Annotated in this window: 47 protein-coding genes, 1 other RNA gene and 1 pseudogene (2 of these 49 only partly in view); 30 read left to right on the top strand and 19 right to left on the bottom strand. The window is 63.2% G+C overall.

Translation table 11 applies throughout. The features are described from left to right. The 5 genes from xdhC to P3T21_RS16195 all read right to left on the bottom strand — a co-directional run. Positions 1-932 carry the 5' portion of a xanthine dehydrogenase accessory protein XdhC gene (gene xdhC, locus P3T21_RS16215; RefSeq protein ID WP_429256928.1) on the bottom strand. The gene continues 76 nt to the left of window position 1, outside the view, so only the first 932 of its 1,008 coding nucleotides appear in the window; its start codon is at positions 930-932; its stop codon lies beyond the left edge, outside the window. A gap of 108 nt (positions 933-1,040) precedes the next feature. Next, entirely contained in the window at positions 1,041-3,452 is a 2,412-nt protein-coding gene (gene xdhB, locus P3T21_RS16210) for a xanthine dehydrogenase molybdopterin binding subunit (protein ID WP_429256927.1), read from the bottom strand. Beyond that, positions 3,452-5,005, bottom strand: a complete 1,554-nt coding sequence (gene xdhA, locus P3T21_RS16205; RefSeq protein WP_429256926.1) for a xanthine dehydrogenase small subunit — start codon at positions 5,003-5,005, stop codon at positions 3,452-3,454. The genes xdhB and xdhA overlap by 1 nt, the downstream gene beginning before the upstream one ends. A 375-nt stretch (positions 5,006-5,380) precedes the next feature. Beyond that, positions 5,381-5,887, bottom strand: a complete 507-nt coding sequence (locus P3T21_RS16200; RefSeq protein ID WP_429256925.1) for a disulfide bond formation protein B — start codon at positions 5,885-5,887, stop codon at positions 5,381-5,383. Positions 5,888-5,982: 95 nt separating this feature from the next. Continuing rightward, complete coding sequence (locus P3T21_RS16195; RefSeq protein WP_429256924.1) at positions 5,983-7,362, bottom strand: amidase; 1,380 nt, start codon at positions 7,360-7,362, stop codon at positions 5,983-5,985. Between the two features lie 214 nt (positions 7,363-7,576). Between P3T21_RS16195 and P3T21_RS16190 the strand changes: the two genes are divergently transcribed. From P3T21_RS16190 to P3T21_RS16180, 3 genes are all read left to right on the top strand, one after another. After that, positions 7,577-9,334: a cation:proton antiporter gene (locus P3T21_RS16190; protein WP_429256923.1), complete on the top strand. Its 1,758-nt coding sequence runs from the start codon at positions 7,577-7,579 to the stop codon at positions 9,332-9,334. A gap of 130 nt (positions 9,335-9,464) precedes the next feature. Further along, entirely contained in the window at positions 9,465-10,892 is a 1,428-nt protein-coding gene (locus P3T21_RS16185; protein ID WP_429256922.1) for a gamma-glutamyl-gamma-aminobutyrate hydrolase family protein, read from the top strand. Positions 10,893-11,122: 230 nt separating this feature from the next. Continuing rightward, entirely contained in the window at positions 11,123-11,818 is a 696-nt protein-coding gene (locus tag P3T21_RS16180) for a DUF2968 domain-containing protein (RefSeq protein WP_429256921.1), read from the top strand. A 71-nt stretch (positions 11,819-11,889) separates the two neighbouring features. Here the strand turns inward: P3T21_RS16180 and P3T21_RS16175 are convergent, their stop codons facing one another. Beyond that, positions 11,890-13,014 carry a hypothetical protein gene (locus P3T21_RS16175; protein ID WP_429256920.1) on the bottom strand — a complete coding sequence of 375 codons (1,125 nt, stop codon included), beginning with the start codon at positions 13,012-13,014 and terminating at the stop codon, positions 11,890-11,892. 241 nt (positions 13,015-13,255) lie between these two features. Continuing rightward, on the bottom strand, positions 13,256-13,780 hold the full coding sequence (locus P3T21_RS16170) for an N-acetyltransferase family protein (protein WP_429256919.1): 525 nt from the start codon (positions 13,778-13,780) through the stop codon (positions 13,256-13,258). A gap of 303 nt (positions 13,781-14,083) precedes the next feature. Between P3T21_RS16170 and P3T21_RS16165 the strand changes: the two genes are divergently transcribed. Then, complete coding sequence (locus tag P3T21_RS16165; protein ID WP_429256918.1) at positions 14,084-15,382, top strand: MFS transporter; 1,299 nt, start codon at positions 14,084-14,086, stop codon at positions 15,380-15,382. 103 nt (positions 15,383-15,485) lie between these two features. Here P3T21_RS16165 and P3T21_RS16160 read toward each other — a convergent pair whose 3' ends face one another. Next, positions 15,486-17,333, bottom strand: a complete 1,848-nt coding sequence (locus tag P3T21_RS16160; protein ID WP_429256917.1) for a tetratricopeptide repeat protein — start codon at positions 17,331-17,333, stop codon at positions 15,486-15,488. Between the two features lie 126 nt (positions 17,334-17,459). Between P3T21_RS16160 and P3T21_RS16155 the strand changes: the two genes are divergently transcribed. From P3T21_RS16155 to P3T21_RS16145, 3 genes are all read left to right on the top strand, one after another. Beyond that, entirely contained in the window at positions 17,460-17,786 is a 327-nt protein-coding gene (locus tag P3T21_RS16155) for an ArsR/SmtB family transcription factor (protein WP_429256916.1), read from the top strand. A gap of 116 nt (positions 17,787-17,902) precedes the next feature. Next, positions 17,903-18,997 (top strand): cation diffusion facilitator family transporter, encoded by a 1,095-nt coding sequence (locus P3T21_RS16150; protein WP_429256949.1) that lies wholly within the window; start codon positions 17,903-17,905, stop codon positions 18,995-18,997. Positions 18,998-19,075: 78 nt separating this feature from the next. Then, complete coding sequence (locus P3T21_RS16145; RefSeq protein WP_429256915.1) at positions 19,076-20,791, top strand: FAD-dependent monooxygenase; 1,716 nt, start codon at positions 19,076-19,078, stop codon at positions 20,789-20,791. A gap of 50 nt (positions 20,792-20,841) precedes the next feature. Here the strand turns inward: P3T21_RS16145 and P3T21_RS16140 are convergent, their stop codons facing one another. From P3T21_RS16140 to P3T21_RS16125, 4 genes are read right to left on the bottom strand one after another with little or no spacing between them, the layout of a single operon-like run. Then, entirely contained in the window at positions 20,842-21,084 is a 243-nt protein-coding gene (locus P3T21_RS16140; RefSeq protein WP_429256914.1) for a formate dehydrogenase subunit delta, read from the bottom strand. Between the two features lie 9 nt (positions 21,085-21,093). Continuing rightward, the gene (gene fdhF / locus P3T21_RS16135; RefSeq protein ID WP_429256913.1) at positions 21,094-24,024 is read right to left on the bottom strand and encodes a formate dehydrogenase subunit alpha; all 2,931 of its coding nucleotides are present in this window, start codon (positions 24,022-24,024) and stop codon (positions 21,094-21,096) included. A 14-nt stretch (positions 24,025-24,038) separates the two neighbouring features. After that, positions 24,039-25,595 carry a formate dehydrogenase beta subunit gene (locus P3T21_RS16130; RefSeq protein WP_429256912.1) on the bottom strand — a complete coding sequence of 519 codons (1,557 nt, stop codon included), beginning with the start codon at positions 25,593-25,595 and terminating at the stop codon, positions 24,039-24,041. Next, entirely contained in the window at positions 25,592-26,119 is a 528-nt protein-coding gene (locus tag P3T21_RS16125) for an NAD(P)H-dependent oxidoreductase subunit E (protein ID WP_429256911.1), read from the bottom strand. Before P3T21_RS16125 ends, P3T21_RS16130 begins: the two co-directional genes overlap by 4 nt. 102 nt (positions 26,120-26,221) lie before the next feature. Here P3T21_RS16125 and P3T21_RS16120 point away from each other — a divergent pair, with 102 nt between their 5' ends. Beyond that, complete coding sequence (locus P3T21_RS16120) at positions 26,222-27,301, top strand: substrate-binding domain-containing protein (protein WP_429256910.1); 1,080 nt, start codon at positions 26,222-26,224, stop codon at positions 27,299-27,301. A gap of 110 nt (positions 27,302-27,411) precedes the next feature. Then, positions 27,412-27,678, top strand: coding sequence for a hypothetical protein (locus P3T21_RS16115; protein WP_429256909.1), 267 nt, complete (start codon positions 27,412-27,414; stop codon positions 27,676-27,678). A gap of 79 nt (positions 27,679-27,757) precedes the next feature. Here the strand turns inward: P3T21_RS16115 and P3T21_RS16110 are convergent, their stop codons facing one another. After that, the gene (locus P3T21_RS16110; protein WP_429256908.1) at positions 27,758-28,117 is read right to left on the bottom strand and encodes a COG4315 family predicted lipoprotein; all 360 of its coding nucleotides are present in this window, start codon (positions 28,115-28,117) and stop codon (positions 27,758-27,760) included. Positions 28,118-28,407: 290 nt separating this feature from the next. Next, positions 28,408-28,785: a hypothetical protein gene (locus P3T21_RS16105; protein WP_429256907.1), complete on the bottom strand. Its 378-nt coding sequence runs from the start codon at positions 28,783-28,785 to the stop codon at positions 28,408-28,410. A 93-nt stretch (positions 28,786-28,878) separates the two neighbouring features. Here P3T21_RS16105 and P3T21_RS16100 point away from each other — a divergent pair, with 93 nt between their 5' ends. From P3T21_RS16100 to P3T21_RS16085, 4 genes are all read left to right on the top strand, one after another. Continuing rightward, positions 28,879-29,838: a hypothetical protein gene (locus P3T21_RS16100; RefSeq protein ID WP_429256906.1), complete on the top strand. Its 960-nt coding sequence runs from the start codon at positions 28,879-28,881 to the stop codon at positions 29,836-29,838. 94 nt (positions 29,839-29,932) lie between these two features. Continuing rightward, a complete protein-coding gene (locus tag P3T21_RS16095) occupies positions 29,933-31,126 on the top strand; it encodes an HlyD family efflux transporter periplasmic adaptor subunit (RefSeq protein ID WP_429256905.1) in 1,194 nt (397 codons plus the stop codon). Between the two features lie 2 nt (positions 31,127-31,128). Then, on the top strand, positions 31,129-33,240 hold the full coding sequence (locus P3T21_RS16090; RefSeq protein WP_429256904.1) for a peptidase domain-containing ABC transporter: 2,112 nt from the start codon (positions 31,129-31,131) through the stop codon (positions 33,238-33,240). Further along, on the top strand, positions 33,233-34,603 hold the full coding sequence (locus P3T21_RS16085) for a TolC family outer membrane protein (protein ID WP_429256903.1): 1,371 nt from the start codon (positions 33,233-33,235) through the stop codon (positions 34,601-34,603). Before P3T21_RS16090 ends, P3T21_RS16085 begins: the two co-directional genes overlap by 8 nt. A 100-nt stretch (positions 34,604-34,703) precedes the next feature. Here the strand turns inward: P3T21_RS16085 and ssrA are convergent. From ssrA to ompA, 4 genes are all read right to left on the bottom strand, one after another. Further along, positions 34,704-35,062, bottom strand: a transfer-messenger RNA (tmRNA) gene (ssrA, locus tag P3T21_RS16080). Between the two features lie 85 nt (positions 35,063-35,147). Then, the gene (locus P3T21_RS16075; RefSeq protein ID WP_429256902.1) at positions 35,148-35,861 is read right to left on the bottom strand and encodes an HAD family hydrolase; all 714 of its coding nucleotides are present in this window, start codon (positions 35,859-35,861) and stop codon (positions 35,148-35,150) included. Positions 35,862-35,888: 27 nt separating this feature from the next. Further along, positions 35,889-36,587 (bottom strand): bifunctional 2-polyprenyl-6-hydroxyphenol methylase/3-demethylubiquinol 3-O-methyltransferase UbiG, encoded by a 699-nt coding sequence (gene ubiG, locus P3T21_RS16070; RefSeq protein WP_429256901.1) that lies wholly within the window; start codon positions 36,585-36,587, stop codon positions 35,889-35,891. Between the two features lie 228 nt (positions 36,588-36,815). After that, a complete protein-coding gene (ompA, locus tag P3T21_RS16065) occupies positions 36,816-37,466 on the bottom strand; it encodes an outer membrane protein OmpA (RefSeq protein ID WP_429256900.1) in 651 nt (216 codons plus the stop codon). A 491-nt stretch (positions 37,467-37,957) separates the two neighbouring features. On the opposite strand from ompA, the gene gyrA reads away from it, so the two are divergent. The 17 genes and pseudogenes from gyrA (at position 37,958) to cysM (ending at position 57,201) form a co-directional block, all read left to right on the top strand. Next, on the top strand, positions 37,958-40,594 hold the full coding sequence (gyrA, locus tag P3T21_RS16060; RefSeq protein WP_429256899.1) for a DNA gyrase subunit A: 2,637 nt from the start codon (positions 37,958-37,960) through the stop codon (positions 40,592-40,594). Positions 40,595-40,725: 131 nt separating this feature from the next. Then, positions 40,726-41,343, top strand: a complete 618-nt coding sequence (locus P3T21_RS16055) for a DUF2059 domain-containing protein (RefSeq protein ID WP_429256898.1) — start codon at positions 40,726-40,728, stop codon at positions 41,341-41,343. Between the two features lie 189 nt (positions 41,344-41,532). Then, on the top strand, positions 41,533-42,615 hold the full coding sequence (serC, locus tag P3T21_RS16050; RefSeq protein ID WP_429256897.1) for a 3-phosphoserine/phosphohydroxythreonine transaminase: 1,083 nt from the start codon (positions 41,533-41,535) through the stop codon (positions 42,613-42,615). A gap of 50 nt (positions 42,616-42,665) precedes the next feature. After that, positions 42,666-43,748, top strand: a complete 1,083-nt coding sequence (pheA, locus tag P3T21_RS16045) for a prephenate dehydratase (protein WP_429256896.1) — start codon at positions 42,666-42,668, stop codon at positions 43,746-43,748. 61 nt (positions 43,749-43,809) lie between these two features. Then, entirely contained in the window at positions 43,810-44,928 is a 1,119-nt protein-coding gene (hisC, locus tag P3T21_RS16040) for a histidinol-phosphate transaminase (protein WP_429256895.1), read from the top strand. A gap of 45 nt (positions 44,929-44,973) precedes the next feature. After that, complete coding sequence (locus P3T21_RS16035; RefSeq protein WP_429256894.1) at positions 44,974-45,915, top strand: prephenate dehydrogenase; 942 nt, start codon at positions 44,974-44,976, stop codon at positions 45,913-45,915. 12 nt (positions 45,916-45,927) lie between these two features. Beyond that, positions 45,928-47,232 (top strand): 3-phosphoshikimate 1-carboxyvinyltransferase, encoded by a 1,305-nt coding sequence (gene aroA / locus P3T21_RS16030; protein WP_429256893.1) that lies wholly within the window; start codon positions 45,928-45,930, stop codon positions 47,230-47,232. Between the two features lie 46 nt (positions 47,233-47,278). Continuing rightward, positions 47,279-47,965, top strand: coding sequence for a (d)CMP kinase (gene cmk / locus P3T21_RS16025; RefSeq protein ID WP_429256892.1), 687 nt, complete (start codon positions 47,279-47,281; stop codon positions 47,963-47,965). Positions 47,966-48,117: 152 nt separating this feature from the next. Continuing rightward, complete coding sequence (gene rpsA / locus P3T21_RS16020) at positions 48,118-49,833, top strand: 30S ribosomal protein S1 (RefSeq protein WP_429256891.1); 1,716 nt, start codon at positions 48,118-48,120, stop codon at positions 49,831-49,833. Positions 49,834-49,858: 25 nt separating this feature from the next. Continuing rightward, positions 49,859-50,182 (top strand): integration host factor subunit beta, encoded by a 324-nt coding sequence (locus P3T21_RS16015; protein ID WP_090528992.1) that lies wholly within the window; start codon positions 49,859-49,861, stop codon positions 50,180-50,182. A gap of 219 nt (positions 50,183-50,401) precedes the next feature. Then, entirely contained in the window at positions 50,402-50,695 is a 294-nt protein-coding gene (locus P3T21_RS16010) for a LapA family protein (protein ID WP_429256890.1), read from the top strand. A 76-nt stretch (positions 50,696-50,771) separates the two neighbouring features. Next, positions 50,772-51,947, top strand: a complete 1,176-nt coding sequence (gene lapB / locus P3T21_RS16005; RefSeq protein WP_429256889.1) for a lipopolysaccharide assembly protein LapB — start codon at positions 50,772-50,774, stop codon at positions 51,945-51,947. A 180-nt stretch (positions 51,948-52,127) separates the two neighbouring features. Further along, on the top strand, positions 52,128-53,543 hold the full coding sequence (locus tag P3T21_RS16000; RefSeq protein ID WP_429256888.1) for a UDP-glucose dehydrogenase family protein: 1,416 nt from the start codon (positions 52,128-52,130) through the stop codon (positions 53,541-53,543). Beyond that, complete coding sequence (gene rfaE1 / locus P3T21_RS15995) at positions 53,497-54,498, top strand: D-glycero-beta-D-manno-heptose-7-phosphate kinase (RefSeq protein ID WP_429256887.1); 1,002 nt, start codon at positions 53,497-53,499, stop codon at positions 54,496-54,498. Before P3T21_RS16000 ends, rfaE1 begins: the two co-directional genes overlap by 47 nt. 84 nt (positions 54,499-54,582) lie before the next feature. Further along, positions 54,583-55,575: an ADP-glyceromanno-heptose 6-epimerase gene (rfaD, locus tag P3T21_RS15990; RefSeq protein ID WP_429256886.1), complete on the top strand. Its 993-nt coding sequence runs from the start codon at positions 54,583-54,585 to the stop codon at positions 55,573-55,575. A gap of 77 nt (positions 55,576-55,652) precedes the next feature. Continuing rightward, positions 55,653-56,025: pseudogene (locus tag P3T21_RS15985) on the top strand (ComEA family DNA-binding protein). Between the two features lie 273 nt (positions 56,026-56,298). Beyond that, positions 56,299-57,201 carry a cysteine synthase CysM gene (cysM, locus tag P3T21_RS15980; protein ID WP_429256885.1) on the top strand — a complete coding sequence of 301 codons (903 nt, stop codon included), beginning with the start codon at positions 56,299-56,301 and terminating at the stop codon, positions 57,199-57,201. A 92-nt stretch (positions 57,202-57,293) separates the two neighbouring features. Here cysM and mltB read toward each other — a convergent pair whose 3' ends face one another. After that, positions 57,294-57,671 carry the 3' end of a lytic murein transglycosylase B gene (gene mltB / locus P3T21_RS15975; RefSeq protein ID WP_429256884.1) on the bottom strand. Its footprint extends 867 nt past the window's final position, so only the last 378 of its 1,245 coding nucleotides appear in the window; its start codon lies off the right edge, out of view — the gene reads right to left on this strand; the stop codon is at positions 57,294-57,296.

The raw sequence follows: 57,671 nt of genomic DNA, 5'->3' as shown, positions 1-57,671 counted from the left end.
TCCGGCGATTTGTCGACGATGCCGTCCACGCCAAGCGGGCATTTCATCCGCGCGATCTGCGATGGATCGATGCCGCGCGCGGCAAGCCGGTGCTCGAACTGCTTGCGCTTCGAATGCGAGCCGATCATGCCGAAGAACGCAAAGTCGCCGCGAAGCAAGATGCGCTCGGCCAGCGCCAGGTCGACGCGATGGTCGTGCGTCATCACGATGAAGTACGTGTTCGGCGCGGCGCGGTCGACGGCTTCGTCAGGCGCATCGTTCGCGTCGATCGTCAGGTTCGGCGCGTTGATCGTATCGGGCGGAGGAAACTGCGCGTCGCGTTCGTCGACCCAGAGCACGTGACACGGCAATGTCGCAAGCACGCGCACGAGCGCTGCGCCTACGTGTCCCGCGCCGAACAGCACGACGGCGAAGTCGCGCGGCGCGATTGTCTCGGTGAGCAGCGCGCCGCTCTCGTCGAAGCCGGCGCCGTCCCACAGCAGACAGTCGGTGCCTTCGACGCCCGGTTCCGGGTCCGACAGCATGACCGCATCCGGAGCGGGGCCGAATGATACGCTACGGACCGTCGAAAGACCGGCTGCATTGCGCTTCGCCAGCGACGTCACCCAGCCAAGATCGCCGACGTCGAGCCGCTCGAACGCGAGCACGACAGCGCCGCCGCAGCATTGTCCAAGGCTGGGACCCAGCGCGAAGCGTTCAAGACGACGCAGATGCGGCGTACGCATGCCGTCCTTCAGCACCTGACGCGCGGTCTCGATGGCTTTCCACTCGAGATGTCCACCGCCGATCGTATGCTTCGCCGAATCGCGTGTGACGATCATCTTGGTGCCGGCATCGCGCGGCGCAGAACCCTCGGCGCGCGCGACCGTCACGAGCACGACGGCGTCGCCGTGAACGAGCAGCTGTTGCAGATCGGGCAGCCAGGTTTGCATCCGTATTTCTCCATACAGGGCCGCACGGGATCGCCGTGTGGCCGGGTTTGATCGTCGCAATCGTCGCAGCCGTCGCGCTTGATGTGCGCGACGGAAGCAACAAAAGTGTCAGGCTGTCGAATCGGCGGTTGCAGTCGCCGTCGCCGGCTGGGCCTGCGACGGCGCCTGCAACCGCATGGCGTCGAGCGCGTCGAGGATCGCCTCGGGCGTCGCGGGCGCACGCAATGGCGGCGCGATGTCCGCATCCGGCGCGACGGCAGCAATCGCATCGCGCAACGCGAGCAGCACCGAAAACGGCAGCAGCAAAGGTGGTTCGCCGACCGCCTTCGAGCGGAACACCGTCGGCTCGGCGTTTTCGTTTTGATACAGCTTCACATTGAATGCCGCAGGCGTATCGTTGACCGCGGGAATCTTGTACGTCGAAGGCGCATGCGTCATCAGACGGCCATCGCGGTTCCACCAGAGTTCTTCGGTCGTCAACCAGCCCATGCCCTGGATGAAGCCGCCTTCGACCTGCCCGATATCGATCGCCGGATTGATCGACTGACCGACGTCGTGCAGCACATCCGCGCGCACGAGCTTCCATTCGCCCGTCAGTGTATCGACGACAACTTCCGACACGGCCGCGCCATACGCGAAATAGTAGAACGGATGGCCGGTGAGCGTTTTCGCGTCCCAGTGGACTTTCGGCGTTGTGTAGAAGCCGTCGGACCACAACTGCACGCGCGCCAGATACGCGGCGTTGACGAGCTGCTCGAACGGCATCGACGCACCGTTGACGCTCACCATGCCGTCCGCAAACGTGACGTCTTCGACTGCGCCGTCCAGTTGCTGCGCGGCGATCGCAGCGAGCCGGTTGCGAATCGTGCGCGCCGCGGCTTCGGCGGCCTTGCCATTCAGATCGCTGCCGGTCGAGGCCGCTGTCGCCGACGTGTTCGCCACTTTCGATGTATCGGTGGCCGTCGAACGCACGCGCGACAAGGCAACGCCGAGTTCGTTCGCGACGACCTGCGCGACCTTCGTGTTGAGCCCCTGGCCCATCTCGGTGCCGCCGTGATTGACGAGGATCGAGCCGTCCTTGTAGACGTGCACCAGCGCGCCGGCCTGATTCAGGAACGGCACGTTGAACGAGATGCCGAACTTGAGCGGCGTCATCGCGATGCCGCGCTTGAGCACCGGGCTTGTCGCGTTGAACGCGGCCAGTGCGTCGCGACGCGCGCGATAGTCGCTCGTCGCGAGCAGCTCGTCGGTGAGCGGCGCGATGATGTTGTCCTCGACGCGCTGTCCATACGGCGTGACGTCGCGTTCACCAACGCCGTAGTAGTTCGCGACCCGTACATCGACCGGATCGCACTTCAGCTGACGCGCGATGCTGTCGAGCATCACTTCCATCACGAGCGCGCCCTGCGGGCCGCCGAAGCCGCGAAACGCGGTGTTCGACTGTGTGTTCGTCCGGCAGCACAGCGCAACGATATCGACGTCGGACAGATAGTAGGCGTTGTCGAAGTGGCACACGGCGCGCGTGGCCACTGCGCCTGAAAGATCCGCCGAATATCCCGCGCGCAACGCAATTTCCACGCGCGCGCCGAGAATGCGGCCGGTATCGTCGAAGCCGGCTTCGTATTCGTAGATGGCGTCGTGACGTTTGCCTGTGATCATGAAGTCGTCGTCGCGATCGGCGCGCAGTTTCACCGCGCGTTGCAGCTTGCGTGCCGCGAGCGCCGCGACGCAGGCGAACAATGCCGACTGTGATTCCTTGCCGCCGAAACCACCGCCCATCCTCCGGCATTCGCACACGACGTTGTGCGTCGGCCAGTTGAGCATGTGGGCGACCACGTGCTGCATCTCGCTCGGATGCTGCGTCGAGCTGTACACGAGCATGCCGTCCATTTCCTTGGGCACTGCATACGCGACCTGGCCTTCGAGATAGAACTGCTCCTGCCCGCCGACTTCGAACGTGCCCGCGATGCGATGAGGCGCGGCGGCGATCTTTTCATCGGGACTGCCGCGCTTCAAATGCATTGGCGGCAGCACGAACTGCTTTCTCGCTTTCGCTTCGGCAGGCGTGAGCACGGCTTCGAGCGGCTCATAGCGGATCACGTCATCGCTTTTCGCAAGCGACGCCGCGCGCCGCGCCAGTTCATGGCTCTCGGCGATGACGGCGAAAACCGGCTGCCCGAGGTACAGCACTTCGCCATCGGCGAGAATCGGATCGTCGTGCAGGACGGGGCCGCAGTTGTTCTCGCCGGGGATATCGGCGGCCGTCAGCACCGCGATGACACCCGGCGCATTGCGCACCGCGTCGAGATCGAGCGACACGATGCGCGCATGCGCGTGGCGCGACAGCCCAAGCGCCGCGTGCAGCGTGTCCTGCAGTTCGGCGATATCGTCGGTGTAGGTGGCTTCGCCGCTCACGTGCAGCGTGGCGGATTCGTGCGGCAACGCGGAGCCGATTGCGGTCGCGGCCGGCGACGTTCCGTCAGCAGTTTGCGTCATGAATGCATCGGTTTGCCTGTTCATCACAACGGCTCCCTTGCAGTGGTGGCTGCGTCGTGCGCTCCGCTCGCCTCGAATGCGAAGGCGTTCACTTCGGACAACGCGAGCGGCGCGGCGTCGCGCGTTTCCAGATAGAAGCGCCACAGCAGATTGCGCGCGACCTTCAACCGGTAGGCACTCGACGCGCGCATGTCGGTCAACGGCTGGTAGTCGGCGGTGAGGGCATCCATCGCGCGGCGGGCCGTCGCTTCGTCCCAGGGCGCGCCGGTGAGCGCGGCTTCGGCCTGCGCGGCGCGCTGCGGCGTCGCCGCCATGCCGCCGAACGCGACGCGTGCTTCGGTAATCGTACCGTCGCCGCCGATCTTCAGTGCGAACGCTGCGCACACGGCCGAGATGTCCTGATCGTAACGCTTCGAGACCTTGTAGGTGCGAAAGCGCAGATCGCGCGCTGGACGCGGCACGCGGATCGCCACGACGAATTCGCCCGTTTGCAGCGCGCTCTTCTGATAGCCGAGGTAGAACGCGTCGAGCGGCAGCACACGCGTTTTTTTGCCCTGACGCAGCACGACTTCCGCGCCGAGTGTGATGAGCGCGGGCATCGAATCGCCGATCGGCGAGCCGTTCGCGACGTTGCCGCCCAACGTGCCCGCGTTGCGGATCGGCAGCGACGCGAAGCGCGTCCAGAGTTCAGCGAGTTCGGGATAGTCGACGGCGAGCGCGGCGTAGGCGTCTTCGAGCGAGGCCGCCGCGCCGATCGTCTGCGTCTGCGCATCGCGTTCGATGGTTTTCAGTTCGGCCACGTTGCCGATGAACAGCACGTCGCCGAGATCACGAAACTGCTTGGTCACCCACAGGCCGACATCCGTGCTCCCCGCGAGAATGCGCGCATGCGGATGCTGCGCGCACAACGCGGCGAACGCGTCGACGGTGACGGGTGCGTAGAACGTCGGCGTGCCGAAATCAGCGCCGCGTGCATCGGGCGCGCTGTATTCGAAGGTGTCGTCCCGCTGGATGGCGCGCAGCGCGTCGGCGACCGTCGCGCGGTCGAACGGCACGCGCGGGTACTGCTGATAGTCGAACATTTTCTGCGCGGCTTCGACGATCGGTCGATAACCCGTGCAGCGACACAGATTGCCTGACAGGGCGGTGTTGATTTCATCGCGCGTGGGCAGGCCGGCCGCGGCAGGCTGGTTCTCGTAGAGCGCCCACATCGACATCACGAAACCCGGCGTGCAGAAGCCGCATTGAGAACCGTGGCAGTCGACCATTGCCTGCTGCACGGGATGCAGTGCACCATCGGGGCCGCGCAGGTCTTCGACGGTGAACAGCGCGCGACCATCGAGCGTCGGCAGGAACTGGATGCACGCGTTGACCGCTTTCAGCTGCAGCGCGCCCTGCGCATCGCATTCGCCGACGACGACCGTGCACGCGCCGCAGTCGCCTTCCGCGCAGCCTTCCTTGGTGCCTGTGCAATGGAGATCCTCGCGCAGATGCTGAAGCACGGTGCGCGACGCAGGCACGTCGCGCACTTCACGGACGGACCCACGGTAGAAGAAACGGATGGTGTGCGTTGTCATGGCGAATCCAGAAGACATTGCGGACCGGGCGCGCGTTACGCATGGGGTCGTGCCGTAGCCGGCCTCGCGCACGTAGATCGCCATCCATGACCGAAGATAGCACCGTCGGACGCTGGAAAGTATTCCGGCCCGATGATGCGGGATATCAGCCTGCGGTCATGCCATGTGTACGACTCGCTGCAGGCGAACAGGTTGCGTCGCGCGGAAAATCCCGGAGAGCGAGGCGGGGCGGGGAAGAGCGGCCCATGGACGGAATCCGGGCACGCCGCCGGAGGCGGAAAGCGAAACGGCCAGGGAGGCCAGGTGTTTACGCGCAGGCGGCTCGCGATGAGCGCGGCCTGCACGGGTTTCTTCGTGTCCGCCTGGTTAGCTGCGTTAGCTACGACGACGGTTGCGCAGCAAACTCAGCGCGAGCGGCACAAACATGACCACAAAAGCGATCAGCGACCACGCAGGCAGCGACAGTCCGAGGATAGGCGGATACGGCGTTTCGCACAGTCCGGCGACCTTGAAGACGGACGGCAGCCAGCGCGCAGGCGGCAGACCGTCGACCACCGGCTGCAGCGCATCGAAACCGCAGCTGAAACCCGGGTGCGCCTGCACGTAAACATGCCGTGCTGCCGTGACGATGCCGCCCAGCGCCGACAGCACCGCCAGCACCTCGAGCAGCCGCACGCCGCGCCAGCGGTTGAAACGCGCACCGAGGAACGCGAAGATGGCGATCAGCAGAAAGAAGTAGCGCTGGATGATGCACAGCGGACACGGGTCTTCATGCTTGACGAACTGGAGATAGAGCGCGCCCGCAACCAGCGCGACGCAGATGAGACCGAGCAGGACGAGCCATGTGCGCTCGCGGCGCAGCACGGGGTCCCGGTGATGCATGAGGTGGTTTAGAGCCATTTTGATATAAATAGGGGCCGAAGTAGCGTGAGTGTGACCGCGATTCTAGCGCGAACGCCGCCCGTGTCGGGTTCGGTCTAACGGATAGTGTTAAGGACGGCTTCGGCGGCCCGTCCAATGGCGAGCAACGCGTCGTCGCCATGCGGCTGGCCGGCCAGCATCAGGCCCACCGGCGCGCTGCCGCGCGGATGGCATGGTAGCGACAGCGCGCACGTATCGAGGAAGTTGAACGCGCTCGGATTGCGCAGGATCAAGGCGTTCGTCCGGCCAAAGGCTTCGTCGTCGTGGATGAGATCGGCGAGGCGCGGCGGCACGACCGGCACCGTCGGCGCGACGATGGCGTCGAAGCGCTGCCAGAGCGTGCTGCGCGCGGCGTCGAGCATCGCGTTGCGTTCGGCGACAAGGTCGAGGTAGTCGGCGGCGCTGGCGGGCTGGCCTTTCAGGATACGCACGAGCACGCGCGGGTCATATTCGTCGCGATGTTTTTCGAGCAGCGGGCGGTGCCACGCATACGCCTCGATTGGCGCAAAGCCGAAGCGGTTGATCGCCGGTAACCGGTCGAGCGGTGCGAACCGCACTTCGCTGACGATCGCGCCGGCCGCTTCAAGGTGCTTCAGCGCCGTATCGATGGCTTCGGCGACGGCGGGTTCCACACCGTCGGTGACATAGTGAGTGAGCACGCCGAGCCTGACGCCTTCCAGCGGTCGCGCAGCCGGAATGCGCGGCTCGAGCCCCGCGAGCATCCGGTCGACCAGCGCGCAGCACGCTACCGAGACGCCGATCGGGCCGAACGAATCGAGCGTTGTCGAAAGCGGAACGGCGCCTTGCTTCGGGATGCGATCGGCGGTCGGTTTGAAGCCGGTCAGGCCGCACAGCGCGGCGGGGATGCGGATCGAGCCGCCCGTGTCGGTGCCGAGCGCGATGGCGGCCATGCCGTCCGCGACCGACACGCCCGCGCCCGACGATGAGCCGCCCGCAATCCGTTCGTCGCCCTTCACGTTGCGCTGGTAGGGTGACAGCGGATGGCCGTAGTGCGGATTGAGGCCAAGCCCGGAGAACGCGAACTCGCTCATATTGGTCCGCCCGACGATGACCGCACCCGCACGCCTGAGTCGCGCGACGGCGACCGCGTCGGCGGTTGCGGGCGCGGCGCTGGCCAGCGCGCGCGAACCGGCGCGCGTCACCTGGCCTTCGATGTCGAACAGGTCCTTCACCGAGACCGGAATACCGGCGAGCGGCGAGAGCACCGTGCCTGCGGCGCGCAGCCGGTCGTGGGCGTCGGCGGCGGCGCGGGCGCTGCCGGCGTCGACGTGCATGAAGGCGACCGCGCCCTGGCCGGCTGGATCGGCAATCCGTTCGAGCGCGGTCTCGACAAGTTGACGGCTCGTGGTGCGGCCGGCGGCGAGATCGGCGGCAAGCTGGGCGAGCGGCGGGAAAGGCGTAAATTCGGTGGCCATGGCAGTCCGTGTCCGGTGAATGATGCGATGCGCTGCTTCGCGGCGCGCGGTGCGTCCGTCTCCAGCGACTGCGGTGTCCTGCCGCTGGAAAACGCGTGGCGCGTGCCCGCAAAACCGTCAGGCGATATCGTCCGCATTGTAGATCGGAGCTGGACAGGCTTCCCGCCTGTCTGGGTTACCATGTGATTTTTACGTTTTGTAAGGATTCGTGCGCATGCACCACGGCATCGGCTTTATTCAGGATCTGGCGGTGGTGATGGCAATCGCGGGCGTCGTCACGGTGCTGTTTCATCGCCTGAAACAGCCGGTGGTGCTGGGTTATATCGTGGCGGGCGTGATCATCGGACCGTACACGCCGCCGTTCCAGCTGATCCACGACGAGCAGACCATCCAGACGCTCGGCGAACTCGGTGTCGTGTTCCTGATGTTCTCGCTCGGGCTCGAGTTCAGCCTGCGCAAGCTCTTTCGCGTCGGCGCGACGGCGATTGTCGCGGCGTTATCCGAGATCGTGCTGATGTTGTGGCTCGGTTACGAGATCGGTAGCGCGTTCGGCTGGAGCCGGATGGATTCGCTCTTTCTCGGTGCGATCCTCGCCATCTCGTCGACGACGATCATCGTCAAGGCGCTGTCCGAACTGAACCTGAAGCGCGAAAGCTTCGCGCAACTCGTGTTCGGCATTCTGATCGTCGAGGATATTCTCGCGATCGCGATGCTCGTGCTGCTCTCCGGCATTGCGCAGACGGGCGAACTGAGCGCGGGCATTGCGTTCGTCACGCTTGGCAAGTTGCTGCTGTTCATGACGGTGTCGCTCGTGGTCGGCATTCTCGTCGTGCCGCGCGCGCTCAACTATGTCGCGCGCGCGAGGAGCGACGAAATGCTGCTCGTGTCGGTGCTCGGCTTCTGCTTCGGCTTCTGTCTGCTGGTCGTGAAGCTCGACTACAGTATCGCGCTCGGCGCGTTCCTGATCGGCGCGATCATGGCCGAATCGCGCCATCTGCATCGCATCGAACATCTGATCGCGCCGCTGCGCGACGCGTTCTCGGCGATCTTCTTCGTGACGATCGGGCTGATGCTCAATCCCGCTGTGCTGGTCGACTACGCGTGGCCGATCGCCGTGATCACGATCGCAGTGATTGCCGGCAAGATCGTGTCGTGCGGGCTCGGCACCTTCCTCGCGGGCAAGGATGGACGCACCGCGATGCGTGTCGGCATGACGGTTTCGCAGATCGGCGAGTTCTCGTTCATCATCGCTTCGCTCGGACTCACGTTGAAAGTGACGAGCGCGTTTCTTTATCCGATCGCGGTTGCCGTGTCGGCGCTCACGACGCTTTTCACGCCGTATCTGATCCGGGCTGCCGATCCACTCACGCGCCGTCTCGGCAAGGCCATGCCGCCGACGATCGCCAATGTGTTCGGCCTCTACGCGCAGTGGCTCGGCAGCTTGCGGCCCGAGACCGGCGAGCCGACGGTGTTCAGCATTACGCGTCGGATCGTCGTGCAGATCGCGGTGAACCTGGCGCTCGTCGCGGCGATTTTCCTCGCGGCCTCGTACAGCGCGCCGTATGGCAGCCGGTGGATCGCGCGCTGGATTCCGTCGGAGCCCACCCAGCGCGTCGTGTTGTGGAGCGCGGCGCTGCTGGTCTCGATGCCGTTTCTCGTCGCCGTGTATCGCAAGACGAAGTCGCTCGCGCTGCTGCTCGCCGAGATCAGCGTGCAGCCCGCGAAGGCTGGGCGCTTCACCGCCGCGATCCGCTATGCGATCTCGGACCTTGTGCCGGTCGTATCGATGATCGGCGTGTTCCTGCTGGTCGCGGCGCTGTCGGGCGCGATCCTGCCGCCGACGGGCCTTCTCATTGCCGTGCTGATCTGCGCCGCGCTGTTGATGACCGTCCTGTGGCGCTGGTGCGTAAAGATTCACGCCGCGATGCAGATCGCGCTACGCGAAACCTTCGACGAGCAGCCCGATCCATGAGCGCCGCACTTGCGTAAAAAAGCCACAACAATGTGAGCAATTGTTTGCTGGTTTGCCGCTGATGGCGTGCTGGCGGATAATCAAAGTGTGTCCCATTCGTTCGCGTGCACGGCGCGCCTGCCCCACAGTCATGAGCGAAAACAAGCCAACCAATCCTGGAACACCCCCGGCTACACCGGCGGGCATACCCGGCGCTACCCCTTCTTCCACTGATCTTCCCGGCACACCGGCACCTGGCGCGCAGCCCGCGTCCCCGGGACTGCCGACGGCGCCCACCGAGGCGCCCGAGGCGGCGGTCCGCGCCTCGACGGACGATCCGCAGAGTGCATCGACTGTCACGCCAGCGCAACCGCCCAAGACCCGGCAGCAACTCGACGCCGCCGAGGCGCGCGCAGCCGCCGTCCAGGCGACCGCGAAGCAGGAAGCCGAAGTGCATGATCGCGACAAGTCTTCGCGACACGGCAAGCCGGCGTCTTCGTCGACTGGCACGGCGACCGGGTCGGCGGCGGCCGGAGCAGGAGCAGGCACCGCCGCCGGCACGACGGCTTCAACCGCGCGGCCTGAGGCTTCCACGGCTGGCGGGGCTGCCGCGCCGGGTTCACCGCCACCCGGCTTCACGTCACAACCGGACTTCGCCACTTTCAATCCGCCACCGGCCAGTTCGGTGCCGCCAACGGCGCCGCGCTATCTGAAGCAGAGCGATTCCGCGTGGTCTGTCTTTGGGCGGATCATGGCGGCGCGCGCCCGTCAGCTGTTCGACCGCGCCGGTCGGCGTATCACGCAACGCACGCTGCGCATCGGCGTGTCGGCGCGGATCTTCCACCCGGAACCGGGCGCGAAGGGGCTGCGTGGCAAGACCCTGCAATACCTTGAAGAATCGATCGCGCACTGGGTGATGTCGCGCGACGTGATCGTGTTCATGATCCCGACAGTGGGTCATCAGGGCATGCTGCATCCGAGCAACATCCGGCTGCGCGACTACGCGAAGCATCTCGACGGCCTGCTGCTGCAAGGCGGCGCCGACGTCTCCCCGCAATCCTACGAGGAAGTCGCGACGCGGCCCGAGTGGCCCGGCGACCGCGTCCGCGACATGTACGAGCTCGAGCTGCTGCACGAGTTCGTCGAGTCCGGCAAGCCCGTGCTCGGCGTGTGTCGCGGTTGCCAGCTGATCAACGTGGCATTCGGCGGCACGCTGTACCAGGACATCGCCACCGAAGTGCCGACGGCCGGCGTGCACGTCAGCGAGCATTACGACCAGCACCGGCACGCGGTGCATTTCCCGGATGGCTCGACGCTCGCGAACATGTTCCCCGGCCGGCGCGAAGCGATCGTCAACTCGATCCACCACCAGGCCGTGAAGACGCTCGGTCGCGATCTGAACATCGAAGCTGTTTCGGCTTCCGACGGCATCATCGAGGCCGTGCGATACCGTCGCGCGCCCTTTGTGATGGGCGTGCAGTGGCACCCGGAGTTTCATCGCGCGGGTGGTCCGGAACTGCTCGACTGCACGCCGTTGCTCGACACGTTCTTGCGGGTCGCGCGCGAGACGCGCTTCTAGCGTCTCGATATTGGACACGCACGGAAAGGCCGGCCGCTCGCCGGCTTTTTTACCGTTTACTGCGCTAATCCGTTTCGTTTTGCCGCGATTTGTATCGCGGATTCATCGGATCGTCGCGACGGCCATCTATCTTGATTTAAAGTCGGCGCGTGGTTGTTCAGAATGCTTCGCTTCGCTGTCAAACCGCGCGATAATTGCCGGCTATTCAGCATTTGCACGGAGCATGCACGATGAAGTACTCCTTATCTTTGCGGCGCGCGGTGCTGCTCGCGGTGGCGGGCGCGTCGCTGCACGGCGCGGCGGCGCGGGCACAGGAGAGCGCATCGTCGGCGCCTGTCGTCGGCACGCGGCCTGCAATGAACGCATTGACGTCGCAGCCGGATCCGTCCGCGCAGCAGGCGGCGTCGGGCGCCGCCGGCGCGGGCGACGTCTCTGAATTGATGCAGATGATTCACGATTCGAAGCTCGTCGAATTGCGCACCACGTATAACGGAAGCTACGGCGCGAGCCTCTTCTTCTATCCGCAGGAGATGACGTACTACGTCGCGCTGTTTCAGGACCGTCATTTCTGGCGCGTGATCAAGTCGCAGGACGACGTGCGTGCCGAAGCCATTTATGCGGGCTTCGTGAAGCAGACGGTGCAACTGGCCGACATCGAGATTCACCGTACCGAATTGCAGGCGCAGAAGGCGTTTCTCGATCGCGTGATTGCGCTGTCGGAAGACCGGGCGAAGCGGCTGCAGGCCGACCTCGATGTCGCGCGTACGCAGCAGGCGCAGGTCAACGACCATCAGCGTGCGGTGCAGGGCGAGGCGGTGACATTGCGTGCCGAGAAGGAGCGGGCGCAGGCGCAGCTGCGCGAATTGCAGCGGCAGGTGCAACAGTTGCAGCGTCAGACGGAAGCGGGCTTGCCTGGAACGCGGTAGGTCGTCGGTCAACGCATGTTTGAACGGAACAGCCTGGTTTTGCGCCAGGCTGTTTTCGTTTGTGACGACGATTACTTCGAAAAGCGCTCAGGCACTTCGGTCACGCGACGTTGCGTCATGCTGTCCATCCAGTCGGCGTTGCTGTTTGCGCTGGCGCTAGCTCGTGGCGATGTGGCGTCGCCGGTGTGCGTAGCCGCCCAGGTCTTGATGGACGCGTAGTCGTCGATGGCGGTTGTGGTCGCCGGGTGTGGTGAGAAGCGACCGGCTGCCGATAGCACCGCGTTCGAGCGACGTGTCGACGCGACGACCAGGCCGGAGGGCGTTGCCGGTTTCGACGTGGCAGACTGTCTGGCCGTTCTGGTGACGTGCGATGTCACGCGTTGATCCGCCTTCCGCAATTTCGCGATCGATGCGCTCGTGGCGTCGCGCATCGATGTGCGAGAGGGTTTCACCTTCGAGCGAGCGGTTTCCACCGGATGCTCGTGAGCGGAGATGCTTACTGCGGTGTTCGTCGCAGAAGCACGCGTGGCCGTCGTCGCCGGTGCGTTTCTCGCCGTTTTCGCAGCTGTCGATGTCGCAGCAGACGCAGCTATCGTTTCCGTTGCCGCCGCCTGCCTGCCAGTCGAAGCCGACGCCGCAGCGGCGGACGACCCGATATCGTCGCTGCGCATCGATGTCGGCCTCGATGGTGTGTTCGATGACGAAAGCATGTCGTCCTTCGCGCCGTCCTGCGTCCTGCGATCAGCCAGATGAGAATGCGAGGTCGACAACGCGATCCACGCGAGCACGGCAGCGCCACTCGCTGCACACGCGCCGCCGAGCAACATCCGTTTGCGCGACGAAGACTGTGGCGCATCGGGCGCGATCAGCAGATCAACAGGCGTCGCATGCACCGGCCCGGCTGACGCACCAGTCGGTACAGACACACCAGAAGTCAAACCCCCCTCAGCAGTCAAACCGCCGGCCACGGGCTTCACTTTCAGCGGCTCCCATCGACACGCCGTACGGATCGCCTCGACGCTTAAACAGAACGTGCGCAACATGGCCGCATACAGCGCCTTGAGTTCGACACGAAAGCTGACATTGGGCGGCAACAGTGCCCATTCGCGACCGAAGGAATGAGGGAGGCTCGCAAACGGGCGCACTCTGGGGAGCGCCATTGCGCCTTCGATCAAGGTGAGGGGAATAGTCGACATCGTTCTTCTCGCGATGCTCATGACAGAGTGGCGGCCACTCGACGTATGACTCGACGCCGATGCATAAGGCACATGCAGTGGCCGACCCCGACGTGGGCCGTCTCGGTAAAAGCCATAGCTGGAAGCGGCCGATGATGCCCTGGCGTCGAAACACCAACGATCAGAAACGTCCGAAAGTACCGGGTGAAACTTCCGGTCCCTGGCGTTGCGTCAAGGTTGTTTCAAATGAACGCGCCAACCCTCACTGTTCATTCGCGTCGAGACGATACACATACCGCAGCGCAGTGATGTCGACGCCGCCCATATAGTCAGGCTCCGCGCCAGCTGCCTGCCAGCCCTGACGTTCGTAGAACGCGATTGCATGCGCGTTGCCTTCGAGCACATAGAGATACAGCTGGGTTTCGCCCTGCGTGCGCGTCCAGTCGCACGCGGCGCGCATCAACAGCTTGCCGACGCCGATGCGTTGATGACCCGGCAACGTATGCAGGTTGTCGAGCAGTACGCCCCATTGCGAGTCGGCCTGCCGTTCGACGCATACGAAGCCGATCCCTTCGCCGGCGCGTTCCGCGATCACGACGAGTCGTCGATCCGCGCCTGGCGCCGCGAGCCGCGCCTCCCAGTGCGCGGCGCGATCCCGGGCGACGTCGTTGTCGAGAAACGCGTCGGGCAGCAGCCCGCGATAGGTCGCCTGCCAGCTGGCAGCATGGATCGATGCGATGAGCGCAGCGTCGTCGATTGTGGCGGGACGCAGGGATAGATCGGACATTGCAGAAAGCGCCGAAACGAGTCATGAGCCTGGTAGTGTACCGCTCAGATGCCGCGATTCCAGTAAGCCGTTTGTATGAAATGCAATGCGACGTCAGGAGCGGTAATATCCTGCCCGGGAAGGCGCCCGGCGCCTCCTCAAGTGATACCCGGATATCGCGCCGATGCGCTGTGCATCGACATAAGAATCGCCTGCGGTGCGTCCACCCCCCGATGTTGCTGCGCGCGTCTTTTGCCGACGCCGTGGTCGTTTCAACTGCTGTTTATCGTCGCCAGCGCGGTGAGCAGCCAATCAGAGAACGTCATGTCTACTGCGTCCCACGCATCTTCCTCAAGCGAGTCGAAGTTCAAGACAGTTTTCCGCGTGGTCAGCGGCAACTTTCTTGAGATGTACGACTTTATGGTCTATGGCTATTACGCGTCGGCCATTGCCAGGACCTACTTCCCGAGCGGCAACGAATTCGCCTCGCTCATGCTGTCGCTGTCGGTGTTCGGCGCGGGCTTCCTGATGCGTCCGCTCGGCGCGATTGTGCTCGGCGCGTACATCGATCACCACGGCCGGCGCAAAGGCCTGATCCTCACGCTGGGTTTGATGGCGCTCGGTACGCTCACGGTCGCGGCGATTCCTGGCTACGCGACGATCGGCGTGCTGGCGCCGATACTCGTGCTGTTCGGACGGCTGTTGCAGGGCTTCTCGGCGGGTGTCGAACTGGGTGGCGTGTCGGTCTATCTGTCGGAGATCGCGACGAAGGGCAACAAGGGCTTCTACTGCGCGTGGCAGTCGGGTAGCCAGCAGGTGGCCGTCGTGTTCGCCGCGCTGATCGGCGTGGTCCTGAACCAGATTCTGCCGGCCGACCAGATGACGGCCTGGGGCTGGCGCGTGCCGTTCCTGGTGGGCTGCCTGATCGTACCGTTCCTGTTCATCATCCGCCGCTCGCTGCAGGAAACCGACGAGTTTCTCGCGCGCAAGCATCGTCCGTCGATGGGCGAGATCATGAAGTCGATGGTGCAGAACTGGGGCGTCGTGCTGGCCGGCATGGGCATGGTCATCATGACGACCGTGTCGTTCTACATGATCACCGCCTACACGCCGACCTTCGGCAAGGAAGTGCTAAAGCTGTCGTCGGTCGATGTGCTGATGGTCACGGTGTGCGTCGGCGTGTCGAACCTGATCTGGCTGCCGCTGTCGGGCGCATTGTCGGATCGTATCGGCCGTCGCCCGGTGCTGCTGACGTTCACGATTCTGACGATTCTCACGTCGTATCCGGCGGTGCAGTGGCTCGTCAGCGATCCGTCGTTCCTGCGTCTCCTGATGGTCGAACTGTGGCTGTCGTTCCTGTACGGGTGCTATAACGGCGCGATGGTCGTCGGGCTGACCGAAGTGATGCCGGTCGAAGTGCGCACGGCAGGTTTTTCCCTCGCCTACAGTCTCGCGACGACGATCGGTGGCTTCACGCCGGCAATCTCGACGCTGCTGATTCACACGACGGGTAACAAGGCCGCGCCGGGTCTGTGGATGGGCGTGGCGGCGATCGTCGGTCTGATCGCGACGCTCGTGCTGTATCGCACGCCTGAGGCGCGCAACCAGTACCGGACGGCGTAGCGAACCACGCGCCTGCGTCGTGCGGATCGCGTGACGCAGGCCGTATAAGGTAGATGTGGTTGATTCGACAACCCCACGTTGGTGATGAACGTGGGGTTTTGTTTTATGCGTCGCGCAACGCGAGCGCGACGGTTCCCGCGACCTCGTCCCACGCACCCGGTTGCGGCTGGCGCACGAGCTCGACGCCCGGGTACCACGGGCTGCTTGTGTCGCCGGTGAACCAGCGCCAGTCGGCGGCGAACGGAAGCATCAGCCAGAGCGGCTTGCGCAATGCGCCGGCAAGGTGAGCGATCGACGTATCGATCGACACGACTGCATCGAGCCGCTCGATGATCGCGGCAGTGTCTGCAAAATCGGCGATGCGTTGCTCGAAGCGATGAATCGATGCAGCGCGCGGATGCGCATCGAGCGCTGCGCGCTCTTCGGCGCGCAGGTCCGGCTGCAGCACGATCCAGTCGATACCTTCGAGCGCGAACAGCGGGTCGAGTGCGGCAAGCGGCATCGTGCGGTTTTCGTGCTGCTGGATGCGGCCCGACCACGCGAGCCCGATCTTGCGTTTCGCGCGACCGCCGAGCGATCCGCGCCACTTGCGTCCGTACGCCGGCGGCACGCTGAGATACGGCGTGCGGGCCGGAATCGTATCGAAGGTGGTGCCGAGCGCGAGTGGCAGGCTCAACAGCGGGCAATGCAGATCGGCGCGCGGCCGCGGCGTGCCCTGCGCGATCAGCGTGACGCGCCATTCCTGCGCCACGGGCGCAAGAATCGGCAGCAACTGGGGCTGCACTTCGAGCACGACCCGCACGCCCTTGCGAGCAATGAGCGGCACGAAGCGCACGAACTGCAGCGTGTCGCCGAATCCCTGCTCGGCATAAACAAAGAGCGTTTTGCCTTCGATCGGCTCGCCGCGCCAGCGCGGCATCGGCAGATGAACGGGGTGAGCGGTCGTTTCAAGCCGCCACTCGTATTCCGGCAGTCCGCGCGCGAAGTCGCCCTGCGTCAGCCAGACCAGCGCGCGGTTCATATGCGCCGACGCCAGATCGTCCCGCAACCGCAACGCCTGATCGAACGCACGCACGGCCGCTTCGAGCGCACCAAGCGCGTGACGCGACGTGCCGAGCCCGAGCCACGCGAGACTGAACGCCGGATCGAGCCCGACCGCGCGCTCGAACTGCTGCGCGGCCTGCGCGTGGCTCCCGAGCGCCGCGAGCGCGTTGCCGAGTCCGAACAGCGCGGGCGCGAGATGCGGCTGCATCGCGAGCGTCGCTTCGAATGCTGCGACCGCTTCTTCATGCCTGCCGAGCGCGTCTAGTGTGTTTGCCAGATTGAATCTGGCGGCGACAAAGCGCGGCTCCGTGGCGAGCGCCGCCTGAAACTGCGTGATCGCGTCGTCGGGCTGGTTCAGCGCATTGAGCGCCATGCCGAGATTGTTGTGGGCGCCCGCGTGACCTGGGCGCAGTTCGAGCGCACGCTCGAACGAGACGACGGCGTCGCGATGCTGACCCAGCGCGTGCAGCGCGTTACCGAGGTTGTTATGCGACGACGCGTCCGCCGGCTGCAGCCGCAACGACCTGCGGAACGCATCGGCGGCGTCTTCGTGGCGTCCGGCCGCGGCGTACGCGTTGCCGAGGTTGTAGTGCGCCATCGGAAACGTCGGCGCGAGCGAGAGCGCGTTGCGAAAGCGCTCGATGGCGCCATCCAGGCGGCCGAGCGCCTTCAGCGCGTTGCCGAGATTCAGTTGCAGTGCGGCGTCGTCCGGGCGCAGATCGGCCGCGCGCTTCACGAGATCGGCGGCGGCGGCGTGCTGGCCCTGCTGGTGGCGCAGGACGCCAAGCAGATGCAGGGCGTCGACGTGGACGGGATCGGCGGCGAGGGTCGCGAGGTAATCGCGCTCAGCGTCGTCGAGTCGACCGTCACGATGCGCCGCCCAGGCGCGGTCAAAAACAGGTTGCATGACGGTGGGAAGGGCAGTTCGGTAAGACAGACGCCGCATTTTCCCACACTCGGCGAGGCATCCCCTGATTGACGCGGGCCACGTCAACGTATAACATGTGAACAACTGTTCATATGTACGTCTACGATGACTCCTTCAACACAAGATGACCGCGTCGTGCAGCTTGCCGATCTGTTCCGGCTGCTTGGCGATCCGACGCGTCTGCGGATCGTCCTTGCCTGCGCGGACGGCAAGCGCGCAGTGGGCGCGATCGCTGAACTGCTCGGGCTGTCGCCTTCGCTGGTGAGCCATCATTTGCGTCTGCTGCGCGCGGCCCGCATCGTGCGGGCAGAGCGTCAGGGCAAGCAGGTGTTTTATCTGGCCGCCGACCTGCACATCAGCGCGATGCTCGCGGGCATGCTCGAACACGTGGCCGAACCGGTCGCTGAATTTTCCATGGAACAAGAATCATGAATACGCCAAACCGGAACCATCCGGCCGGGGAGCGGGAAGAACACGCGCCGTCGTCGGTCGATAAGACCGATGCCGATGGGGAAACGGGCGGGCATACGGCTTCGGCTTCGGGTCATATGAAGTACACACGGGCGCAGTCGCATCGGCACGGTGCTGGATGCGATCACGCGGGTCATGATCACGGGGAGCACGATCACGCTGGGCATGAGCGCGATCATGACAACGCCGGTCACGCGGAACACGAGGACCACGCCGGTCACGCTCACAGCAGCCACGCCGGCCATAGTCACGGTCATGGGGGCCACGGCCACCACCATCACCACGCGCCCGTACCAGGACAGGGCCGGGTATTCGCGCTCGCCGTCGCGCTGAACGTGGCGATCGTCGTGATTCAGGGCGTCTACGGTGTGCTCGCGAACTCGACGGCGCTGCTCGCCGACGCCGGCCACAATCTCTCCGACGTGCTCGGTCTGCTGCTCGCATGGGGCGCGATCTGGCTCACGACACGCCGTCCGTCTGCGCGTTATACCTTCGGCCTCGGCAGTTCGTCGATTCTGGCGTCGCTTGCGAATGCCGGCCTGCTGCTGTTCGCGTGCGGCGTGATCATCGCCGAGGCGATCGGGCGTCTGTTTCATCCGGCGCCGGTCGCCGGGCTCGACGTGTTCATCGTCGCGACGCTCGGCATGATCGGCAACGGCTTTGCGGCGTGGCTTTTCATGCGCGGCCAGAAAGAAGATCTCAACGTTCGCGGCGCATTCCTGCACATGGCCGCCGACGCATTGATCTCCGCCGCGGTCGCCATCAGCGGGCTCGTGATTCTTTTCACGAACTGGACGTGGCTTGATCCGGTGATGAGCATCATGGTGGTTGCGGTGATTGTGTACGGCACGTGGGGCCTCGCGCGCGATTCGATGTGCCTCGCGCTCGACGCCGTGCCGCCTGGCGTCGACCTGCAGCGCATCCGCGATTACCTCGGTTCGCAGCCCGGCGTTATCGACGTGCATGATCTGCACGTGTGGGCACTGTCGACCACCGGCAATGCGCTGAGCGTGCACGTCGTGATGCCGGATGGCCACCCGGGCGACGAGTACGTCGACGGCATCGTGAAGACGTTGCGCGAGCGCTTCGCGATGCATCACGCGACGCTGCAGGTCGATCTCGGCACGACCGATCACCGCTGCGTGCTCGATCACCCCGCGCCGAAGCGTTGAAACGCATTTGATGCGCTGCATCGTCGGACAAAAATATGGCGGCGTACACTAGACACACGTCAGTGTCTGGAGCCCTGCATGGCCGCTGTTCCTCTCGACGCGCCGCCGGTGCTGATCGTCGGCGCGGGTCCGACCGGGCTTGCTGCCGCGATGAGCCTTGCCCGGGCGCGCATACCAGTGCGTCTCATCGACCGCGCATCGCAGCCTGCACCTGACTCGCGCGCGATCGGCATCCAGGCGCGCACGCTCGAACTGCTCGAACAGCATCGCATCGTCGAGCCGTTTCTTGAACTCGGGCATCGGGCGCGCGCCGCCAATCTCTATTCGAATGGACAACGTCGCGCGCGGCTCGATTTCGATCCGTTGCAGACGCGTTATCCGTATCTGCTGTTCATCGATCAATCCATTACCGAACGGCTTCTGACCGGGCATCTCGAGACGCTCGGCGTCACGATCGAGCGCGGCGTCGAGCTGACTGCGTTCTCGCAGGGCTCGGCGGGCCTCAACGCGACGCTGCAACGCGCTGACGGTCACATCGAGACGCTGCATCCTTCGTATCTGATCGCCGCCGACGGCGCGCATAGCGCGGTGCGTCACCGGCTCGGCGTGAGCTTTTCGGGCAAGACGTTCGAGCAGACCTTTCTGCTTGCCGACATACAGGCCGACGTCGACTGGCCCGACGACGAGTTCCATATCTTCGCGTCAGGCGAAGGGCTTGCCGGGCTGTTCCCGATGGGCGAGGAGCGCTACCGGTTGATCGCCGATCATCCGCTTCAACCGTTCGAGGCGATGGCGATGAACGGCGAGGCGGCGCCCACGTCGTCGATTCCGGCCACGCCGCCTTCGCTCGATGAATGCAAGGCGATCGTCGGACGACGCGTGCAGCATCCCATTACGTTGTCGGCGCTGAACTGGTCGTCGTATTTTCATCTGAACAGCCGCATGGTCGGGCAGCTGCGCGCCGAGCGCGTCTTCCTTGCCGGCGACGCCGCGCATGTGCACAGCCCGGCCGGTGCGCAGGGTATGAACACCGGGATTCAGGAAGCATTCAACCTTGGCTGGAAACTCGCGCGCGTGCTCTCGGGCGATGCGCCCGACCGGCTGCTCGACACGTACCACATCGAACGTCATCCGATCGAGCGCGACGTCTTGCGACAGACGAGCTTCGTCACGCATCTTGCCGAAGCCGATCATGGTCCGCTGAAATTGCTGCGCGAACGCGTCATGCCCGTGCTGTCCGCGCTCGGGCCGTTGCGCGACGCAGCGCGGCGCACGGTCAGCGAGCTGTCGATCCAGTACCGGCGCAGTCCGTTGACGCTCGAACGCGTGCTCGATGGCGGCCCGCGCGCCGGTGAGCGCGCGCCCGATGCGTATGTGCATGTGCTCGACGGCCCGCTCGGACGCGCGCCCGGCGTCGGCTGCCTGTACGATCTGCACGACCCGGCGTACTTCTCGTTGCTGCTGCTGGTCGCGCCCGACACGGACGAAGAAGCCACGCACGATCCGGTCACCGCCCGCGAAGCCGCGCGCGATGCGGACCTGAAGCGCTTTGTCGAAGAAGTAGGGCAACTGATGCCAGACGCGATGCGCATCTGGCGTCTGACCGATGTGCAGGGCGAAGGTGGCCCGACGCTGACCGATTCCTATGGACGCACGCGCCCGGCGTTCTATCTGCTGCGCCCGGACGGTTATATCGCCGCGCGTGGCCGCCCGGCCTCCGATCTGAACGGCTTGTTACGTCACTGCGAAGCGTGGTTCACCAAAAGCACGCAGGCGGAGCGGGACATCGAATGAAAACGCCGAACGCAACAGGCGTCCGGCGTCTTGTACTACCACTGCGAGATTCAGGCGGCGACCGGTGTCAGCTTGTCGCGATACTTCAATAGCGCTTCCCTGACGATGTCCGACATCACGACTTCGGTTGCGCCGGGCGTATCGAGCGTCGCCAGAATCGCGCGACGCATCCGCGGTTCCCAGAAGCGGCGGATGTGATCGGCGATGCTGGTCAGCGCTTCCTCGTGATCCGGCAGCGAACCGAAGAAGTCGCCGATCCGGTTCGCCATGTCGATCAGATTGTTGTCATCCATGGTGTGCCCTCACTTGCCTGCCGTCGCGTTCGACAGCTCGCGCTGCTCATGCAGATCGAGCTGCTCGGCATTGAAGCGCGAATAGTGCTGCTGCCATTCCGACGGCTGTTCGACCGGCATCACCTGCACCGCTGTCACCTTGTACTCGGGGCAGTTGGTGGCCCAGTCGGAACTGTCGGTGGTGATCACATTCGCGCCGGACTCGGGGAAGTGGAACGTCGTGTACACGACGCCCGGCTGCATCCGCTCCGTCACCTTCGCGCGCAGCACGGTCTGTCCCGCACGCGATTCGATCCCGACCCAGTCGCCAGTCTTGACGCCGCGTTCCTCGGCGTCGTGCGGATGCAGTTCGAGCCGGTCTTCGTCATGCCAGCGCGAATTCTCCGTACGACGTGTCTGCGCGCCGACGTTGTACTGCGACAGGATGCGGCCCGTCGTCAGCAGCAGCGGGAACCTGCGCGTGACCTTTTCTGGCGAAGCGATGAACTTCGTGATCACAAACTTGCCTTTGCCGCGCACGAACGTATCGATGTGCATCGTCGGCGTGCCGTCCGGGGCGTTCTCGTTACACGGCCACTGGATGCTGCCCAGCTGGTCGAGCTTCTTGTACGAGACACCATGGAACGTCGGCGTCAGACGCGCAATTTCGTCCATGATTTCCGACGGATGCGTGTAGTCCATTTCGTAGCCGAGCGCGCGCGACAGCAGCAGCGTCACTTCCCAGTCGGCGTAGCCGGCGAGCGGCGGCATCACCTTGCGAACGCGGGAGATACGACGTTCCGCATTCGTGAACGTGCCGTCCTTTTCGAGGAACGTCGCGCCCGGCAGCAGCACGTGGGCGTATTTCGCGGTTTCGTTCAGGAAAATGTCCTGCACGACGATGCATTCCATCGCCGACAGTGCGGCCGCCACGTGGTGCGTGTTCGGATCCGACTGGACGATGTCCTCGCCCTGGCAATAGAGGCCCATGAACGTGCCGTGCGTGGCGGCATCGAACATGTTCGGAATGCGCAGGCCCGGTTCGGGTTGCAGCGTGCAGTTCCACGCATCTTCGAAGAGCGCGCGCGTCGTCGTATCGCTGATATGGCGATAGCCCGGCAGTTCGTGCGGGAACGAGCCCATGTCGCACGAACCCTGCACGTTGTTCTGGCCGCGCAGCGGGTTCACGCCAACGCCTTCGCGGCCGATGTTGCCCGTCGCCATCGCGAGGTTCGCGATGCCCATCACGGCGGTCGAGCCTTGTGCGTGCTCCGTGACGCCGAGGCCGTAATAGATCGCCGCGTTGCCGCCCGTTGCGTAGATGCGGGCCGCTGAACGAACCATTTCTGCCGGCACACCGGTCACTTCGGCGGTCGCTTCCGGCGCGTTTTCCGGCAGCGCGACGAAGTCACGCCATTGCTGGAACGCGCGGTCTTCGCACCGTTCCGCGATGAACTGTTCTGCGAGCAGGCCTTCGGTAACGATCACGTGCGCGAGTGCATTGACGATCGCGACGTTCGTGCCCGGCCGCAGTTGCAGGTGATGCACGGCCTTCACGTGCGGCGTATCGACGATATCGATCACACGCGGATCGACGACGATCAGCTTCGCGCCTTCGCGCACCCGACGCTTCAGACGCGAGGCGAATACCGGGTGGCCGTCGGTCGGATTCGCGCCGATCACAACGATCACATCGGCCTTGTCGACCGATGCGAATGTCTGCGTGCCGGCTGATTCGCCGAGCGTCGTCTTCAGGCCGTAGCCGGTCGGCGAGTGGCAGACGCGTGCGCAGGTGTCGACGTTGTTGTTGCCGAACGCGGCGCGCACGAGCTTCTGCACGAGATAGGTTTCTTCGTTCGTGCAGCGCGACGAAGTGATGCCGCCAATTGAATCGCGGCCATGCTTCGCCTGGATACGGCGGAATTCCGATGCCGCATAGCTGATCGCTTCTTCCCAGCTGACCTCGCGCCACGGATCGGTGATCTTCGCGCGGATCATCGGCTTCTTGATGCGGTCCTTGTGCGTCGCGTAGCCCCATGCGAAGCGGCCCTTCACGCACGCGTGCCCTTCGTTTGCGCCACCGTTCTTGTACGGCACCATGCGCACGACCTGGCTGCCCTTCATCTCCGCCTTGAACGAGCAGCCGACGCCGCAGTACGCGCACGTCGTCACCACGGAGTGTTCGGGCTGGCCGAGCATCACGACGGTCTTTTCCTGCAGCGTCGCAGTCGGGCATGCGGCGACACACGCGCCGCACGATACGCATTCCGATTCCATGAACGGCACGTTTTCGCTCGCGGCGACGCGCGATTCGAAGCCGCGTCCGGCAATCGTCAGTGCGAACGTGCCCTGCGTTTCTTCGCACGCGCGCACGCAGCGGTTACAGACGATGCACTTCGACGGGTCGTACGTGAAGTACGGATTGGACTCGTCCTTTTTATCCTTCAGATGGTTCGCGCCATCGAAGCCGTAACGCACCTCGCGCAGGCCCGTCACGCCAGCCATGTCCTGCAGTTCGCAGTCGCCATTGGCGGGGCAGGTCAGGCAGTCGAGCGGGTGATCGGAGATGTACAGCTCCATCACGTTGCGGCGCAGCGACTGCAGACGGTCGGTCTGCGTGCTCACCTTCATGCCGGCTTCGACCGGCGTCGTGCACGACGCCGGATAGCCGCGCCGCCCTTCGATTTCAACCAGACACAGACGGCACGAGCCGAACGGTTCGAGCGAATCGGTGGCGCAGAGCTTCGGCACGTTCACGCCGGCTTCGGCGGCGGCGCGCATCACTGACGTACCAGCTGGCACCGTGACCGATTCGCCATCGATTTCGAGCGTCACGCTCACATCGGCGTGACGAAGTGGCGTGCCGTAATCGGTGTCGTCGAACGGGTCGCGCGCCGCGGATTTGCACGCACAATTGCCGGAGCCGCAGCCACCAGCTTTCGGGTTGAGCAGGTCGGACATGTTGGGCTCCATCGTCAGGCCGCCGCCGCTTTCGGCGCGGTGTCGAGACCGAAGTCTTCGGGGAAATGGTCGAGTGCGGACAGCACCGGGAAGGGCGTCATGCCGCCCATTGCGCACAGCGAACCTGCGACCATCGTGTCGCACAGATCGCGCAGCAGTTGCACCTGCTGCGTCGACGTATCGCCGTTGCGAATGCGTCCAATGACTTCGACGCCGCGCGTCGAGCCGATCCGGCACGGCGTGCATTTGCCGCACGATTCGAGCGCGCAGAAGTGCATCGCATATTGCGCGAGTTCGGCGAGATTGGACGTGTCGTCATGCACGACGAGTCCGCCGTGACCGACCACCGCGCCGACCGCCGCGTACGCCTCGTAATCCATCGGGATATCCCACTGACTTTCGGGCAGATACGTGCCGAGCGGGCCGCCGACTTGCACGGCACGCGCCGGCCGGCCGCTTGCCGTGCCGCCGCCGTAGTCGTAGAGCAGTTCGCGCAGCGTCACGCCGAACGCGATTTCGACGAGGCCGCCCTGCTTCACGTTGCCTGCCAGCTGGAACGGCAGCGTGCCGCGCGAGCGGCCCATGCCGAAGTCCTTATAGAACGCCGCGCCTTTTGCGAAGATGATCGGCACCGTCGCGAGCGTGATCACATTGTTGATCACGGTCGGCTTGCCGAACAGGCCGGCAAGCGCGGGCAGCGGCGGCTTCGCGCGCACGATGCCGCGTTTGCCTTCGAGCGATTCGAGCAGCGCCGTTTCTTCGCCGCACACGTAAGCGCCCGCGCCTTTCGCGACGAACAGTTCGAAGCGATGTGCCGAGCCGAGCACGCTGTCGCCGAGCCAGCCGGCGGCGCGCGCTTTCTGGATTGCGGCCTCGAGCGTCGCGATCGAATGCGGATACTCGCTGCGCACGTAGATATGGCCGACCGTGGCGCCCGTCACGATGCCCGCGATGATCATCCCTTCGATCAGCACGTACGGGTCGCTTTCCATCACGAGACGATCGGAGAACGTGCCGGAATCGCCTTCGTCCGCGTTGCAGACGATGTACTTTTGATCGGCGAGCGCCGCGCGGACCGTCCGCCATTTGATGCCGGCCGGGAACGCTGCGCCGCCGCGTCCACGCAGGCCCGATTCGATCAGCGCATCGCAGGCGGCGGCGCCGTCCATTGCGAGCGCCTGCTTCAGGCCTTCGATGCCACCGTGCGCGACGTAGTCTTCGGTCGACAGCGGATCGGTGATGCCGATACGCGCGAACGTCAGGCGCTGCTGCTTCTTCAGATACGGAATGTCGTCGACTATGCCGACGTGGCGTGCGTGCGCTTTGCCTTCGATAAAGCCCGCATCGAACAGCGACGCAACGTCGGTTTCTTCGACGTTCGCGTAACCGACGCGACCCGCCGATGTTGCCACTTCGACCAGCGGTTCGAGATACAGCAGACCGCGCGAACCATTGCGAATCACGTCGACAGCAATGCCACGACGGGCGGCTTCGGCTGCAATGGCTTCAGCGAGCGCATCCGCGCCGAGCGCGAGAGCGGACGAATCGCGGGGAATATAGACGCGCGTCATACCGTTTCCTCCACACGTCGGGTAGCAGCGGCGAGGAGCGCATCGAACTTCTGTGGCGTGACTTTCGCGTGCAATGTGTCGTTGATCATCATCGCCGGGGAGAGCGCGCACTGACCGAGGCAATACACCGATTCGAGCCCAACTGCATCGGTGTGGCTGTGCTCAGCATCGAAGCGGCAACCGGTACGCGCCTCGATGTGCTGTGCGAGCGCTTCGGTGCCCATGCTGCGACACGCTTCCGCGCGGCAGAGCTGCACGGTGATCCGCGCAGCGGGCTGCGTACGGAAGTGATGGTAGTAGGTGATGACGCCGTGCACTTCGGCACGCGACAGATTCGTCGCCTGCGCAAGCGGTGCGATGACCTCGGGCGGCACGAACCCGGCTTCGTCCTGGATTGCGTGCAGGATCGCCAGCAGTGACATACCCGGGCGCGCGTGACGTTGCACGAGCGCGTCCGGCGCGATGGTATTTGTAGTGTTCAATTGCGGGGTTCCTCCAGAGTCTAATATGCACTTGTTATTCATAATGTGTGCATCTATGCTTTGGTGTATCTGGTATATCTGAGTAGAAAGATAGGTGGACAACCCGTCTCCCGCAATAGGAAATATCGTTGCATATATGAACCGATGATCAGAATCGAATGTCAGGCGCAACTCGTCGTGCGCGACCTGGACGGCCGGGAGGCCAGTCTGACGGACGTTGTGCCGCTTCTGGCGCTCGTCGACGAGTCCGGTAGCATTTCGCAGGCCGCTACGCTTAAGGGTTTGTCCTACCGTCACGCGTGGGGTTTGCTGCGCGCAATCGAGGAGCGGCTGGGCGGCGCGTTGATCGCCAAAGAACGCGGCCGCGGCTCCGTGCTGTCCGAACTGGGGCAGGCGGTGCTGCGTGCGCAGCGTCTGTGTGGCGAGCGGCTCGACGGCAACATGCAGGCGCTCGCCAGTGAAGTCGCGAGCGATCTCAACCGCTGGCTCGCGCCGCCCACCGACAACGTCCGGATTCACGCGTCTCACGGTTATGCGGTGGCGGCGCTCGTCACCGAGCTCGTGAGGCGCGATATCGGCGTCGACATCAAGTACCGCGACAGTGCCGAGTCGGTCACGGCGCTCGCGCGCGGCGAATGCGATCTCGCGGGCTTCCATCTGCCGCGCGGTGAATTTCGCGAGATATGTGCCGACGTCTACCGGCGTTGGCTCGATCCGCAACGTCATGTGCTCGTGCATCTCACGCGACGCAAGCAGGGGCTCTTTCTCGCCAAGGGCAATCCGAAGGGCATCGCCGGCCTCATCGACCTGAAGCGCGACGATATCCGCTTCGTGAACCGTCAACCTGGCTCGGGCACGCGGATGCTGCTCGATCTGGCGTTGCGGCGCATCGATATCGATCCGGACCGTGTGAACGGCTATGCGTCGACGGAACTGACGCATTCGGCGATCGCCGCTTTTGTCGCGAGCGGGATGGCGGACGTGGGTTTCGGCGTCGAGCCGGCCGCGCATCACTTCGGGCTCGACTTCGTCCCGGTGGTCGACGAAGACTATTACTTCGCATGCGAGCGCCAGGCGCTGGAGCGGGCGCCACTTGCCGCGGTGGCCGCGCTATTGCGGAGCAACGGGTTCCGCAGCGGCGTCGCGCGGCTGGAAGGCTACGATCCGCTCCATTGCGGCGAAGTCGTCGATCTCGATGAGGGCTTGAGCGGCACGGCCGGGTAAGCGCGCGTAACAAATGGCGCTCCTGCGCCCGCTGCATCGCGGCGCGGTTTGCGATACCCTCTACGCTTCGCATCCCGCTTCACGCGCGGGTCACGCCGCGCCGAATCCCTATGAAATTCCTGATCAACGTGTGCGCCGCCGCTATCTCGGCGGGCGCACTTTTCGGTACCGTCTCGATCGCGTTTGCGCAGAACTCACCGGGCATGCCCGGCGGCATCCTGCAGGACGAATTCCGTCTGAACGAGCATCCGCAGATGCCGTTCGCCGCATCGGCGCCCTCGAAGAAATACCAGAAGGGCGACCCGTCGGCGCGTCGCCGCAAGGGTGACAACGGCGATCCGAACGGCTGCAACCTGCAGTGCCCCGAAGACCAGTAATGTTCTGCGACGCCGCATGTTTCGCGGCGTCGGGTTCGATCAGAGCGCTTCAGATCGGTTCAGACCGGTTCAGGTCGTGTCACGGCTTCGCCGTGTGCCACATATCCTTGAAGCCATCGCCATTCATTTCACCTGCCTTGGTGTCCTTCGCGAAGCGATACACCGGTTTGCCCTTGTACGCCCACTGCTTTTTGCCATCGGCTGACGGAATCACGGTCCAGTCGCCCGTCGGCTTGTCGTAGGAATCCGCCATCGCGGCGGGCCAGGCTGTCGCGCATCCGCCGGTGCAGGCGCTTTTGCCGGGCGTCGTGTCCTTGTCGAACGTGTAAAGGGTCATGCCGTTTTCATCGACCAAGCGACCATCGACGGTTTTGGGCATCTCGGCAAAAGCGGTCTGCTGGATCGCGAGAATGGCGAGGAAAAGCATCGTCTTGCGCATGATGTGATCTCCTGTTGTGGACGTTCTGTGATGGAGTTTAGGCGTTCGGAACGAAAAACACGTGACGAAAACGTTCGCGTGTTCCGGATAAACGACGGGCGGTGGGGGATTATTCCGTTTGCAGGTTGAGTTTCCGTGTCGGGGTTTTCCTGTCTGTCTGTAGGTATGGGTGTCGTGTCGGTGTAATCCGTTGCCTTGTTATCCCGTTGATAATCTCCGGGTTGTTTTTTATTTTCCGGCGCTTTAATTTAATTCTGGATGCGCTGGTGGATTTTCGGATGAATGACGCGTCAATCTACCCATCGCCACTCGCGCCAGCATGGCCGGGCGCGGCGGATGCCAGGCGCAGGTCGCGAGACAGATGCCTTCGCCTGTCTAGATGCGCGTATCAGGCGTCTGGGCGTGTTTGGGTGTGACGCCCATTCCAGGATAAATGTCAAAGTAAAATAAGGTAAAGGGATTTCATACCAAAAAATCCCGGTGCTATTATTCGCCTCGCTCGAATTTGAGGCGTTAATCATTTCGGGTGAAATGAAATAATCAATAATCAACGAGGTAATTAAAATGCAGAAGATCGAACGTACTGAACTGGCTAAGGCAGCTGTCGCAGGCGGTTGCTGCAAGTGCTGCTGCTCGGCGCCGGCTCCGGCAAAGACGAGCAGCGCCAAGCCGTCGAAGCCGGTTGCAACGGCTTAAGCGAGCGTCGCTGGTAAGACGGCCCCGCAAGGGGCCGTCTTCACGTTGGCATGCTCCGCACATCCATGAACATCAGGTTGTATAGCGCGCTGGTTGAACGGCTGGCTTCGCTGCGCAGCAGGATCGCGCGCTGGCCGCGCTGGCGGCGCGGCGCGTTCATGGCGCGTATTCCGCCGATTGCGATCGAGCGTCTCGCGCTCGCGGGCTGGGGCGTCCGCAGTCTTGTCGATGCGCGCGTTCGCTGGCACGGCGTCATGCGTTGCGAGATCGGTCGCGATGTACTCGGGGCCGTCATCTTCGACAGGCGGCGTGTGGCCGCGAGCGGCGCGCGGGAAAGCCTGATCGATCAGCGCATCTATTACGGCAGGCTGTCGCGCGGCGTGGAAGTGTGGCCCGATCTTCAGTCTGTCGCTGCCCGGCTCGCGAGCGAGATCCGCAGGCTGAAGGCCATCGATCCGAAACGTCCGGTCATCGTGTCGCCGTTTCACTACGTGTCGCAGTACGCGAATATCTATGTCATCGATGCCTTGCGCGCTGCGCTCGGTCTCGAGTCGATTGCTGTCGTCTCGGGCGTGCCGCGCGACATGTACGGCGACGACCACGCGCTTATCCCCGGTGTGAACGTGCTCTACACGTACGGCGACGATGACCGTAACGGCCTTGGCCTGCGTGTCGCGCGATCGCTCAGGCGCAATGGCGTCGCGGTGCTGTTCGCCGATGTTCCGCCGTTCGCGTTGCACCGCTATCCGATGGAAACCGTCGGCGTCTCGATGTTCGGGCGCCATGCGCGCATTCATAACGGCGTGTTTCGCCTCGGTACGCAGTTCGACGCGCTCCTGCTGCCGTTCTATCTGCGCTTCGAGCAGGGGCGCTTCAGTGCGGAGCTGTTCGAGCCGCTGCCGCTCGCCGGGCGCGGCGCGCCGCAGCAACTCGCCGGATACATCGAGACTGCGCTGACCGATAACTACCCTCACTCGCTCGTCGCGGTTCATCCGTCGATGTACGCCTTCGCGCCGACGCGTTAAGCCGGTCAGCGCGTTTCCGTGCGCGGGCGCGATCAGGTCGCGCGTTTTCTCAGACAGAGTGTCAACGCCGGTTCGACGCCGGCAGTAACAGGCTATGGAACCCATCGATCTTCCGCAATTCAAGGATGTCTCGTGGCGCTGGATCGCCTACGCGACGTCAGCGCTCGTGACCGTCGCGACGGCGTTCGCGTTTTTCCACGAAGTCGAACTCAAACAGGACGTGCGCGCCGAGATCGTGTCGCCGTCTGAGATGAAGATTCAGGGCCTCGAAGGACTGGTGTCGGATATCTACGTTCATCAGTCTGAACGTGTGGCGACGGGCGCGCCGCTATTCCGGCTCGAGCGGGATCTTTCGCTGGCAAGCGACGGCCGCCAGCGTCCGGCGTTCGACGAACACATGCGCGACGAACAGATCCGTTCGACCGAAGCGCAATACAGTCAGCGCAAGGCGGAACTGTCCGCGCAGCTGGAGACGTCACACCTGACCGAACAGAGCCGGCGCGCGGAAATGTCGGCGCTCGATGAGCAGCTGGTGCAGAACAGGCAGCTTGTCGACGAGTCGGGGCAGAAGCTGTCGCGGCTGGAATCGGTTTCCGACTACGTCACCGCTGACCGCATCGAACAGGCGAAGGCGGACACGCACCAGGCGAAAGTCGTGGTCGCGCAGAGCACCGCACGGCGGCAACAACTGGTGGCGGAACTGGGTACGGCCAGAAGTTTGCAGGCCGAGATTGCGGCACAACTGAAGGAACTCGACGCGCGGCACGCACGCGATCTTCAGGACATCCGCGTACGGTTCGAGCAGAACCGGCAGAACATGACGATCTCGGCACCGCGAGCCGGCGTCGTCACGTTTTCCGGGCTGGTGATGGGTCGTACGCTGGCCGCGTCCGATGTCGCGGTGGTCATCGCGACCGGCGAGGGCGGGGCGTTGCGCGCCGCGTTGCGCATTCCATCGCGACGCCGTGGCTTCGTGCGCGAAGGGCAGATCGTGCGACTCAAGTTCGACGCGTTTCCGTATGCGAAATTCGGCAGCTACGAAGCGCACATCGATTCGATCTCGCGCACGACGGTGCGCTCGCCGATGTCGCCCTCAGGCGCATCCGAGCCGCGCGCGCCCGAAGGTGACTACATGGCGTGGGCCACGCTGCGCGGCCACACTTTCGACTTCGAGCGCCAGCACTTCGAAATCCTGCCCGGTATGAGCGCGACGGCGAGCATCGTCATCGAACGCCGGACGATTGCCGAATGGGTGCTGGCGCCATTCTTCCGCATGCTGAGGGGATAACCGTGCGCGCGATCTATCAAAATGAAGTGGCCGAATGCGGCTACGCGTGTCTTGCGATGGTGCTCTCGCACTTCGGCCGCGCGACCGAAGTGCGCGAGCTTCAGGCATTCAGCCCGATCTCGTCGAACGGTCTGACGCTGATGGACCTGTATGACGTCGCGGTCGAATTCGGTCTTGCCGTGCAGGCATATCGTTTCGACGCCGGCGATCTGTCCGCCGTCAAGCGCGGCTCGATTCTCCACTTTGGCGGCGCGCATTTCGTCGTCTTCGAAAAATGCGGGCGCGGTTATGTGCAGGTGATCGATCCGGCAAGCGGGCGGCGACGCATATCGATGGAGACGTTTATCGCGAGTGTCTCGGGCTATCTGCTCGAATGCGCGCCGACGCCGTCGATGCCGCGCGTGCGCAACCGCTCGCGCGTGCCGGCGGCGCTCGCCCGCGTGCGTGCGCTCAATCCACAGATCAAGGCGCAGATCGCGAAGGTGATGTTCGTCGCGCTCGGCAGCCAGTTCGCGATTCTCGCGATGCCGTATCTCGGCAATCTCGTGCTCGATGACGTTGTCGCCGCCGACAACCTGAATCTGCTGAACGTCCTCATTCTGACGTTCAGCGCGATTTTCATCACGGGGGCGTTGAGTCATTACGTGCAGACGTATCTGGTCGAACTGCTGCACGGCTTCGTGCAGATCAACATGACCGAAGGGCTGCTCGCGCATCTGCTGCGCAATCCGGTTTCGTACTTCGAGAAGCGTCATGTGGGCGACCTGTTCGCGCGGGTCAAGGCGCAGGACGAAATCAGCATCTATGCAACGCGTACGATGATTTCGCTTGGCATCGATCTGGTGGTCGGTCTTCTCGCGCTGGGGTTGATGCTTGTGCAGAGCCGGCAACTGACAGCGGTCGCGTTGCTGATCTTTGCGCTGTATGTGGCCGTTTCGTACGCGCTGTTCGCACGCATGCGCGACACGCACGCGCTCGTGCTTGAAGAATCGGCGCGTTGCGACGACACGTTGATCGAGACGATCCGCGCCGCTTCGTTGATCAAGTTGTCGCAGGGCGAAACGCGGCGCACGGCGATGTTCATGGCGAAATACCGCGCCTATATCGCGGCGCTCGTGCACGGCAGCCGGCTCGCCAGCGCGCGCGACGCGATCCTCAAGCTCGTGAACTACGCGGACATGATCGCGATTACCTGGTTCGCGGCGCAACTGATGCTCGGCGGCAAGATTTCAGTGGGTGTGTTCTATTCGTTCCTGATCTACAAGTCGTTGCTGTCGGAGCGTTTTGCGCGATCGATCAACGCGGCGTTCGAGTACTTCATGCTGAGCGTACCGGTGGCACGTGTGGGCGATATCGTCGATTGCGAAAGCGAGCGATACACACCAGCCAGCGACGCGCATCGGACCGTCGAAGTCCGCACGTTCGAGCAGATCGATGTGCGCGACGTGACGTTTCGCTACGGCGTCTCCGATCAACCTGTGCTGATGGGCGCGAGTCTCACCATTCGCAAGGGCGACAAGATCGTGATTATCGGATCGTCCGGCAGCGGCAAGTCGACGCTGTTCAAGCTGCTCGCCGCAGCCGAACCGCTGCAGGAAGGACAGATCACGCTGAATGGCATCGCGTGGCCCAATCTGACGGTCGATGAAATCCGCCGTCACGCAGTGCACATGCGCCAGGGCGACCTGATCCTGCACGGCTCGATTGCCGAGAACATTTCGCTCTTCGCCGGCAACGCGGACGAAGCGCGTATTCACGCGCTGCTCGACGACGTCGGGTTGCTCGCTGACGTAATGCGTCTGCCGATGCGCACGCGTACGGTGATCAGCGACACGATCGCCAATATTTCCGCAGGTCAGCGACAGCGTCTGCTGCTGGCGCGCGCGCTTTATCAACCACGTGAACTGTTGTTACTCGATGAACCAACGTCGAATCTGGATCCCGTGTCGGTCCGGCATATCGTCGCGTTGTTGCAGCGTCTCGAACGTACGGTCGTGGTGATTACGCATGACATGTCGCTCGCGTCGGCGTTCGATGTGCGTTACCGGCTCGTCGACGGCGTGCTGGTGCGCGACCGGGATGATGCGCTCGTCGAGGCGGGCGCTCATGAATAAGCACCTGGTGTTGATCGCGCTTGCCGTTGTTGCAAGCATGAAAAGTGCGCAGGCGGTCGATCTGATGACCGTCGTCGAGCAGACCACCGATCATGACGCGGATCTCGCCGCGTTTCGCGCGGGCGCACGCGCTGCACATCAAGCCATACCGAAAGCGCGCGCGGGGCTGCTGCCGCGCCTGGAAGGCGGGTGGGGGCGCGCGTACAACCGCACCGCCACCGAGGGTTTCCCGACCACCAGCTACTGGCAGAACGGCTGGACGGTGAACCTGACGCAGCCGGTGTTCGACTGGAGCCGCTGGACGACTTACCGGCAGGCCGACTTCATCGAAGCGCGCGGCGCCACTGAAGTCGCCCGGGCGCAGCAGGAGTCGATTTTGAAGGCCGCACGGGCCTACTTCGACGAACTCGCTGCCGAAGACGAACGGGCGCGAGCCAACGACTATGCCGCGGCGCTCGATTCGCATCTCGACCAGCTTCGTCGCAAGCAGGCGGCTGGCGAAGCGACGGTGATCGATCTTCGCGAGGCGGAGGCCGGCGTGCTTCAGGCGCAGTTGCAGCAGCAGGACGCCGGCAACGAGCTGCGGCTCAGGCGACTCGCGCTGGAACAGGCAACAGGGCAACCGTTTTCTGCGCTGTCGCGACTGGCCGACACGGCGACGATGCCGCGCGTCGAACCGGACGACATGGACGCCTGGGCGACCCAGGCCGAGGGCCACGACTACCAGGTGCAGTTGAAGCAGATCGACTGGCGGATCGCAAAGCTCGACGTCGAAAAGGCGCGCGCCGGCTATCTGCCGACGGTCAGCATTACGGCGAGCCATACGCCGGCCGGCGCTGCGTCCGGTTACGTGCGCCCGACCACCACCAACACAGCGATGCTCTCGGTGAGCATTCCCTTTTTCGAGGGCGGCGAAACGGAAGCACGCGTGGACGAGACAGTCGCGCTGGAGGACAAGGCGCAGAACGACTTGACCTCGGCAACCCGGCAGGCCGGCGCGTCCGCACGCGAAAACTGGTCGCGCTTTCGCGCAGGCATCGCGCGCATCGACGCGCTGACGCGCCTCGCGCAGACGTCGCGTGCCGCGCTGACGGCGACTCAGGTCGGCTACAAGGTGGGCAGTCGCGGTAGCGCGGACGTGCTGCGTGCCGCCGATACGTTCTACGCGAACCGTCGTGATCTGATCCGCGCGCGATACGAGACGATCATGGCGCTGCTGCAGCTGAAGGCCGCGACCGCAGGCCTCACGTTCGACGAGGTGGCGCGCGTGAATGCGCTGCTGGTTTCCACGACGAACGATGCACCACGAGGGGGCGCATTTCAGGAGCCGCCGGTGCGACAGCCGTCGGCGGGGTCAAAATGACGTACCCCATCTGACGCCAACAACAAAAAGCCCCGCGCAGCGTCAGCTGGGCGGGGCATTCTGTTGATCTGCTGCTACTGCATGCTGCCAGGGTGTGTTCTGGTGGAGCCGGCGGGAATCGAACCCGCGTCCGTAAGCACTCCACAACCAGTTCTACATACTTAGTCCTGTCATTTGATTTAACCGCACCGACGCGGACGAACACGCTTCGTTACGGCGAGTCACCAGATTTTCGGCCCCAGCGTCGTGACACCACTGAGGATTAACTGACGTGAATGACCTTGCCGGGTCTTGCGACCCCTAACCCGTCAGTGAGTTAGTGCAAGGCTGGCGGGGTTAAGCCGCCAGTGCGTACGTTTCGTCGTTCGCAGTTACTAAAGTCCCATTGATTTACGAGGTGACGGGTCCTCGGTATGCCCTGAGTTGCTTTGCTACCCACGTCGAAACCAGGTCGGCCCCAGTGGAAAGATGATTATCCCATAGAACCCGATACGAGGCTAACGCCGCGCGGGATCAAGGCCTGGGCGTTGTGAATGGTGGCGGATCAGGTGATATCGCGCAGCAGGCGTTGCAGTTCGGCTGTCGACTGAACGACGTGCTTCGCGTGCCATTTGGCGGGCGGCAAGTCGGTGCCGCAATAGCCGTAGGCCACAGCGACGGTCACCATGCCGGCCGCAAAACCCGCCTGCACGTCGCGCAGGTCGTCGCCCACGTAAATGATGCGCTCCGGCGGGATTGCCATTTCCTGCGCTGCGTGCAGGAGCGGCGCGGGATGGGGCTTCGAATGCGGCGTCGTGTCACCGCTGACGACGCAGACGGCGCGTGCGTCCAGACCCAGCAACACGACGAGCGGATCGGTCAGGCGAGCGGCCTTGTTGGTCACGATGCCCCAGCGGATGCCGCGTGCGTCCAGTTCGTCGAGCACCGCGTCGATGCCCTGGAATAGCGTTGTCTCGATGCACAGATCCGCTTCGTAGTTGGCAAGAAACTCCTCGCGCATGGACGCAAATTCATGGTCGTCGGGGCCAATGCCGAAGGCGCCGCCGATCAGGCCTCGCGCGCCCGCCGATGCGAGCGGTCGGAGATCGTCGAGTGGCACCATCTCCAGTCCGCGCTCGTGACGCATCTTGTTGACGGCGGCGGCCAGGTCCGGCGCCGTGTCGGCCAGCGTGCCGTCGAGGTCGAACAGGACGGCCTGACACAGGCCAGTTGCTGCTTCGTCGTCTTCGCGTTGGGGCAGGGGCGTGGGGTCGCTCATGTAGGTGTGTTCGGAGGTTCAGGTCGATCAGGCGGGGCGGCGGCAGGCGAGCATGTAGTTCACGCTTGTGTCATCGGCGAGCGTGAAATGCTTGCTGAGCGGGTTGTACACGATGCCCTTGATATCGTCGGTGACGAGGCTGGCCGCGCGGACGAAGCCCGCCAGCTCGGACGGACGGATAAAGCGCGCGTAGTCGTGCGTGCCCTTCGGCAGCATGCGCGCGATATATTCGGCGCCGATTACCGCGAACAGATACGCCTTGACGTTGCGGTTGAGCGTCGAGAAAAACACCCAGCCGCCCGGTTTGACGAGCGTCGCGCACGCAGCGACGACGGCCGACGGCTCGGGCACGTGTTCCAGCATTTCCATGCAGGTAATGACGTCGTATATGCCGGGTTCGCGGGCGGCGAGCGCCTCCGCGGCGATTTCTTCGTAATCGACGGTTACACCACTTTCAAGGCTGTGAAGATCAGCGACGCCCAGCGCCTCGCGCGACAGGTCGATGCCCTTCACGTGTGCGCCGAGCCCGGCCATCGATTCCGACAGGATGCCGCCGCCGCACCCAATATCCAGCACGCGCTTTCCTGCCAGCGATGCATGGGCGTCGATCCATTTGAGCCGGACCGGATTCAGCTCATGCAGCGGCTTGAATTCGGCGTTCGGGTCCCACCAGCGATGGGCAAGATCGCTGAATTTCTGAAGTTCGTGGGGATCGGCGTTGGTCATGTCGGGTGCGGGCCTTGATGAAAGCGGGTGAGCGGGCAGGCGAGGATAAACCCTGAGTATATAGGCCGTCGGAGATCGCGGCAAAATGCCGCGTAAACGCGGCGTGGTTTAGCCAGAAACCGGCTGCGAAACGGGGATTTCCCATTCCGTCGGCGGTACATAATCGGCGCCCGGAATAAAAAAAGCCCCGCCGAAGCGGGGCCTTGATACTGCGGTAACGCTCTAACCTTACTGCTTCGAAGTACCGACAACTTCGACTTCCACGCGGCGATCCGGTGCGAGGCAGGCGATGAGTTGCTTGTGGTTCTTCTGGTTGCAGCCGGTCGTGACCGGGTTGCGCTTGCCCTTGCCTTCCGTGTAGACGCGGTTGGCTTCGATGCCCTTGCTGACCAGGTATGCCTTGACAGCTTGTGCACGACGCAGCGACAGACGGTCGTTGTACTTGTCCGAACCGATACGGTCCGTGTAACCCGTTGCGACCACGACTTCCAGGTTCAGACCCTGGATCTTCGAGGCGAGGTCATCAAGCTTTTCCTTACCAGCCGGCTTCAGGACAGCCTTGTCGAAGTCGAACAGGGCATCAGCTTGATACGTGATCTTCTGGCTGGTGATAGCCGGCGCGACAGGCGCAGGCGGAGCCGGCGGGGTCGGAGCCTGGGCTACCAGGGCGCCATCGCACTTCGCGTTAGCCGTTGCCGGCGTCCAGAACGCATCGCGCCAGCAAAGCTCGTTCGTGCCGTTCATCCACACGTATTCGCCGGTGCCGTTCACCCAGTTGTCGTTCGTGGCTTGTCGCGACGCCGGCACCGACTGTGCCGAAGCGGATGCAGCCATTACTGCGGTAGCTGCAATGAACGCGAGCTTTGAAAGTTTATTCATATTTCTCCTCTCGAAATTGAGATTACCGCAGGTTTACTGCGAGCTTGTTGACGAAGACAAGTCATACATTGCTCGAAGTATAACATTGGTGCGGAACAAAAGACGCGCTGTGTAGACTTCGAGCAGTGTCTAACTCTTTGTGCGTTGGCATTTTGCCATATCGTTCCCTTCCGACGATAAAAAAATCCTCCCCTGTTTATTGCCCCCAACCAATTGTGGTGCATGCGCAACAAAGGACCTGCCCGACTTTTGCGCACGCCCGTTTTGTTCCGACGCGCAGTCCGATCCAGGAAAAATCTACCGTCGGGCAGGCCGTCGTACCGGCACGCAGGAGCCGTTCCCTGCCCTCTCCCTAATAGGTATACGTACCCCCGTCGGGCGCGGATGCCGGCCATGTTAGAATCGCGTGATGCGTTGCGCCTGCAGCGTCTACGCGAAGCTGGCTTCCGGCAGGTTTGGAGAGACGGTTTCGCATGTAAAAGACACGGATAATGGATCAATTCGCTAAAGAGACTCTGCCAATCTCCCTAGAGGAGGAAATGCGCCGTTCGTATCTCGATTACGCGATGAGCGTAATCGTGGGGCGTGCGCTCCCCGATGTCCGCGATGGCCTGAAGCCGGTGCACCGGCGCGTGCTGTACGCGATGCACGAACTCAATAACGACTGGAACCGCGCCTACAAGAAGTCCGCGCGTATTGTCGGCGACGTGATCGGTAAATATCACCCGCACGGCGACACGGCTGTATACGACACCATCGTCCGGATGGCGCAGGACTTCTCGCTACGATACATGCTGGTCGATGGCCAGGGTAACTTCGGGTCCGTCGACGGCGACAACGCCGCGGCGATGCGGTACACCGAAATCCGCATGGCGAAGATCGGCCATGAGCTGCTCGCTGATATCGATAAGGAAACGGTCGACTTCCAGCCGAACTACGACGGCAGCGAAAACGAACCGGCCATTCTGCCGGCGCGTATCCCCAATCTTCTGATCAATGGCTCGTCCGGTATCGCGGTCGGGATGGCAACGAACATCCCGCCGCACAACCTGAACGAAGTTGTCGACGCCTGCCATCACCTGCTGAAGAACCCGGAAGCGACGATCGACGAACTGATCGAGATCGTCCCGGCGCCGGACTTCCCGACGGCCGGCATTATCTACGGTGTCGCTGGCGTGCGAGATGGCTACCGCACCGGCCGCGGCCGCGTTGTGATGCGCGCGCTGACGCACTTCGAGGAGATCGATCGCGGCCAGCGCATGGCGATCATCGTGGATGAGTTGCCGTATCAGGTGAACAAGCGCTCGCTGCTGGAGCGCATCGCCGAACTGGTCAACGAGAAAAAGCTGGAAGGCATTTCCGATATCCGCGACGAGTCCGACAAGAGCGGCATGCGCGTCGTGATCGAACTGAAGCGCGGCGAAGTGCCCGAGGTGATCCTCAACAATCTGTACAAGGCCACGCAACTGCAGGACACGTTCGGCATGAACATGGTCGCGCTGGTCGACGGCCAGCCGAAGCTGCTGAACCTGAAGGAAATGCTCACCTGCTTCCTGTCGCACCGACGGGAAGTGCTGACGCGGCGCACTGTATACGAACTGCGCAAGGCTCGTGAACGCGGCCACGTGCTCGAAGGCCTCGCCGTCGCGCTCGCGAACATCGACGACTTCATCGCGATCATCAAGGCCGCGCCGACGCCGCCGATCGCGAAGCAGGAGTTGATGGCGCGTCCGTGGGATTCGTCGCTCGTGCGCGAGATGCTGGCGCGCGCGGAGACGGAGAACGCGTCGGCCGGCGGCCGTGAGGCGTATCGTCCGGACGGCCTGAACCCCGCGTTCGGGATGCAGTCGGATGGCCTGTACCGTCTGTCGGACGTCCAGGCGCAGGAAATCCTGCAGATGCGTCTGCAACGCCTGACCGGTCTCGAGCAGGACAAGATCATCGGCGAGTACCGCGAAGTGATGGCCCAGATCGCTGATCTGCTGGACATCCTCGCGCGTCCGGAGCGCATTACGGCGATCATCGTCGACGAACTGACGTCCATCCGCGCCGAATTCGGCGATGCGCGCCGCTCGAAGATCGAGCTGAACGCAACCGAACTGAACACTGAAGATCTGATCACGCCGCAGGATATGGTCGTCACCATGTCGCACGCGGGTTACGTGAAATCGCAGCCGTTGTCCGAATATCGCGCACAGAAGCGCGGAGGTCGCGGCAAACAGGCAACTTCCATGAAGGAAGACGACTGGATCGACACGCTCTTCATCGCGAACACGCACGATCACATCCTGTGCTTCTCGAACCGCGGCCGCGTGTACTGGGTCAAGGTTTACGAAGTGCCGCAGGGTTCGCGGAACTCGCGCGGGCGCCCGATCGTCAATATGTTCCCGCTGCAGGACGGCGAGAAGATCACGGTCGTGCTGCCGGTCAAGGAATTCTCGGCCGACAAGTTCGTGTTCATGGCGACCGCGCTCGGCACGGTCAAGAAGACGCCGCTGGAAGCCTTCAGCCGGCCGCTGCGCAAGGGTATTATCGCGGTCGGTCTCGATGACGGTGATTACCTGATCGGCGCCGCGATCACCGATGGCCAGCATGACGTGATGCTGTTCTCGGATTCAGGCAAGGCAGTGCGCTTCGACGAAAACGACGTGCGTCCGATGGGCCGTGAGGCGCGCGGCGTGCGCGGCATGCAGCTGGACGACGGGCAGCAGGTCATCGCACTCCTCGTTGCCGGCGACGAACAGCAGTCGGTGCTTACGGCAACAGAGAACGGCTTTGGCAAGCGCACGCCGATCACCGAGTACACGCGTCATGGCCGCGGCACAAAGGGCATGATCGCGATCCAGACCTCGGAGCGTAATGGCAAGGTCGTCGCCGCGACGCTGGTGGATCCGGAAGCCCAGATCATGCTGATCACCAATACGGGCGTGCTGATTCGTACGCGCGTGTCGGAAATCCGCGAGATGGGACGCGCAACGCAAGGTGTTACACTCATCAGTCTTGATGAGGGCACGAAGCTTTCAGGCCTGCAACAGGTGGCCGAGGCGGAAGCTGATGTCGAAATCGAAGGCGACGCCGAAGGTCCCGCCGATGCCGATTCAAACGGCGAAGAGGGCGGCGCAGTCTGATCCGCGCCGGCGCCTCGCGGCTGGTTCGCGGGTAACGAGTGAACAAGCCGCATGAATCTGCGTCGACCTTGTGAGGTTGCGGCGCGGTTCGTGCGGCGGGTAGTTCGATCAATTTCTCTTAGGGAGTAATGATGCAAAAACGATTCAAACAGTTGATGTTGCTGGCCGCTTTCGTACCGACCCTCGCGATGGCGCAAGCACTTCAAACCCAGCAGGCAGCTCCGGCTGCAGCAGCCCCCGCAGCAGCGCCGGCAGATCCGGCCAAGCAGGCTGCGATCAAGGATCTGCTGGACGCGATCGACGCGCAGAAGCTCGTCGGCGCAATCGGTAACAGCGCACAAATGCAGGCCAAGCAGCTGGTTCCGGCGATCCTGTCGGACGCGCTGTCGGAAAACAAGTCGCTGACGGACAAGCAGAAGCAGGCTTCCGTCCCGACGCTGCAAAAGAACACGGTGCCGAAGCTGGTTGACTCGGCGGGTCAGGTGTTCGCAACGGATTCGTTCCGCCAGGACGCGATGCAGGCTCAGTACGACGCGTACGCGAAGTACTACAGCACGCAGGAAATCAAGGATCTGACGGCGTTCTACAAGAGCCCGACGGGCCGCAAGTTCATCCAGGTGCAAGACCAGGTGGGCCGCGATGTGGTGAACGGTCTGATGCAGAAGTACATGCCGCAATCGATCAAGGCAACGCGCGACCAGGCTGACAAGGAAGTCGCTTCGGTCAAGCCGGCTGCCGCCACGAAGTAAGCGGGTCAGCAGGCTAAGCCGACGCTGCTGCAGCCGGCCACACAAGGACGTCTTCGGGCGCCCGGGTTTGGCGGGTTGGCAGTGTCAGTGCGATAATGGCCGTTTGCGCGCACGCGCAAACGGCCATTATCTTTTCAGGCGCGCACTATTCGCAGTTTTTGTGCCGCGCCTGCTTCCGGGGTTCTCACGATGCGCGTCTTTAATTTCTCCGCCGGACCGGCGGCCATGCCCGAAGAAGTGTTGCGCGAGGCCGCGGCTGAAATGCTCGACTGGAACGGCAGCGGCATGGGCGTGATGGAAATGAGCCATCGCGGGAAAGAATTCATGTCGATCCATGAAGAGGCGCTGACTGATCTGCGTGAACTTCTCGCGGTGCCGGCCAGTCACCGCATCCTGTTCCTGCAGGGTGGCGGTCTCGGAGAAAACGCAATCGTGCCGATGAACATGCTCGGCGCGAGAAAGAACATCGATTTCGTCGTGACCGGCTCGTGGTCGCAGAAGTCGTTCAAGGAAGCGCAGAAGTACGGCGCCGCGCACGTTGCTGCGTCGGGCCAGACCGCGGACGGTTTTACGCGCGCGCCGTCGTTTGCCGAATGGAAACTGTCGGACGATCCGGCCTACGTGCATTTGTGCACGAACGAGACGATCCACGGCGTCGAAACCTTTGATATTCCCGATCTCGGCGATATCCCGCTTGTCGCGGACGCGTCGTCGCACATTCTGTCGCGCCCGATGGACATCGCCAAATACGGCGTGCTCTTCGGCGGCGCACAGAAAAACATCGGCATGGCGGGCGTCACGGTTGTGGTCGTGCGCGAGGATATGCTTGATCGCGCGCTCGCGATCTGTCCGTCGGCATTCGAATGGAAGACGGTCGCCGAGAACAATTCGATGTACAACACGCCGCCCACGTACGCGATCTACATCGCCGGGCTCGTGTTCAAGTGGTTGAAAAAGCAGGGCGGTCTGGCAGCCATGGAAGCGCGCAACCTCGAAAAGTCGAAGCTGCTTTATGACACGATCGATGCCAGCCGCTTCTATCTGAACAAGGTCGAGCGCAACGCGCGGTCGCGGATGAACGTACCGTTTTTCCTCGCCGACGAGTCGCGTAACGAAGATTTCCTGGCAGGCGCGAAAGCGCGCGGGCTGGTGCAGCTGAAGGGCCACAAGTCCGTCGGCGGCATGCGGGCGTCGATTTACAACGCGGTGCCGCTCGAAGGCGTCAAGGCGCTCGTCGAGTACATGAAGGAATTCGAACAACGCAGCACCTGATTTTCGGCGCGCATCCTTTTCCGTATTCTCCGGCAGGGCCGTTTTCACGCATGGACGACGAACTTAATTTACGACTCAAACCGCTGCGCGACCGCATCGACGCGCTCGACGCGCAACTCATTTCGCTCCTCAACCAGCGGGCCGCCGTCGCGCTCGAAGTGGGCGAGGTCAAGAAGCATTTCAACGCGCCGGTGTTTCGCCCGGAACGCGAACAACAGGTCATCGCGCGCCTGCAGGGCATGAGCGACGGCCCGCTCGCCGACGATCACATCAGCGCGATCTGGCGGGAAATCATGGCCGCGAGCCGCGCGTTGGAAAAGACGATCTGCGCGGCGTATCTCGGGCCGGTCGGCACGTACAGCGAGCAGGCGATGCACGAATACTTCGGTCAGTCGATCGAAGGGCTGCCGTGTCCGTCGATCGACGAAGTGTTCCGCTCGGTCGAAGCCGGTGCGGCCGAATTCGGCGTCGTGCCGGTCGAGAATTCGACCGAGGGCGCGGTGTCGCGCACGCTCGATCTGCTGTTGCAAACGCAGCTTGTGATTGGCGGCGAACTTGCCTTGCCGATCCACCACAACCTTCTTTCGCTGAACGGCGGCCTGACCGGCGTCACGCGCGTCTGTGCGCATGCGCAGGCGCTCGCGCAATGTCAGGGCTGGCTCACGGCCAACGCGCCGCATCTCGAACGGCAGGCCGTCGCGAGCAATGCCGAAGCGGCGCGTATGGCCGCTGAAGATCCGACGATCGCGGCCATTGCCGGCGATCGCGCGGCGACGCACTACGGCCTGCAGGTTGCATATGCGCTGATCCAGGACGATCCGCACAACCGCACCCGTTTCGTGATGATCGGCAAGGAGCCGGCGGGCCCCACCGGCAACGATCAGACGTCGCTGATCCTGTCGGTGAAGAACGAGCCGGGCGCGCTCGTCAAACTGCTTGAACCGCTCGCACGGCACGGCGTGTCGATGACGCGCTTCGAGTCGCGGCCGGCACGGGTCGGCACGTGGGAGTACTACTTCTATATCGACTTCGAAGGCCACCGCGACGATGCAACCGTCGCGGAAGCGCTCGCCGACCTCGAAAAGAAGGCCGCGTTTGTGAAGATTCTCGGCTCGTATCCGCGTTCGCGCTGATATCACGCCGTTCTGGTACACCGTCCAAAAGCCAACTGGCACAGTCGATCTGGAGTCACTCATGACATCGCAATTCGGTCCTTCCTATGTGCGCGAAATCGCGCCTTACGTCGCTGGCAAACCGATTTCGGAAGTCGCCCGCGAGTTCGGCCTCGATGAAGCACGCATCGTGAAGCTCGCGTCGAACGAAAACCCGCTCGGCATGCCCGACTCGGCAAAGCAGGCGATGGTGAAAGCGGCGGGCGAACTGGGCCGTTATCCGGATGCGAACGCGTTCGAACTGAAGGCTGCGCTGGCCGCGCGCTACGACGTGCCCGCCGAATGGATCACGCTGGGCAACGGCAGCAACGATATCCTCGAAATCGCGGCGCACGCGATCGTCGAAAAAGGCCAGTCGATTGTCTACGCGCAGTATTCGTTTGCTGTCTACGCGCTGGCTACGCAAGGTCTGGGTGCGCGCGCGATCGTCGTGCCGGCTGTGAAGTACGGCCATGACCTCGACGCGATGCTCGCTGCAATGACGGCCGACACGCGCCTGATCTTCGTCGCGAACCCGAACAATCCAACCGGCACATATATTGAAGGCCCCACGCTCGAGGCTTTTCTCAATAAGGTCCCGCGCGATGTCGTCGTCGTACTCGACGAAGCGTACACGGAATATCTCGCGCCGGAAAAGCGCTATGACTCGATCGCGTGGGTGCGCCGCTATCCGAATCTGCTCGTGTCGCGTACGTTCTCGAAGGCGTATGGCCTGGCCGGGCTGCGCGTCGGCTTCGCGATCGCGCAGCCAGAACTGACCGATCTGCTGAACCGTCTGCGCCAGCCGTTCAATGTGAACACACTCGCCCAGGCGGCGGCGATCGCAGCGCTCAACGACAACGCGTTTCTCGAAGAGAGCGCCTCGCTCAACGCGCGGGGTTACCGCGTGCTGACTGAAGCGTTCGACCGGCTCGGTCTCGAGTATGTGCCGTCGGATGGCAATTTCGTGCTGGTGCGTGTCGGCGACGACGACAACGCCGGCAACCGCATGAATATCGGTTTGCTGAAGCAGGGTGTGATTGTGCGTCCGGTCGGCAACTACGGTTTGCCGCAGTGGCTGCGCATCACGATCGGCCTGCCGGCTGAAAACGAAGCGTTCATCGCGGCGCTCGAAAAGACTCTCGCCGCCGCTTCTAATTGAGCGGCTCGACCTGCTACCGCGCGCCGTTTCACGCGCGCTTTTTCTGTGACCGCTGTGGCCGCATTTTCTTTTGACAAGCTGGTGATTTTGGGAGTCGGTCTGATCGGCGGCTCGCTTGCGCGCGCATTGCGTGAGCGTGGCGCCGTTGCGGGCGCGCGGACCGTGATCGGGGTAGGCCGTTCGGCTGCATCGATGGCGCGCGCGCTGGAACTTGGCGTAGTCGACGGCACCGCTCTGCTGGCCGACGATGCGGCGTTGCGTGCGGCGCTCGCCGGTGCCGATGTCGTGCTGCTCGCGGCGCCCGTCGCGCAGACGCAGCCGCTCCTCGAACGCATCGCGCCTTTCCTCGACGACACAACGATCGTCACCGACGCGGGCAGCACCAAGTCCGACGTGGTCGCGGCTGCGCGTGCGGCGCTGGGCGCGCGCATCGGCCAGTTCGTACCGGGTCATCCGATTGCCGGCCGCGAATCGAGCGGTGTGGATGCCGCATTGCCGGAGCTGTATGCCGGTCGCAACGTCGTGTTGTGCCCGTTGCCGGAAAACGGGCAGCAGGCCGTGGAGCACGTCACCGCGATGTGGCGTGCGACCGGCGCGAGCGTGTCCAGCATGTCGCCCGAGCAGCATGATCGGGTGCTGGCTTCGGTGAGCCATCTGCCGCATGTGCTGTCGTACGCGCTTGTCGAGCAGATTCTGAATTCGCCGGACGCCGCGCTGAAGTTTTCGTTTGCCGCTGGCGGCTTCCGCGATTTCACGCGGATCGCGGCGTCGAGTCCGGAAATGTGGCGCGACATCTGCGTTGCGAACCGCGCGGCACTCCTCGATGAACTCGACGACTACATGGCTGTGCTGACGCGTCTGCGTGCCGCAATCGATGCCGCCGACGGCGCCGCGCTCGAAGCCGTTTTCGCCCGGTCGCGCGTTGCCCGCACCGAATGGCAGGAGCGCGGCGGCACGAAAGTTTCTGTCGGCGACGCCTCGAAATAACAGGACACATTCATGGAACATCTCGATCTCGGACCTTATTCCCGTGCGTCCGGCACGATCCGCCTGCCTGGCTCGAAGAGCATTTCGAACCGCGTGCTGCTGCTGGCCGCGCTCGCCGAAGGCGAAACGACGATCACGAACCTGCTCGACTCCGACGACACGCGCGTGATGCTCGCCGCGCTCGAACAACTCGGCGTGAAGCTGAAGCGCGACGGCGACACGTGTGTCGTTTCGGGCACGCGCGGCGCGTTTACCGCGTTGCGCGCCGACCTGTTCCTCGGCAATGCCGGCACGGCAGTGCGTCCGTTGACGGCGGCGCTGGCCGTCAACGGCGGCGACTATCGCATACACGGCGTGCCGCGGATGCACGAGCGGCCGATCGGCGACCTCGTCGACGGCTTGCGGCAGATCGGCGCGAAGATCGACTACGAGGAAAACGAAGGCTATCCGCCGCTGCGCATCCGCGCCGGCGAGATTGCCGCCGAAGCGCCGATCCGCGTTCGCGGTGACGTGTCGAGCCAGTTCCTGACCGCCTTGCTGATGACGCTGCCGCTCCTGAAAACGGAAAGCGGCGTGACGATCGTCGACGTCGAAGGTGAGCTGATCTCGAAGCCTTACATCGACATCACGATCAAGCTGATGGCGCGTTTCGGCATCGAAGTCGAGCGACTCGGCTGGCAGCGCTTCACGGTGCCGTCGGGCAAACGCTATCAGTCGCCGGGACAGATCATGGTGGAAGGCGACGCCTCGTCGGCGTCGTATTTCCTCGCTGCGGGCGCGCTCGGCGGCGGACCGCTGCGTGTGGAAGGCGTCGGGCGGGCGAGCATCCAGGGCGACGTCGGCTTCGCGAATGCGCTGATGCGGATGGGCGCGAACGTGTCGATGGGCGATGACTGGATCGAAGTGCGCGGCATCGGCCACGATCACGGCAAGCTCGATCCGATCGACATGGACTTCAACCTGATTCCGGACGCTGCGATGACGATCGCCGTCGCCGCGCTGTTCGCCGACGGCACGACCACGCTGCGCAATATCGCAAGCTGGCGCGTGAAGGAAACCGACCGGATCGCCGCGATGGCGACCGAACTGCGCAAGGTCGGCGCGAAGGTGGAAGAGGGTGAGGACTACCTCGTCGTCACGCCGCCCGAGAAACTGACGCCGAACGCCGCCATCGACACCTACGACGACCACCGCATGGCCATGTGCTTCTCGCTCGTCAGCCTCGGTGGCGTGCCGGTGCGCATCAACGATCCGAAGTGCGTCGGCAAGACTTTCCCCGACTATTTCGAGCGTTTCACGGCGCTCGCCCAACCCTGACGCTGAAAGCTGAATTGAGCTCACCCGACCTGACGCGCGACTTTAGATGAAACCGACCCGTCCCTTTCACCAGACGCCCGTCATTACGATCGACGGCCCGACCGCCTCCGGCAAAGGCACCGTGGCCGCGCTAGTCGCCGCGCACCTCGGCTTCCACTTGCTGGACAGCGGCGCGCTATACCGGCTGGCCGCACTGGCGAGCCTGCGCTACAACATCGCCGCCGACGACGCCGACGCGCTTGCAAACCTGATCAACGATCTGCATATCACCTTCCGCGAGGGCCTGGCCCAGCTCGATGGCGTGGATGTTTCAGCCGAGATTCGCAAGGAAGAGATCGGCAACCGCGCATCGACGATCGCCGTCCACGCGTCTGTTCGAGCCGCGCTGGTGGCGCGTCAGCGCGCGTTTCGCAAGGAACCGGGGCTGGTCGCTGACGGCCGCGACATGGGCACCGTGATCTTTCAGGACGCGACGCTCAAGGTGTTCTTGACGGCCAGCGCCGAGGCCCGCGCCGCGCGGCGGTATAAGCAATTGATCCAAAAAGGAATTTCTGCTAATATAGATGACTTGCTCCGGGATTTGCGTGCGCGCGACGAGCGCGATAGTCAACGCGCGGCCGCGCCACTTAAGCCCGCAGCGGATGCAAAGCTTCTGGATACCTCGTCGCTTTCGGTCGACCAGGCGGTCGATCAGGTGGTGCAGTGGTACCAGAGCGCGGTAGTAAAAAGCTGATGCAACATGTAGCTGTAGTCCCGTAGGTGCTTCGCGAATCGTCGTGGAGCGTGTATTAACCCCTTAACCCCGCGTGGCATTCGTTTCATTGCCGAATTCGCTGACCATTCCGGCTGGCTGGCAGAACGAAACCCTCGCAAATTCTGATTTTTATGTCCGACCTGCAAACCTCTACCCCGAATACCGAATCTTTTGCGGCTCTGTTCGAAGAGTCGCTGACCAAGCAGGACATGCGCGCTGGCGAAGTGATCTCCGCCGAAGTCGTGCGTGTCGACCACAACTTCGTGGTCGTGAATGCTGGTCTCAAGTCCGAAGCCTACATCCCGCTCGAAGAGTTCCTGAATGACGCGGGCGAGGTAGAAGTGCAGGCGGGCGACTTCGTTTCCGTCGCGATCGACGCGCTGGAAAACGGCTATGGCGACACGATCCTGTCGCGCGACAAGGCGAAGCGTCTGGCTTCGTGGCTGTCGCTGGAAAAGGCCCTCGACAACAACGAACTCGTGACCGGCACGATCACGGGCAAGGTCAAGGGCGGCATGACCGTCATGGTCAACGGCATCCGCGCATTCCTGCCGGGCTCCCTCGTCGACACGCGTCCGGTCAAGGACACGACCCCGTACGAAGGCAAGACCCTCGAATTCCGCGTGATCAAGCTCGACCGCAAGCGTAACAACGTCGTGCTGTCGCGCCGCGCTGTGATCGAAGCCACGCAAGGCGAAGAGCGCGCAAAGCTGCTCGAGACGCTGAAGGAAGGCGCGATCGTGGAAGGCGTGGTGAAGAACATCACCGATTACGGCGCGTTCGTGGACCTCGGCGGTATCGACGGCCTGCTGCACATCACGGATATCGCATGGCGTCGCGTGCGTCACCCGAGCGAAGTGCTGTCGGTTGGCCAGGAAGTCACCGCGAAGATCCTCAAGTTCGATCAAGAGAAGAACCGCGTTTCGCTCGGCATCAAGCAACTTGGTGACGATCCGTGGGAAGGCATCTCGCGCCGTTACCCGTCGGGCACGCGCCTGTTTGGTAAGGTCACCAACATCACCGACTACGGCGCATTCGTCGAAGTGGAATCGGGCATCGAAGGCCTCGTCCACGTGTCGGAAATGGACTGGACGAACAAGAACGTTGCACCGTCGAAGGTTGTGCAGCTGGGCGACGAAGTCGAAGTCATGGTTCTCGAAATCGACGAAGACCGCCGCCGTATCAGCCTCGGCATGAAGCAATGCAAGCCGAACCCGTGGGACGACTTCAGCCGCAACTTCAAGAAGGGCGACAAGCTGCAAGGCGCAATCAAGTCGATCACCGACTTCGGCGTCTTCATCGGTCTGCCGGGCGGCATCGACGGTCTGGTTCACCTGTCGGACCTGTCGTGGAGCGAAACGGGCGAAGAAGCAGTTCGCAAGTACAAGAAGGGCGACGAAGTCGAAGCCATCGTTCTCGGTATCGACGTCGAGAAGGAACGCATTTCGCTGGGTATCAAGCAGCTTGAAGGCGACCCGTTCAGCAACTTCGTTGCAATGAACGACAAGGGTTCGATCGTCGACGGCGTGGTCAAGACGGTAGATGCGAAGGGTGCAGTGGTTCAGCTGTCGGCGGAAGTCGAAGGCTACCTGCGCGCTTCGGAGCTGTCGCAAGACCGCGTGGAAGATGCACGCAATGTCCTGAAGGAAGGCGACAAGGTCAATGCGATGATCATCAACATCGACCGCAAGTCGCGTGGTATCAACCTGTCGATCAAGGCCAAGGATTCGGCTGAGCAACAGGAAGCGATCCGCGGTCTGGCTTCGTCGGATTCGAGCTCGGCTGCAACTGGCACGACGAACCTCGGCGCGCTGCTGAAGGCCAAGCTCGACGGCCAGAACCAGTAAGCCTTAAGAAGGGGTCTGCTGCAGTATGACCAAATCGGAATTGGTCGCCCAGCTGGCTACGCGATTTCCGCAGCTTGTACTTAAAGATGCGGACTTCGCGGTGAAGACGATGCTTGATGCGATGTCGGAGGCACTTGCCAACGGTCATCGCATCGAAATTCGTGGCTTCGGCAGCTTCGGCTTGAACCGCCGTCCTTCCCGCGTTGGGCGTAACCCGAAGTCGGGCGAAAAGGTGCTGGTACCTGAGAAGTACGTACCGCACTTCAAGCCTGGCAAGGAATTGCGCGAACGTGTGGACGGTCGCGCGGGTGAGCCGTTGAAGGCCGAGTCGCCAGACGACGATCTGTGAGATCCAGCAGCGTCGTCAGCGTCCAGTGCAGACGGCAAAGACCAGAAAAAGCGCCTTCGGGCGCTTTTTTTTCGTCTGTCTCGTCTGTCGTTTCCCGGCGGTTCGCGCCTCACCGGGAACGCTTCATTTACAATACGGGTCACTTCGGCGCGGGCAACATCGTGGCGCGACGCGTCATCAAGCCGGCGTCATCCGCAATTGCCGTCTAGAGACCCATTCATGAAATTTATCGTCTGGTTGATCCGCGTTCTGGTGTTCGTGCTGCTGCTGGTACTCGCGTTCGCCAATGTGCAACCCGCCACGCTGAATTTCCTTGCCGGTTATTCGTGGCAGGCGCCGCTCATCCTCATCGGGCTGGCCTTCTTCGTCGTGGGTCTGCTGGCTGGCCTGCTTTCATCGATGCCGGCCATGTTCCGCCTGCGGCTCGAAAACGGTCGTCTGAAACGTGAACTGCGCGTCGCGCGCGAGACACCGGTGGCTGTCGAAGAGCCGCCGCTGCCGCCGCTGATCTAGCTTTCTTCCTGCCGCGTGCCCGGTTTGCGCACGTCGGCGTTCGATTCCCACTTCCGAACACTTCCGAACAACTCGCATGGATCTGGATTTCTGGTGGCTGCTCGCCGTTCCCGTCGCGTTCGCGCTCGGCTGGATGGCGGCGCGCTACGACCTCAAGACGCTGCTGTCTGAAAGCGCCAATCTGCCGCGTTCGTATTTTCGCGGCCTGAATTTCCTCCTGAACGAGCAACCGGATCAGGCCATCGATGCGTTCATCGAGGTCGTCAAGCTCGACCCTGAAACCATCGAACTGCATTTCGCGTTGGGTAATCTGTTTAGGCGTCGCGGCGAGACAGATCGCGCGATTCGCGTGCATCAGAATCTGTTGAGTCGCGCGGATCTGCCTGTCACCGAACGTGACCACGCGCTCTTCGAGTTGGGACAGGATTTCCTCAAAGCGGGACTGCTCGATCGCGCCGAAGAAACATTTCGCTCACTGAAGGTGGGTGATTATGCGATCGGCGCACAGCGCGCGCTTCTCACGATCTACGAGATCGAAAAGGACTGGAACAAGTCGATCGATACGGCGCGTCAGCTTGAAACGATGGGTTCGGAGTCGCTCGAAAAGGAAGTCGCGCAGTTTCACTGCGAGCTGGCCCAGGAAGCGCTGCAGCAGAAGAATCCGGACGAGGCGCGTCGTCAGCTTGGCCTCGCGCTGAAGGCGAATCCGCAGAGCGTGCGGGCGACGATCCTCTTTGGCGACGTCGATGCCGCGGGCGGCGCGCAGGAGGCGGCGATCGCGCAGTGGCTGCGCGTCGAAGAGCAGAATCCGGCGTATCTGCCGCTCGTCGCCGAAAAGCTGCTGAAGGCGTATCAGGCGCTGGGTCGGGGGGAAGAAGGCGCGGATCTTCTGACCACGTGGATTGATCGCTATCCGTCGAATGATCTGCTCGACGTTGCGTATCAGCACGTCGCAGCGTTGCGTGGACCCGAGGCTGCGCATGCGCTCGCGCGCGCGCAGATGCAGAAGTCGCCGAATCTGGCGGGCATGACGCGTCTGCTCGAGGCACAGCAGGCAGCCGCCGAGGAGCCGCGCCGTAGTGAACTGGAGTTGATGCGCACGTTGATCAGGCAGCGCACGAAAAACCTTCCGCGCTACACATGCCAGAATTGCGGGTTCCGGGCGCGCCTTTTCTACTGGCAGTGCCCTGGCTGCAGCGGTTGGGAAACCTACGCGCCGCGCCGGGTCGAGCCGATCGCCGCATCGAACTGAGAAACTGGCGCGGGTATTTCGACGGGGCGATTGCCATCGGGCGCAGGCGCGAAGCGCCGTGCGCACATGTCACGTTGGCATCGTCTTCGCTGCGTGATTGCCTGAACGGCGTTCCGCGCCAACCGTAACAACCGGATTCGCAAGCCGGATCCATCACCGGAAACCATTACCGGAGCGCGTATGAAAATTACCATTATCGGCACAGGCTACGTTGGCCTTGTCACGGGCGCGTGCCTCGCCGAAATCGGCAACGATGTCTTTTGTCTCGATGTCGATCAACGCAAGATCGACATCCTCAATGGCGGCGGTGTGCCGATTCACGAGCCGGGCCTGCAGGAAATCATCGCACGCACGCGCGCGGCTGGCCGCATCCAGTTTTCGACGGACGTCGAGGCGAGCGTCGCGCACGGCGAAGTGCAGTTCATCGCGGTCGGTACGCCGCCTGACGAAGACGGTTCAGCGGATCTGCAATACGTGCTTGAAGCAGCGCGCAATATCGGCCGTTACATGACCAGCTACAAGGTGATCGTCGATAAATCGACGGTGCCGGTCGGCACGGCGCAGCGCGTGCAGGAAGTGATCAACGAAGAACTCACGAAACGCGGCCTTGCAGGCACCCCGCAGCATCAATTCTCGGTGGTCTCGAATCCCGAATTCCTGAAGGAAGGCGCGGCCGTCGACGACTTCATGCGGCCCGACCGCATCGTGCTCGGCAGCGACGACGATGAAGCCGGCATGCGTGCGCGCGAAAAGATGAAGCGTCTGTACGCGCCGTTCAACCGTAATCACGAACGCACGCTGTACATGGATGTCCGTTCGGCCGAGTTTACGAAGTACGCAGCCAATGCGATGCTGGCGACACGCATCTCGTTCATGAACGAAATGGCGAACCTGGCTGACCGCGTCGGTGCGGATATTGAAGCGGTGCGTCGCGGGATCGGTTCGGACCCGCGCATCGGCTATCACTTCCTCTACGCCGGTTGCGGATACGGCGGTTCGTGCTTCCCGAAGGACGTGCAGGCGCTGATTCGCACAGCGGCCGAGACGGGCCCTGGGTTGCGCATTCTCGAAGCGGTCGAGGAAGTGAATCACGAGCAGAAGGAAGTGCTCGTGCGCAAGGTCACGAAGATGCTCGGCGACGATCTGACGGGCCGCACGTTCGCCGTCTGGGGTCTGGCCTTCAAGCCGAACACCGACGACATGCGCGAGGCGCCGAGCCGTCGCGTGATCGCCGATCTGCTCGCACGCGGCGCGAACGTGCGCGCGTACGATCCGGTCGCGGTCGACGAAGCACGTCGCGTCTTCAACCTCGATCTCGGTCATGAACCGGCGCAACTGGCGCGCCTGCACTTCGCGGCGACGCAGGACGAGACGCTTACCGGCGCGGACGCGCTCCTGATCGTCACCGAGTGGAAGGAGTTCAAGAGCCCGGATTTTGTCCATCTGAAAGCGGTGCTCAAGTCGCCGTTGATTTTCGATGGCCGCAACCTGTATGAACCCGAAGCGATGACCGAACTCGGTATCGACTATCACTCGATTGGACGTCCGCATGCCGAACTTACCGAATCTCCGGTCAACGCCTCAGCCGATGCCTGAGCACGCCATGCCCATTCCCGACGTCGGCGTCGTGCCGCGCGCCCGGCTGGCGGGTGCGCGCGTGCTCGTCGTCGGCGATGTGATGCTGGACCGTTACTGGTTCGGCGACGTCAATCGCATTTCGCCCGAAGCGCCGGTTCCTGTTGTGCATGTGCAGAAGCAGGAAGACCGTCTGGGCGGCGCGGCGAACGTCGCGCGCAACGCGGTCGCTCTGGGTGCGCAGACAGGCCTGCTGTGTGTGGTCGGTCACGACGAGCCAGGCGAGCGCGTGGTGCAGATGCTGCACGATAGCGGCGTGGTCGCTCATCTGGAACGCGATCCTGCGTTGCTGACCACGATCAAGTTGCGCGTGCTGTCACGCCAGCAGCAGTTGCTGCGCGTCGACTTCGAGAACACGCCGGCGCATGAGATCCTGCTTGCCGGCCTCGCGCGTTTCGACGAACTGCTGCCATCGCACGACGTGATCCTGATGTCGGATTACGCGAAGGGCGGTCTCACGCACGTGACGCAAATGATCGCGCACGCGCACGCGGCCGGCAAACCCGTGCTGGTCGATCCGAAGGGCGACGACTGGGAGCGCTATCGCGGCGCTACGCTGATCACGCCGAATCGCGCGGAGTTGCGCGAGGTGGTCGGGCAGTGGAAATCGGAAGAAGACCTGCATGCCCGCGTGGCAAACCTGCGTGCGTCGCTGGACTTCAAGGCGTTGTTGCTGACGCGCTCGGAGGAGGGCATGACGCTCTTCTCGGACGAGGGCGTGCTGCACGCTTCGGCCGTTGCACGCGAAGTGTATGATGTCTCGGGTGCGGGCGACACCGTGATCGCCACGCTCGCCGTGATGCTCGGCGCCGGCCTGTCGCTCGTCGAAGCCGTCGGGCTTGCGAACCGCGCAGCCGGCATCGTGGTCGGCAAACTCGGCACCGCTACCGTCGACTACGACGAACTCTTTCAATAATGTCGCGTACTGCCGTCCCGTCGTGTTTTCTCCCGATACGGGCGGCAGTTTGCGCAGGCTGAACCTCATTACCGCAGGACGACCATGACCCTCATCGTCACCGGCGCGGCCGGTTTTATCGGCAGCAATCTCGTCAAGGCGCTCAACGATCGCGGCGAACAACGCATCATCGCCGTCGATAACCTCACGCGCGCCGACAAGTTCAAGAACCTCGTGGATTGCGAAATCGACGACTACCTGGACAAGACCGAATTCGTCGAACGCTTTACACGCGGCGACTTCGGCAAGGTGCGCGCGGTGTTCCACGAAGGCGCCTGTTCGGACACGATGGAAACCGATGGCCGCTACATGATGGACAACAATTTCCGCTATAGCCGCGCGGTGCTCGACGCCTGCCAGGCACAGGGCGCGCAGTTTCTGTACGCGTCGTCGGCGGCCACTTATGGTGGATCGAACCGCTTCGTCGAAGAGCGCGAAGTGGAGAAGCCGCTGAACGTCTACGGCTATTCAAAATTCCTGTTCGATCAGTTGATCCGTCGCGTGTTGCCGACGGCGAAAAGCCAGATCGCCGGCTTCCGTTACTTCAACGTGTATGGCCAGCGCGAGACGCACAAGGCGCGGATGGCGTCGGTCGCGTTCCACAATTTCAACCAGTTCCGCTCGGAAGGCAAGGTCAAGCTGTTCGGCGAGTACAACGGGTATAACCCGGGCGAGCAGACGCGCGATTTTGTCTCGGTTGAAGACGTTGTGAAGGTCAACCTGTTCTTCTTCGATCACCCTGAGAAGTCGGGCATCTTCAATCTCGGCAGCGGCCGGGCGCAGCCGTTCAACGATATTGCTTCGACGGTCGTCAACACGTTGCGCGCGTTGAATAACGAACCGGCGCTTTCGCTCGCGGAGCAGGTGCAGCGCGGGCTGATCGAATACATTCCGTTCCCCGATGCGCTGCGCGGCAAGTACCAGTGCTTCACGCAGGCCGATCTCACGAAGCTGCGTACGGCTGGTTACGACGCGCCGTTCCTGAGCGTGCAGGAAGGTGTCGATCGCTACGTACGTTGGCTGTTCGGCCAGCTTTAAAGCCTTCGCACGCGTCAATACACTGGAGTCTCCTGGTCGGCGGCAGTCGCCGGCCGGTTGTTCAAGGGAGATTCCATATGTTCAAAAAATTGCTGGTTCTGGCGGCACTGCTCGCCTCGTGGTCACGCATTCGCATCGGTCGACGTCAACACTGCGAATGAAGATGCGTTGCGCGGTATCAAGGGCATCGGTCCGGCACGCGCGAAAGCCATTCTCGACGAACGTACCGCGCATGGCCCATTCAAGGACGCCGCCGATCTCGGCAAGCGTGTGAAGGGCATGGGTGGTCATACGGTCGAACGGCTTCAGGGTGAAGGCCTGGCAGTCGGCCCGGCCGGTGCGCAGACTACCGCTTCCGCGAATGGCAAATCCGCGCCGGCCGCTGCTGGCGCGGGTGGCACTGCGAACGGGAAGAAGGACAGCACGACTACCGTGGCGGTGAAGAAATAGCCTGATGCAGGCGGCCATGTGCATGCGCACGCGGCCGCCCTCTGTTTTAAGCGTCCTGTTCTGGTGTGAAGCACGGAGTAACACTCCTTCAGCCGTCACTCAGATGACTGGCTCCCGCGGTTCACTCCGCGGGGCTTTTTCAGCGCACCGCACGCCGCACACCGGCCATGGTTGAAACGCACGCGTCCACACGGCCAGCAGGGCCGCACGGCAGGCGAGGGCTTGGTGGTTTAGAATCGATAGATTCTGCACATCGCTTCCCGGGCATTCGATATGGCTTACAAAACAATTGAAGACACGATCGGCAACACGCCGCTCGTTCAGCTTGTCCGCCTTCCGGACGACGAAATCCGTAGCCGCAACAACGTGATTCTCGGCAAGCTCGAAGGCAATAATCCGGCTGGTTCGGTGAAGGACCGTCCGGCGCTGTCGATGATCAAGAAAGCGGAAGAGCGCGGCCGCATCAAGCCGGGCGATACGCTGATCGAGGCGACGAGCGGCAATACCGGCATCGCGCTGGCGATGGCGGCAGCGATCCGTGGCTACAGGATGGTGCTGATCATGCCGGAAGACCTGTCGGTCGAACGGCGTCAGAGCATGGCGGCTTATGGCGCGGAAATCGTGCTGACACCCGTCACGGGCGGCATGGAATACGCGCGTGACCTAGCTGAGCAGATGCAGCGCGAAGGCAAAGGTACGATCCTTGACCAGTTCGCCAATCCTGACAATCCGCTCGCTCACTACGAAACGACCGGTCCGGAAATCTGGAACGATACCGAAGGTCGCATCACGCACTTCGTCTCGGCGATGGGCACGACCGGCACGATCATGGGCGTGTCGCAGTATCTGAAGGAAAAGAATCAGGCGATCGAGATCATCGGTGCGCAGCCAGAAGAAGGGTCGCGCATTCCGGGCATCCGCAAATGGCCAGAAGCCTATCTGCCGAAAATCTTTGATCGCAGCCGCGTGGATCGTGTCGAGAACGTGAGCCAGGCGGCGTCGGAAGCGATGGCGCGGCGCATGGCAGCCGTGGAAGGCATCTTCTGCGGCATCTCGTCGGCGGGCGCTTGCGAAGTCGCATTACGTGTCGCACGCCAGGTTGAAAACGCGACGATCGTGTTCGTTGTGTGCGATCGTGGTGACCGTTACCTGTCGACGGGTGTGTTTCCGGCGTGATCGTAGACGCTCTCCGGTGAGCATCAACAGAAAAGCGCCGGGCTAGCCGGCGCTTTTTCATTCCGCTGCGTGAGGTATGGCGCTCGGCATATTCACTGCGCGTCGGTATCGGAAGCTGCGGCCGGAGCGCCCGGAATGCCATTCGGGTTCGCACCCGCAGTCGTCTCACTCGCCAACTGCGACTTGACCCGCTGGCCAAGTTGATACACCGCCAGCGCGTAGAAGAAGCTGCGGTTGTAACGCGTGAGCACGTAGAAGTTCTTCAGACCCAGCATGTATTCGGTCGGGCGACCCGGCGTCGGCAGGTCGACCATGGCGACTGGCGTGCCTGCTTCAGACGCGATATCGAGGCCCGGCTCGTTCATCAGCATGCCCGCGCGCAGCAGCTGTTGAAGCGGCCAGTGCGGCTCGGGTCGACCGTCCGCGGCAGCCTGTGCGACGCCGAGGCTGCCTGTGTCCGACGCAATCTT

The organism is Paraburkholderia sp. GAS334, assembly GCF_050436625.1.
GTDB lineage: Bacteria > Pseudomonadota > Gammaproteobacteria > Burkholderiales > Burkholderiaceae > Paraburkholderia.
This window is presented reverse-complemented; position numbering and strand designations above follow the sequence as displayed.

Bases quoted from the DNA above. Each gene is read 5' to 3' on its own strand.
- fdhF (WP_429256913.1), bottom strand. From the start codon at position 24,024: ATGTCCGACCTGCTCAACCCGAAAGCTGGTGGCTGCGGCTCCGGCAAT.
- xdhB (WP_429256927.1), bottom strand. From the start codon at position 3,452: ATGAACAGGCAAACCGATGCATTCATGACGCAAACTGCTGACGGAACG.
- P3T21_RS16055 (WP_429256898.1), top strand. From the start codon at position 40,726: ATGCAAAAACGATTCAAACAGTTGATGTTGCTGGCCGCTTTCGTACCG.
- P3T21_RS16200 (WP_429256925.1), bottom strand. From the start codon at position 5,887: ATGCATCACCGGGACCCCGTGCTGCGCCGCGAGCGCACATGGCTCGTC.
- P3T21_RS16140 (WP_429256914.1), bottom strand. From the start codon at position 21,084: ATGGATGACAACAATCTGATCGACATGGCGAACCGGATCGGCGACTTC.
- rpsA (WP_429256891.1), top strand. From the start codon at position 48,118: ATGTCCGACCTGCAAACCTCTACCCCGAATACCGAATCTTTTGCGGCT.
- lapB (WP_429256889.1), top strand. From the start codon at position 50,772: ATGGATCTGGATTTCTGGTGGCTGCTCGCCGTTCCCGTCGCGTTCGCG.
- P3T21_RS16015 (WP_090528992.1), top strand. From the start codon at position 49,859: ATGACCAAATCGGAATTGGTCGCCCAGCTGGCTACGCGATTTCCGCAG.
- P3T21_RS16110 (WP_429256908.1), bottom strand. From the start codon at position 28,117: ATGCGCAAGACGATGCTTTTCCTCGCCATTCTCGCGATCCAGCAGACC.
- P3T21_RS16185 (WP_429256922.1), top strand. From the start codon at position 9,465: ATGAGCGAAAACAAGCCAACCAATCCTGGAACACCCCCGGCTACACCG.
- P3T21_RS16160 (WP_429256917.1), bottom strand. From the start codon at position 17,333: ATGCAACCTGTTTTTGACCGCGCCTGGGCGGCGCATCGTGACGGTCGA.
- aroA (WP_429256893.1), top strand. From the start codon at position 45,928: ATGGAACATCTCGATCTCGGACCTTATTCCCGTGCGTCCGGCACGATC.
- serC (WP_429256897.1), top strand. From the start codon at position 41,533: ATGCGCGTCTTTAATTTCTCCGCCGGACCGGCGGCCATGCCCGAAGAA.
- P3T21_RS16100 (WP_429256906.1), top strand. From the start codon at position 28,879: ATGAACATCAGGTTGTATAGCGCGCTGGTTGAACGGCTGGCTTCGCTG.
- P3T21_RS16170 (WP_429256919.1), bottom strand. From the start codon at position 13,780: ATGTCCGATCTATCCCTGCGTCCCGCCACAATCGACGACGCTGCGCTC.
- P3T21_RS16115 (WP_429256909.1), top strand. From the start codon at position 27,412: ATGAAATTCCTGATCAACGTGTGCGCCGCCGCTATCTCGGCGGGCGCA.
- P3T21_RS16075 (WP_429256902.1), bottom strand. From the start codon at position 35,861: ATGAGCGACCCCACGCCCCTGCCCCAACGCGAAGACGACGAAGCAGCA.
- P3T21_RS16195 (WP_429256924.1), bottom strand. From the start codon at position 7,362: ATGGCCACCGAATTTACGCCTTTCCCGCCGCTCGCCCAGCTTGCCGCC.
- P3T21_RS16085 (WP_429256903.1), top strand. From the start codon at position 33,233: ATGAATAAGCACCTGGTGTTGATCGCGCTTGCCGTTGTTGCAAGCATG.
- P3T21_RS16125 (WP_429256911.1), bottom strand. From the start codon at position 26,119: ATGAATAACAAGTGCATATTAGACTCTGGAGGAACCCCGCAATTGAAC.
- xdhA (WP_429256926.1), bottom strand. From the start codon at position 5,005: ATGACAACGCACACCATCCGTTTCTTCTACCGTGGGTCCGTCCGTGAA.
- P3T21_RS16120 (WP_429256910.1), top strand. From the start codon at position 26,222: ATGATCAGAATCGAATGTCAGGCGCAACTCGTCGTGCGCGACCTGGAC.
- P3T21_RS16145 (WP_429256915.1), top strand. From the start codon at position 19,076: ATGGCCGCTGTTCCTCTCGACGCGCCGCCGGTGCTGATCGTCGGCGCG.
- ompA (WP_429256900.1), bottom strand. From the start codon at position 37,466: ATGAATAAACTTTCAAAGCTCGCGTTCATTGCAGCTACCGCAGTAATG.
- P3T21_RS16000 (WP_429256888.1), top strand. From the start codon at position 52,128: ATGAAAATTACCATTATCGGCACAGGCTACGTTGGCCTTGTCACGGGC.
- P3T21_RS16180 (WP_429256921.1), top strand. From the start codon at position 11,123: ATGAAGTACTCCTTATCTTTGCGGCGCGCGGTGCTGCTCGCGGTGGCG.
- gyrA (WP_429256899.1), top strand. From the start codon at position 37,958: ATGGATCAATTCGCTAAAGAGACTCTGCCAATCTCCCTAGAGGAGGAA.
- ubiG (WP_429256901.1), bottom strand. From the start codon at position 36,587: ATGACCAACGCCGATCCCCACGAACTTCAGAAATTCAGCGATCTTGCC.
- P3T21_RS16150 (WP_429256949.1), top strand. From the start codon at position 17,903: ATGAAGTACACACGGGCGCAGTCGCATCGGCACGGTGCTGGATGCGAT.
- P3T21_RS16130 (WP_429256912.1), bottom strand. From the start codon at position 25,595: ATGACGCGCGTCTATATTCCCCGCGATTCGTCCGCTCTCGCGCTCGGC.
- cysM (WP_429256885.1), top strand. From the start codon at position 56,299: ATGGCTTACAAAACAATTGAAGACACGATCGGCAACACGCCGCTCGTT.
- P3T21_RS16155 (WP_429256916.1), top strand. From the start codon at position 17,460: ATGACTCCTTCAACACAAGATGACCGCGTCGTGCAGCTTGCCGATCTG.
- P3T21_RS16010 (WP_429256890.1), top strand. From the start codon at position 50,402: ATGAAATTTATCGTCTGGTTGATCCGCGTTCTGGTGTTCGTGCTGCTG.
- P3T21_RS16175 (WP_429256920.1), bottom strand. From the start codon at position 13,014: ATGTCGACTATTCCCCTCACCTTGATCGAAGGCGCAATGGCGCTCCCC.
- P3T21_RS16095 (WP_429256905.1), top strand. From the start codon at position 29,933: ATGGAACCCATCGATCTTCCGCAATTCAAGGATGTCTCGTGGCGCTGG.
- cmk (WP_429256892.1), top strand. From the start codon at position 47,279: ATGAAACCGACCCGTCCCTTTCACCAGACGCCCGTCATTACGATCGAC.
- rfaD (WP_429256886.1), top strand. From the start codon at position 54,583: ATGACCCTCATCGTCACCGGCGCGGCCGGTTTTATCGGCAGCAATCTC.
- pheA (WP_429256896.1), top strand. From the start codon at position 42,666: ATGGACGACGAACTTAATTTACGACTCAAACCGCTGCGCGACCGCATC.
- rfaE1 (WP_429256887.1), top strand. From the start codon at position 53,497: ATGCCGAACTTACCGAATCTCCGGTCAACGCCTCAGCCGATGCCTGAG.
- P3T21_RS16165 (WP_429256918.1), top strand. From the start codon at position 14,084: ATGTCTACTGCGTCCCACGCATCTTCCTCAAGCGAGTCGAAGTTCAAG.
- P3T21_RS16190 (WP_429256923.1), top strand. From the start codon at position 7,577: ATGCACCACGGCATCGGCTTTATTCAGGATCTGGCGGTGGTGATGGCA.
- hisC (WP_429256895.1), top strand. From the start codon at position 43,810: ATGACATCGCAATTCGGTCCTTCCTATGTGCGCGAAATCGCGCCTTAC.